General features: G+C 39.2%; 44 protein-coding genes (1 of these 44 running past the window's edge). 20 read left to right on the top strand and 24 right to left on the bottom strand.

The features are described 5' to 3' along the window. The 3 genes from HMPREF3129_RS06025 to yddG form a co-directional block, all read right to left on the bottom strand. On the bottom strand, window positions 1–108 hold the 5' end (the start) of the coding sequence (locus HMPREF3129_RS06025) for a TetR/AcrR family transcriptional regulator (RefSeq protein WP_004245875.1). The gene continues 486 nt to the left of window position 1, outside the view; only the first 108 of its 594 coding nucleotides appear in the window; the start codon lies at window positions 106–108; its stop codon lies off the left edge, out of view. A gap of 429 nt (window positions 109–537) precedes the next feature. Then, window positions 538–1,812 (bottom strand): bifunctional O-acetylhomoserine aminocarboxypropyltransferase/cysteine synthase, encoded by a 1,275-nt coding sequence (locus HMPREF3129_RS06020; protein ID WP_004250120.1) that lies wholly within the window; start codon window positions 1,810–1,812, stop codon window positions 538–540. A 188-nt stretch (window positions 1,813–2,000) separates the two neighbouring features. Continuing rightward, on the bottom strand, window positions 2,001–2,936 hold the full coding sequence (gene yddG / locus HMPREF3129_RS06015) for an aromatic amino acid DMT transporter YddG (protein WP_004245877.1): 936 nt from the start codon (window positions 2,934–2,936) through the stop codon (window positions 2,001–2,003). Window positions 2,937–3,805: 869 nt separating this feature from the next. On the opposite strand from yddG, the gene HMPREF3129_RS06010 reads away from it, so the two are divergent. From HMPREF3129_RS06010 to HMPREF3129_RS05985, 6 genes are all read left to right on the top strand, one after another. Next, entirely contained in the window at window positions 3,806–4,366 is a 561-nt protein-coding gene (locus HMPREF3129_RS06010) for a fimbrial protein (RefSeq protein ID WP_004245878.1), read from the top strand. A 98-nt stretch (window positions 4,367–4,464) separates the two neighbouring features. Continuing rightward, a complete protein-coding gene (locus HMPREF3129_RS06005) occupies window positions 4,465–5,142 on the top strand; it encodes a fimbrial biogenesis chaperone (RefSeq protein WP_004245879.1) in 678 nt (225 codons plus the stop codon). Between the two features lie 36 nt (window positions 5,143–5,178). Next, window positions 5,179–7,710 (top strand): fimbria/pilus outer membrane usher protein, encoded by a 2,532-nt coding sequence (locus HMPREF3129_RS06000; protein ID WP_052124571.1) that lies wholly within the window; start codon window positions 5,179–5,181, stop codon window positions 7,708–7,710. Then, complete coding sequence (locus HMPREF3129_RS05995) at window positions 7,710–8,228, top strand: fimbrial protein (RefSeq protein ID WP_004245882.1); 519 nt, start codon at window positions 7,710–7,712, stop codon at window positions 8,226–8,228. Before HMPREF3129_RS06000 ends, HMPREF3129_RS05995 begins: the two co-directional genes overlap by 1 nt. Further along, window positions 8,228–9,301, top strand: a complete 1,074-nt coding sequence (locus HMPREF3129_RS05990) for a fimbrial protein (RefSeq protein ID WP_004250113.1) — start codon at window positions 8,228–8,230, stop codon at window positions 9,299–9,301. The genes HMPREF3129_RS05995 and HMPREF3129_RS05990 overlap by 1 nt, the downstream gene beginning before the upstream one ends. 26 nt (window positions 9,302–9,327) lie before the next feature. Then, a complete protein-coding gene (locus HMPREF3129_RS05985; protein WP_004245886.1) occupies window positions 9,328–9,645 on the top strand; it encodes a helix-turn-helix domain-containing protein in 318 nt (105 codons plus the stop codon). A 132-nt stretch (window positions 9,646–9,777) separates the two neighbouring features. On the opposite strand, the gene potD is transcribed toward HMPREF3129_RS05985, so the two are convergent. The 6 genes from potD to HMPREF3129_RS05955 form a co-directional block, all read right to left on the bottom strand. Further along, the gene (gene potD, locus HMPREF3129_RS05980) at window positions 9,778–10,821 is read right to left on the bottom strand and encodes a spermidine/putrescine ABC transporter substrate-binding protein PotD (RefSeq protein ID WP_004245887.1); all 1,044 of its coding nucleotides are present in this window, start codon (window positions 10,819–10,821) and stop codon (window positions 9,778–9,780) included. A 116-nt stretch (window positions 10,822–10,937) separates the two neighbouring features. After that, window positions 10,938–11,717 (bottom strand): spermidine/putrescine ABC transporter permease PotC, encoded by a 780-nt coding sequence (gene potC, locus HMPREF3129_RS05975; protein ID WP_004245888.1) that lies wholly within the window; start codon window positions 11,715–11,717, stop codon window positions 10,938–10,940. Further along, window positions 11,714–12,574, bottom strand: coding sequence for a spermidine/putrescine ABC transporter permease PotB (gene potB, locus HMPREF3129_RS05970; RefSeq protein WP_004250112.1), 861 nt, complete (start codon window positions 12,572–12,574; stop codon window positions 11,714–11,716). Before potB ends, potC begins: the two co-directional genes overlap by 4 nt. Then, the gene (gene potA, locus HMPREF3129_RS05965; protein WP_004245891.1) at window positions 12,558–13,673 is read right to left on the bottom strand and encodes a spermidine/putrescine ABC transporter ATP-binding protein PotA; all 1,116 of its coding nucleotides are present in this window, start codon (window positions 13,671–13,673) and stop codon (window positions 12,558–12,560) included. The genes potB and potA overlap by 17 nt, the downstream gene beginning before the upstream one ends. A 443-nt stretch (window positions 13,674–14,116) precedes the next feature. Further along, window positions 14,117–15,391, bottom strand: coding sequence for a S8 family peptidase (locus tag HMPREF3129_RS05960; protein ID WP_230506950.1), 1,275 nt, complete (start codon window positions 15,389–15,391; stop codon window positions 14,117–14,119). Between the two features lie 225 nt (window positions 15,392–15,616). Continuing rightward, window positions 15,617–16,681, bottom strand: coding sequence for an Abi family protein (locus HMPREF3129_RS05955; RefSeq protein WP_036919175.1), 1,065 nt, complete (start codon window positions 16,679–16,681; stop codon window positions 15,617–15,619). A 500-nt stretch (window positions 16,682–17,181) separates the two neighbouring features. Between HMPREF3129_RS05955 and dusA the strand changes: the two genes are divergently transcribed. Further along, complete coding sequence (gene dusA, locus HMPREF3129_RS05950; RefSeq protein WP_012368489.1) at window positions 17,182–18,216, top strand: tRNA dihydrouridine(20/20a) synthase DusA; 1,035 nt, start codon at window positions 17,182–17,184, stop codon at window positions 18,214–18,216. 106 nt (window positions 18,217–18,322) lie between these two features. On the opposite strand, the gene HMPREF3129_RS05945 is transcribed toward dusA, so the two are convergent. Continuing rightward, complete coding sequence (locus HMPREF3129_RS05945; protein WP_004245895.1) at window positions 18,323–19,306, bottom strand: NADPH:quinone reductase; 984 nt, start codon at window positions 19,304–19,306, stop codon at window positions 18,323–18,325. Window positions 19,307–19,473: 167 nt separating this feature from the next. On the opposite strand from HMPREF3129_RS05945, the gene dnaB reads away from it, so the two are divergent. From dnaB to HMPREF3129_RS05930, 3 genes are read left to right on the top strand one after another with little or no spacing between them, the layout of a single operon-like run. Beyond that, window positions 19,474–20,883 carry a replicative DNA helicase gene (gene dnaB / locus HMPREF3129_RS05940; protein WP_004245896.1) on the top strand — a complete coding sequence of 470 codons (1,410 nt, stop codon included), beginning with the start codon at window positions 19,474–19,476 and terminating at the stop codon, window positions 20,881–20,883. A gap of 40 nt (window positions 20,884–20,923) precedes the next feature. Continuing rightward, window positions 20,924–22,015, top strand: a complete 1,092-nt coding sequence (gene alr, locus HMPREF3129_RS05935) for an alanine racemase (protein ID WP_004245898.1) — start codon at window positions 20,924–20,926, stop codon at window positions 22,013–22,015. Window positions 22,016–22,070: 55 nt separating this feature from the next. Beyond that, on the top strand, window positions 22,071–23,264 hold the full coding sequence (locus HMPREF3129_RS05930; protein WP_012368490.1) for an amino acid aminotransferase: 1,194 nt from the start codon (window positions 22,071–22,073) through the stop codon (window positions 23,262–23,264). Between the two features lie 121 nt (window positions 23,265–23,385). Here HMPREF3129_RS05930 and HMPREF3129_RS05925 read toward each other — a convergent pair whose 3' ends face one another. From HMPREF3129_RS05925 to uvrA, 3 genes are all read right to left on the bottom strand, one after another. After that, complete coding sequence (locus HMPREF3129_RS05925; protein WP_036919179.1) at window positions 23,386–24,735, bottom strand: L-cysteine desulfidase family protein; 1,350 nt, start codon at window positions 24,733–24,735, stop codon at window positions 23,386–23,388. A 61-nt stretch (window positions 24,736–24,796) separates the two neighbouring features. Further along, the gene (locus HMPREF3129_RS05920; RefSeq protein WP_004249166.1) at window positions 24,797–26,128 is read right to left on the bottom strand and encodes an SLC5/6 family protein; all 1,332 of its coding nucleotides are present in this window, start codon (window positions 26,126–26,128) and stop codon (window positions 24,797–24,799) included. A gap of 652 nt (window positions 26,129–26,780) precedes the next feature. Next, the gene (gene uvrA, locus HMPREF3129_RS05915; protein WP_036919181.1) at window positions 26,781–29,615 is read right to left on the bottom strand and encodes an excinuclease ABC subunit UvrA; all 2,835 of its coding nucleotides are present in this window, start codon (window positions 29,613–29,615) and stop codon (window positions 26,781–26,783) included. Between the two features lie 252 nt (window positions 29,616–29,867). Here uvrA and ssb1 point away from each other — a divergent pair, with 252 nt between their 5' ends. After that, entirely contained in the window at window positions 29,868–30,392 is a 525-nt protein-coding gene (gene ssb1 / locus HMPREF3129_RS05910) for a single-stranded DNA-binding protein SSB1 (protein WP_004249162.1), read from the top strand. 341 nt (window positions 30,393–30,733) lie between these two features. Further along, window positions 30,734–31,264, top strand: a complete 531-nt coding sequence (gene zur, locus HMPREF3129_RS05905) for a zinc uptake transcriptional repressor Zur (protein WP_004249161.1) — start codon at window positions 30,734–30,736, stop codon at window positions 31,262–31,264. 188 nt (window positions 31,265–31,452) lie between these two features. On the opposite strand, the gene lexA is transcribed toward zur, so the two are convergent. Further along, the gene (gene lexA / locus HMPREF3129_RS05900; RefSeq protein ID WP_004245906.1) at window positions 31,453–32,064 is read right to left on the bottom strand and encodes a transcriptional repressor LexA; all 612 of its coding nucleotides are present in this window, start codon (window positions 32,062–32,064) and stop codon (window positions 31,453–31,455) included. Window positions 32,065–32,191: 127 nt separating this feature from the next. After that, the gene (locus tag HMPREF3129_RS05895) at window positions 32,192–32,563 is read right to left on the bottom strand and encodes a diacylglycerol kinase (protein WP_004245908.1); all 372 of its coding nucleotides are present in this window, start codon (window positions 32,561–32,563) and stop codon (window positions 32,192–32,194) included. Window positions 32,564–32,693: 130 nt separating this feature from the next. Between HMPREF3129_RS05895 and plsB the strand changes: the two genes are divergently transcribed. Next, window positions 32,694–35,177, top strand: coding sequence for a glycerol-3-phosphate 1-O-acyltransferase PlsB (gene plsB, locus HMPREF3129_RS05890; protein ID WP_012368492.1), 2,484 nt, complete (start codon window positions 32,694–32,696; stop codon window positions 35,175–35,177). 113 nt (window positions 35,178–35,290) lie between these two features. Here the strand turns inward: plsB and ubiA are convergent, their stop codons facing one another. From ubiA to pgi, 3 genes are all read right to left on the bottom strand, one after another. Then, window positions 35,291–36,145 carry a 4-hydroxybenzoate octaprenyltransferase gene (gene ubiA, locus HMPREF3129_RS05885; protein WP_004250107.1) on the bottom strand — a complete coding sequence of 285 codons (855 nt, stop codon included), beginning with the start codon at window positions 36,143–36,145 and terminating at the stop codon, window positions 35,291–35,293. A 28-nt stretch (window positions 36,146–36,173) separates the two neighbouring features. Next, the gene (gene ubiC, locus HMPREF3129_RS05880) at window positions 36,174–36,683 is read right to left on the bottom strand and encodes a chorismate lyase (RefSeq protein ID WP_004245914.1); all 510 of its coding nucleotides are present in this window, start codon (window positions 36,681–36,683) and stop codon (window positions 36,174–36,176) included. Window positions 36,684–36,904: 221 nt separating this feature from the next. After that, entirely contained in the window at window positions 36,905–38,551 is a 1,647-nt protein-coding gene (gene pgi, locus HMPREF3129_RS05875; RefSeq protein ID WP_036919184.1) for a glucose-6-phosphate isomerase, read from the bottom strand. Between the two features lie 264 nt (window positions 38,552–38,815). Between pgi and lysC the strand changes: the two genes are divergently transcribed. Together lysC and HMPREF3129_RS05865 are read left to right on the top strand one after the other, a co-directional pair. After that, window positions 38,816–40,186, top strand: coding sequence for a lysine-sensitive aspartokinase 3 (gene lysC, locus HMPREF3129_RS05870; RefSeq protein WP_036919187.1), 1,371 nt, complete (start codon window positions 38,816–38,818; stop codon window positions 40,184–40,186). Window positions 40,187–40,413: 227 nt separating this feature from the next. Next, entirely contained in the window at window positions 40,414–40,917 is a 504-nt protein-coding gene (locus HMPREF3129_RS05865; RefSeq protein WP_004249154.1) for a hypothetical protein, read from the top strand. 84 nt (window positions 40,918–41,001) lie between these two features. On the opposite strand, the gene HMPREF3129_RS05860 is transcribed toward HMPREF3129_RS05865, so the two are convergent. Together HMPREF3129_RS05860 and metH are read right to left on the bottom strand one after the other, a co-directional pair. Continuing rightward, complete coding sequence (locus tag HMPREF3129_RS05860; protein ID WP_004249153.1) at window positions 41,002–41,580, bottom strand: hypothetical protein; 579 nt, start codon at window positions 41,578–41,580, stop codon at window positions 41,002–41,004. Window positions 41,581–41,713: 133 nt separating this feature from the next. After that, complete coding sequence (gene metH / locus HMPREF3129_RS05855; RefSeq protein ID WP_036919191.1) at window positions 41,714–45,385, bottom strand: methionine synthase; 3,672 nt, start codon at window positions 45,383–45,385, stop codon at window positions 41,714–41,716. Window positions 45,386–45,648: 263 nt separating this feature from the next. Between metH and iclR the strand changes: the two genes are divergently transcribed. The 3 genes from iclR to HMPREF3129_RS05840 all read left to right on the top strand — a co-directional run bounded on the left by iclR (window position 45,649) and on the right by HMPREF3129_RS05840 (window position 49,367). Next, entirely contained in the window at window positions 45,649–46,485 is an 837-nt protein-coding gene (gene iclR, locus HMPREF3129_RS05850; protein WP_004245921.1) for a glyoxylate bypass operon transcriptional repressor IclR, read from the top strand. A 305-nt stretch (window positions 46,486–46,790) separates the two neighbouring features. Beyond that, window positions 46,791–48,647: a phosphogluconate dehydratase gene (gene edd, locus HMPREF3129_RS05845; protein WP_052124572.1), complete on the top strand. Its 1,857-nt coding sequence runs from the start codon at window positions 46,791–46,793 to the stop codon at window positions 48,645–48,647. A 78-nt stretch (window positions 48,648–48,725) separates the two neighbouring features. After that, a complete protein-coding gene (locus HMPREF3129_RS05840) occupies window positions 48,726–49,367 on the top strand; it encodes a bifunctional 4-hydroxy-2-oxoglutarate aldolase/2-dehydro-3-deoxy-phosphogluconate aldolase (RefSeq protein WP_004245923.1) in 642 nt (213 codons plus the stop codon). A 72-nt stretch (window positions 49,368–49,439) separates the two neighbouring features. Here the strand turns inward: HMPREF3129_RS05840 and aceK are convergent, their stop codons facing one another. The 3 genes from aceK to aceB all read right to left on the bottom strand — a co-directional run bounded on the left by aceK (window position 49,440) and on the right by aceB (window position 54,205). Further along, window positions 49,440–51,158, bottom strand: a complete 1,719-nt coding sequence (gene aceK / locus HMPREF3129_RS05835) for a bifunctional isocitrate dehydrogenase kinase/phosphatase (protein ID WP_036919194.1) — start codon at window positions 51,156–51,158, stop codon at window positions 49,440–49,442. Window positions 51,159–51,229: 71 nt separating this feature from the next. After that, on the bottom strand, window positions 51,230–52,537 hold the full coding sequence (gene aceA, locus HMPREF3129_RS05830) for an isocitrate lyase (protein ID WP_004245925.1): 1,308 nt from the start codon (window positions 52,535–52,537) through the stop codon (window positions 51,230–51,232). A gap of 75 nt (window positions 52,538–52,612) precedes the next feature. Then, entirely contained in the window at window positions 52,613–54,205 is a 1,593-nt protein-coding gene (gene aceB / locus HMPREF3129_RS05825) for a malate synthase A (RefSeq protein WP_036919197.1), read from the bottom strand. A gap of 342 nt (window positions 54,206–54,547) precedes the next feature. On the opposite strand from aceB, the gene metA reads away from it, so the two are divergent. Further along, window positions 54,548–55,477: a homoserine O-acetyltransferase MetA gene (gene metA / locus HMPREF3129_RS05820; protein ID WP_004245927.1), complete on the top strand. Its 930-nt coding sequence runs from the start codon at window positions 54,548–54,550 to the stop codon at window positions 55,475–55,477. Between the two features lie 56 nt (window positions 55,478–55,533). Here metA and HMPREF3129_RS05815 read toward each other — a convergent pair whose 3' ends face one another. Next, entirely contained in the window at window positions 55,534–56,637 is a 1,104-nt protein-coding gene (locus tag HMPREF3129_RS05815) for a glycerol dehydrogenase (protein ID WP_004245929.1), read from the bottom strand. Between the two features lie 359 nt (window positions 56,638–56,996). Here HMPREF3129_RS05815 and idi point away from each other — a divergent pair, with 359 nt between their 5' ends. Next, window positions 56,997–57,542 carry an isopentenyl-diphosphate Delta-isomerase gene (idi, locus tag HMPREF3129_RS05810; RefSeq protein ID WP_036919200.1) on the top strand — a complete coding sequence of 182 codons (546 nt, stop codon included), beginning with the start codon at window positions 56,997–56,999 and terminating at the stop codon, window positions 57,540–57,542. Window positions 57,543–57,671: the final 129 nt, after the last annotated feature.

The raw sequence follows: 57,671 nt of genomic DNA, 5'->3' as shown, positions 1-57,671 counted from the left end.
AGATAAAGAAGCAATTCCTTCATTCGCCACAATAATACTTGCCGCTTCTAATAACTGCTCTTGGACGCGGATAGGATCTTTTTTTCGGTGATGTGCGGTTGTATTCATGCGTAGGATAATACCGACCAGTCGGTATGTTCCTTATTGATCAAAATCAAGCACTATTAGAGTGAGCCTTATTATATGCCAATAATGTTGTCAACTTCACATTACTTTATTTAAAACCAAATTTAATTTTAAATAATAAAATTATTTTATAGTTTTGATCTCAATAAAATATTTAATTAACAACAAAAAAGAGAACTTGATAATTATCAATTAAAAATAAGGATAAATAGTCATTAAGATATTTAAATAATGTGGTAACACAATAAAACACTCTTTCTCTCATAGAGAATAAATTAAAGGTGCCTTTAAAAGGGCGATTATTTGTTTGTTTTAAAATAAAAAGCCCTCTTTAAATCTAAAGAAGGCCTTTCTATTATTAATTAAATTACTATTACTTAATCGTTATTAATTAACTATTATTAATAACGGTTAAAAACTGGCGTTTAATGCTTGTTCTAGATCAGCGATAATATCGTCTATATGTTCAATACCAATTGAAAGTCGAATTAAATCACGCGAAACTCCCGCGCGTTCTAGCTCTTCATCATTGAGTTGGCGATGAGTGGTTGATGCAGGATGACAAGCCAAGGATTTAGCATCACCAATATTGACAAGACGCACAATCAATTTCAATGCATCGATAAATTTCGCACCCGCTTCAGCACCACCTTTGATACCAAAAGAGAGAATACCAGCAGGTTTACCTGACATATAACGTACCGCTAAATCATGCTCTGGGTGGCTGGTTAAACCTGCATATTTAACCCAGACAACTTGAGGATGATTTTGCAAATATTCAGCAACTTTTTGCGCATTTTCAGTATGACGCTCCATACGTAACGCTAATGTTTCTAGACCTTGAAGAATTAAGAAGGCGTTAAATGGCGAAAGGGCGGCTCCTGTTCCACGCAATGGAGCAACACGGCATCGCGCAATATAAGCAGCCGCACCAAAGTGCTCAACATAATTAACCCCATGATAAGAGACATCCGGTGTATTGAGGATTTCAAAACGATCTTTATGTTCAGCCCAAGGAAATTTACCTGAATCAACGACGATCCCACCAATAGAGTTACCATGACCACCAATATATTTAGTGAGTGAGTGAATAATAATATCAGCACCATGCTCAAAAGGGCGACATAGGTAAGGCGTTGCTACCGTATTATCAACAATTAAAGGGACACCATGACGATGAGCCACAGTGGCGAGAGCTTGAATATCAACAATATTACCACTTGGATTAGTGATAGATTCACAAAATACCGCTTTGGTTTTCTCATCAATTAACGCTTCAAGTGCCAGCAGATCATCATGGGGGGCAAAACGCGCTTCGATACCGATACGGGGAAAAGTATGTGCCATTAAGTTATATGTACCACCATAGAGTTTCGCAACCGACACAATGTTATCGCCCACTTGTGCAATGGTCTGGATAGCATAAGTAATCGCAGCCATACCCGATGCCACAGCAACTGCCGCAATCCCTCCTTCTAAGGCGGCAACGCGTTGTTCCAATACATCATTGGTTGGGTTCATGATACGCGTGTAGATATTGCCAGGTACTTTTAAGTCAAATAGATCAGCACCATGTTGCGTATCATCAAATGCATAAGAGGTGGTTTGGTAAATAGGCACCGCAACAGCTTTGGTGGTTGGATCAGGTGAATAACCAGCGTGAACAGAAAGTGTCTCAAGTTTCATAGCAATCCCTTTGTTCTTATCATATAGGTAGCATCTAAATAAAAGTTAGATCTTTTAACTTATAAGTAATATAGATAAGCGGATATTAGCCTTGTCGCATAGTGAAAAAATTTCAACTTATACCAATGAGACTTTTTTAAAATCGAGAGTATTTATTCAAATACCCCCAATTGGCACGAAAATTTGACTTAAGAACCCTGTTTTACATTCGATTTGCTCGTTTTTGGCATTTTTGTCATTTTTTGACGAGTCGCTAACCAACAAATTAAAGAGCCGCCTGTCACCATCATAACGCCTTGCCAAAATGAAAAAGAGAGTGCTGTAGAGAGTAGTAGGGATGAAAAAGCCGTAGAAATTACCGGAGTAAAATAAGAAAGCGTCGCTAATAATGTCACATTACCGCTGATCATTCCTGCCGTCCACGCCGCATTAGCTAACCCTATCGCAGCCCCAGTAATAAGTAACAGTGAGATACTTTTTACATTAACCACCCACTCGATTGGAGCAGAAAAAATATATTGCCCCCAAAGTGCCAATGCCGTTAAGAAAAAGAAAGGCACAATACCATTATGTCCCCCCGAAATAAGACGAGTCACATTACTGTAAAATGCCCATAACACGGCGCCGATAAACGCCAAAATATAACTGAGAGGGTTACGACAAATATTATTCCATAAGCTTTCTATTGTCAGTGGATTATCACCACTAACAACCCAAACAAGCCCACTGAATGAGCATAATAAACCCACAATCAATAGGATAGAGAATCGCTGTTTATTTAAGAACACCGCTAATGCCAGTGTAAAGCTGGGCCATAAATAGTTAACCATGCCAAGCTCTATAGCTTGTGCTCTATCACTAGCAAATCCTAGCGCCAACGATAAACAGATTTCATAGCTAACAAATAAAAGTGCCCCCCAAGCAAGGTAACGCTTAGGAAAAAGAGATAACTTAGGTACCCCTAAGATCAAAATCAAAAATAGCGTTCCCGTTGTGTAAATCAGCGCAGCACCCCCTACCGCACCAAAATACTCACTGATATTGCGAATTAACCCAACAATGGTACTCCAAAGGAATATCGCCACAATGCCATAGAGTGTTCCTTTTGATGTACTGGAAATCATGTTTATACCTTCAGATTTAAGTTTTTCTCTATATAGCCGATAGTAAAACAGAATCGGGATAATTGCTTGAATTACTCACTCCCTATAGAAGAAGCGCACTCGAAAATGAAACATTTTGTTACAATTAATATAGCAAATTAAATATATTGATTTACTCCCAATACGAGTAATAAAAGTATCTTTTATTTTTATACGATAAAAATACGCTTTGTAATTTCCAATAAAAATGAATAAACAATATTTCTATTTTATTTACAAATAATAAATTTTAATTTTAAAATTTACTTAAATGCCCCCTTTCAGCGTGCTTTTTTGCTTAACAAAAAGCCATTTTTCGTTTCATTTTATAAAAAAACTATCCATAAAATACATTTTATGAAACATCATCTTATAAGTATAAGTACGCTATCTTTTTACGATGCATCAGATAAATGATGAGATAGATGTAATAAAATAAAATAAAAAACCAAGCAATATCAATCAGATAAGAAATCACTCACAAAACATTAGACAAAATAATATATTTTTCTATTTTTTAACAATTAAATATTACCGATAGTTGAGCAGATATTAATAGAATTTATCTATAAAACCAGCAAAAAACGATCGTTTAAAACGATTTCTCTATTTTTTTTACCACATTTATAATTTTTGTAAATTTGACTTAAGTGAATATATGGCAATTTATTCGTTTTCACGAAGATTGCTATCGCTCGCTTTTGTTTTAATAAATAAAATAGTCTTATTTGGCATTTTCCAAAAATAATTTAATCCTTGTTTTTTATTATTAATAATAAAAACAGAATTAAATATTAGCTTATTTTATTAAGCTAAGTATTAAATATATATTGAAAATATAGGAACATTTAATGAAAAAGTTATTATTATCTGCAATTATTACTTCAGCAATGGCCATAATTGCTACACCTGCCCTAGCAGAAGATACTGGTACACCAGCACCAACAGAAGTTACAGTTAATGGTGGTACTATTAACTTTGAAGGTTCTGTCGTTAATGCTGCTTGTGGTGTTGATAGTAGTTCAAGTAACCAAACTGTTCGTTTGGGTCAATTCCGTGTCGCTGAATTCACTAAAAAAGGTGATGAAACAGGACGTATTCCTTTTAGCATTAAATTAAATAACTGCGATATTACTGTTTCATCATTAGCAGCAATTACCTTTAACGGTACAGCTTCTGATGGTGATGCAACTGCATTCGCATTACAAGGCAGTGGCGCAGCAACCAATGTAGCGTTAAAAATTACCGATTCAAGCAGCAAAAATGTTGTTCCAGGACAACCTTCTTCAACTCAAAAATTAATCGAAGGTGAAAACCAATTAAATTATAACGCTTCTCTTATTTCCACTGATGATACAGTGAAGGCAGGTAGCGCAAACGTTACAACTAACTTTATGGTGACTTACTCTTAATCACTTCATCACTTTTGATTGATGTCTTATCGCCAAGGACGGCCTATTTTTATCAAAAGTATTATTACTCCATATTCATTAGCTAATAAATATTTATTATGAAAAAGATATTTGCTTTTATTATTTTTTTATTCCCACTTATTGCTTATTCTAATGGTGTTTCATTAGGTGCTACGCGTATTATTTATAATTCTAATATTAAACAAACTAATCTTGTTGTGACTAATTCAGATAAAGAGAATAGTTTTCTAATTCAATCATGGGTATCTGATAATCAAGGTAATAAAAATAATGATTTTATTGTTACCCCTCCTTTATATATTCTTGACGCTAATAAAGAGAATGCTTTAAGAATTATGTATACAGGTGAACCTTTACCTGCAGATCGCGAAAGTTTATTTTGGATGAATGTCAAAGCTATTCCTTCTTTAGATGAAAAGCTTGCTAATGAAAATACACTACAAATTGCCATCCAGAGTCGGATAAAGCTTTTCTACCGTCCTAGTGGATTGTCCGCTTATACTGAAAAATATGCCAATGAAGTGACTTTTTCCTATAAAAATGGGGAGTTAATTGCCCATAATCCAACACCTTATCATATTACTATGGTCAATTTAGCCGCAGCCGACAGTCAACTTCCTTCAAGTATTATGATTAACCCATTTTCACAATTAACATTAGGAAAAGTTAATCAGAATGCTAATACCATTTCATTCCAAACCATTAATGATTATGGCGCACAGACTCCTGTTTTAAAAAAAGAAATCGTTCATTAATCACAGCATCTTTTTCAACCCTGTTGGTCAAAAACCATGGTTAATAAGAATACTAATAAAGATATCGTTTATTTTCTCTTTCCAAGTGTCATTGCATTGTCATTGACGCTGTCCTTTTCATCATATAGCGCAAACCGATTTAATCCTGCATTTTTGGCTGACTCTCCTGATGCCGTCACCGATTTAAGTTATTTTGAAGCAGGCAACCGCATTAAACCCGGTGATTATCTTCTTGATATTGTTTTTAATCATGAGTATCTGCGTAGTGAAAATATTCATTTTATTAGTCAAGATAACCATGTTATTCCTTGTTTAAATCGAGATGATTATCAATCACTCGGGATCAATATTAAACTATTTGCTGATTTTGAGAAATTCTCGGCAAATGAATGTATTGATATTGAAAAAATCATTCCAGATTCTGTTGTTAATTATGATATTGAGAAACAAGCTTTAAATATTCAAGTCCCTCAAGCCGCGTTAGATCTGAAAGCGCGCGGTTATATTCCACCAGAAAAATGGGATAACGGTATAACAGCAGGTATTTTAAATTACACCTTTAGTGGCGCTAATAGCTGGGGAAATTCTCATAATAATAGCTACTATTTAAATCTACGTAGTGGGATCAATATTGGTGCTTGGCGATTACGCGATTATTCCACTTGGAATTCGTCAAACGGGAAAAACCAATGGAACCATATCAATACCTATCTGCAACGCAATATTGTGTCATTAAGAAGCCAATTACAAATTGGTGATAGTTATACCTCATCAACACTTTTTGACAGTGTTAATTTCCGAGGTATTTCATTAGAAAGTGACGACACTATGCTACCTGATAGCCAAAGAGGATTTGCACCTGCAGTCAGAGGTATTGCTAAAGGCAATGCTAAAGTGGTGATCCGCCAAAACGGTTATGTGATTTATCAAACCTTTGTTTCTCCGGGTGCTTTTGAAATCCGTGATCTCTATCCAACGTCAAATAGTGGCGACCTCTATGTCACCATTGAAGAAAATGATGGTAGCAAACACAGCTATGTTGTGCCTTATTCTGCTGTACCTATTTTACAGCGAGAAGGCCAAAAACAGTTTGTCATCCAAGCCGGTGAAATACGCCAAAATAACCAACATAAAAAACCTCGCTTTATACAAGGTCATCTTATTTATGGCTTACCCTATGACACCACTGTCTATGGCGGTGCATTAGCAACAAAAGATTACCAATCTTATGCCCTAGGAGCAGGTAAAAATATGGGTACCCTAGGTGCCTTCTCTACCGATATCACCTTTGCTCATAGCCAATTGCCAAATAACTCAACATCAGATGGTTATTCTTTACGTTTTCTTTATGCCAAGTCGTTAAACCAATTTGGCACAAACTTTCAATTGCTCGGTTATCGTTACTCTACTTCGGGTTTTTACACATTAGATGAGACATTAAATACACGTATGTCCGGTTATCTGTATGAAGATAATCAAAAAAAACCGTTGAGTTATTTTAATTTGCATAATCGCAAGAAAGGGAGCCTACAAATTAATTTATCACAACAACTGGGGGATTATGGCTCTATTTTTATGATGACCAACTGGCAAAATTATTGGGGAACTAATGAGAAAAATGTCCTAGTACAAACCGGCTACAATGGCAATATTAAAGGGCTCTCTTATAACGTCATTTATAGTTATAACAGAATGATGAATAGTGGTCAGCGTGACCAAACATTGTCTGTGGGTCTTTCTATCCCATTACAATTGCTAATGCCGACAAGTTATCAATCCATCAATAGCACTTATCTCACATATAATTACAGCCACAATAATAACGGTTACTCGACACATAATGCGGGGATTGCTGGTACATTATTGGAAGACAATACCCTTAATTACAGTGTTCAACAAGGTTATAGCAATCAAGGCGGAAACTATACCGGTAGTGCGGCGTTGGGTTATCAAAGTCGCTATGGCAATTTAAATGCTAGCTATAACTATCATCAAGATGCTCAACAAATTAACTATAGCCTCGCTGGAGGTATGCTACTCCATAGTGGCGGATTAACCTTAAGCCAACCCTTAAGCGCTAATGCCATTTTAGTAGATGCTCGTAATACTGCGGATGTACCGATTGATAATGCGACAGGGGTTTATACTGACTGGCGAGGGTTTGCCGTTATTCCCTATGCTACCGCTTATCGACAAAATCGAGTGGCATTAGACACCACCGCATTACCCGATAATGTTGAAATTGAGCAAAACATTAAGCAAGTGATCCCAACACAAGGCGCCGTCATTAAAGTTCAGTTTGATGCTAAAAAAGGGTATCGCTTATTACTGACGCTACAACACCAAGGTCGCCCACTCCCTTTTGGGGCAATAGCAACTGATAAACAAAATCATCTGTCCGGTATTGTTGGCGATGATGGCTTACTCTACTTATCGGGTGTCCCTGATTCAGGAAAATTAGAGATCCGCTGGGGGCATAATGCCTCTCAATACTGTCAAGTGAACTATCAATTACCCGCCTCTCAACTTGATGAACCTTTTGTGAAAATGACACAGGAGTGCCAATAATGCACAAATTAATGCTTATTGTAGCGTTGTCATTACTGTTTACCACTAAGGGATCTGCTTACGATACATTGGTACACATTAATGCCAGAGTAACAGGAAACACATGTACGGTAGAGACAAACTCAAAACGTATTACCGTAAAATTAGGCCAAATCGCCACAAAAGATTTTATTTCTACGACGATAACGCAACAACGTACGCCTGTTATCCCTTTTAGTATTAAATTAGTCGATTGCCAACCTGAAGCCAGTGCTGTGAAGGTTAGTTTTAATGGTCGTGCCGATCCTATTGATAACGCCTTACTCGCCATTGATGCAACGGGTGCCAAGGGAGTTGCCATTTCCATTATGGATAACTCAGGAGCTTCCATCGATATTAACGATAAAAGCCAGTCTTATACCTTATTGCCTAACCAAGATAATACCCTGCAATTTTATGCTCGCTATGTAGCGACTCAACTTCCTGTTCAAGCCGGATCGGCGAATGCAACAGCAACCTTTTTACTGGAGTACCAATAATGACACGCTCTTTTTCTTTCTTCACATTGCTGGTTTCTCTTCTTTGTATCCCGAGCCAAATGGCATGGGCTATTGCAGATCCATTAGTGGTAACCCCTCCACCTATGAATTTTGATGGTGCCGCCGATGGTACTCCCGCAGGAACGCCCATCACGTCAACTTGGATAGGTGAAACCTCTGTCCATAATGGTTTCAAATGTGAGAAGAAATTTTTGCAAAAATGTTGGGTTGAAACCCTCTATGCTAATGCTACTGGTTCAAAAATTAGCGGGATCTACTATTACGAAGGTAGTAATCGTTATCCTGTTTATTCACTCCCCGGAGTTAAAGGTATCGGCTATGCTTTTGGTTTAAAAGATAACAATGATAGTGTTGCTTACGTACCTATTGATGTTGATAACGGTTCGGGTGCAACGGTGATTTATCCTGCAGTAGGCTCTACCGTTAACCATAATGTGGATCGCGTTTCACTGAAAGGCAAAGTCGTCTTTGTGGTGACAGATAAACATCTTGAGACTGGCGTTTATAACATTCCATATACAGTTATCGCCAATACATGGTCTGAATATGGTGGAGGCCATAAAGGCAATAATACCTCTATCGTAGCAATTAACCCCGTCACTATTACTATTAAAGCTCGAGGCTGTACCGTAAATACCAAAAATCTCACCTATGAATTAGGTGATATCTCAATGCGAGATATGGCAGCCATTGGTTCAACATCAAAAAGTCAGGCTAAACCCATCTCTGTTACATGCGATAGTAATGTGCATTTATATGCCAGCATGACCGATCAGTCTACCTATTCTAATAATACAGATATCCTCACACTGACATCAGACTCTGATGCTTCTGGTATTGGTATTCAATTTTTCTTTAATGATAATCCAACTCCCGTGGTGTATGGCCCTGATATCAGTGCGATAGGACAACCTAACCAACGTTTACTCCATATAACAACTTCTAACAACGAAAACTACATATTAAACCTGTCAACTCGCTATATCACGACTGGGACACTAAAACCGGGTAAAGCAAACGGATTAGCCAGTCTCACTTTTTCTTATCAATAATGATTTGAATTTTTAAGGCTGATGAAATGATTGATAGCAGCAAAACGATTAATTTTCGTATAGGACAACGAATACGTCACTTGCGAAAAAATTTAAAATATTCGGGGAAACTATTTGCCAAAGAGTTAGGCATAAGTCAGCAACAACTTTCACGGTATGAACGAGGAACAAATAGGATCAGTATTGAGTTTGTTTATTTAATTACTGAAAAGTTTGATGTTCATATCAGCTATTTCTTACAAAGTAACTATATGATTAATATTGAGCAACAACGAAATATACAAGAAAAAAACAGCCTGCTGATTGCCGAGGCTTGTATAAAAAATGGCACTAATCGCCCTTAACTTAATTATCCTTTCGGTTCAAATACACACTGTCATCTATTTTATCGTTGATTTAATGATAATGTTCTCTTTTTTCTATACAAAATAAGAAGCCACCGTTTAACGGTGGCTTTTTGGTACTGATAAACTTAATTAACGACCCGCTTTCAGTTTTTGGTAATAGCTTTCGTATAAAACCGTCGCTTCACCCACATCATTTTGCCATTCGCCTTTACTGATAATCTCTTCACTAGGGTAAAGTGAGCTATCTTTTGTGATAGCTTTTGGCAATAATTTTTGTGCCGCTAAATTAGGTGTTGGATAGCCGATATTTTCAGCCACTTTTGCAGCAACTTCAGGGCGTAATAAGAAGTCGATAAGCTTATGCGCACCTTCAACATTTTTTGCATTTGCAGGAATAGCTAAGCTGTCCATCCAGAAGATACCGCCCTCTTTTGGCCATACCAACTCAATAGGAGCACCGGCTTCTCGCGCAATAAATGCAGAGCCATTCCAGATCATCCCTAGATTCACTTCTCCTTGCATATAAGGATTGGCAGGATTATCCGAATTAAAAGCCAGTACATTAGGCATCAGCTTTTGTAACTCTTTATAGGCTTCTTCAATCTGTTTTGGATCTGTGGTATTACCTGAATAGCCTAATTTTAATAAAGCCATTTGGAATACTTCACGTGCATCATCCGTTAACAGTAAGCTATCTTTATATTCCGGTTTCCATAAATCAGCCCATGAAGTAATGCTACTTACATCAACTTCATCACTATTAATCCCTATCGCAGTCGCTCCCCAAATATAAGGGATTGAGTAGTCATTTTGAGGATCGAATGATTTATGTAATAAACTTGGGTCAAGATTATCAAAATTACTGAGCTTCGATTTATCAATCTTCTGTAGCATCCCCTCATGGCTCATTTTAGAAATAAAATAAGTTGAAGGAACCACCAAATCATAAGCACCATCTTTATAGGTTTTTAATTTGGTATACATGCTTTCGTTAGATTCGTAGGTGGAGTAAATCACCTTAATCCCAGTTTCTTTTGTAAACTGTTCCAGCAATCCTGGCGGTACATATTCCGTCCAGTTATAGAAATAGATTGTCTTACCATCATCAGCCGATGCTGTACCAATACTTAATGCCATTACACTGGCAGCAAGTACAGAGGACCACTTTTTCATTTAGGCTTCCTTCAGTGGTTGATGCGTTAATATCAAATAGGCGTAACGCCTACCTCCAACAGATTTGGTCATCAAGACCGTAAAAAGTGCGAGAAACTCGCACTAATACTTTTAAATTACGCTTTGCCAGTTCTATCTCGTAAGATCAACTGACTAATTAATACTAATACTAATGATAGCCCTAAAAGGATGGTTGCCAGTGCATTCACTTCCGGTGAAACACCCACTTTTACCATTGAGTAAATTTTTAATGGTAAAATTTCATAGCTTGGTCCAGTCACAAAAGAAGAGACAACCACGTCATCCATCGATAACGTAAAGCTTAATAACCAACCCGAGGCTACTGCTGGCATCGCTAATGGCATAATGATTTTACGTAAAATAGTAAATTCACCCGCCCCTAGATCCTTAGCGGCTTCAAGCATTTTGACATCAAAACCACTGAGTCGCGAATAGACCGTGACCACCACAAAAGGCAGACAAAAGGTAATATGCGACACCAGTAATGACCAAAACCCTAAGGAAATGCCTAATAGCATAAATAAAACCAATAATGAAATCGCCATCACAATATCTGGCGACATCATCACCACAAACAGCATACCACCAACAAACTTTTTACCACGAAAACGATAACGATAAAGCGCCACCGCAGCCAATGAACCAATTAACGTCGCAAAGGTTGCTGAGGTGACTGCCATCGTTAATGAATGCCCTGCAGCTTGTAGCAGGCTGTCATTATTTAATAAAATGGTATACCAGTCAGTGGTAAAGCCTTTCCAGTTGATCCCGAAACGTGATGAGTTAAAAGAGTTAACTATCAGAATGATAATCGGGATATAAAGATACGCGTAAATGATGGACATAAATCCACCCCGCAATAACCGTCCTATCATTCTATTTCTACCTTCTTATGCAGTAGTTTTACGGCTCGGTAATACACAAATAGCATTAACCCCATCACCAGTGTTAAACAGATACTGGTAGCTGCCCCAAATGGCCAGTCGCGAATATTTAAGAATTGGCTCTTTATTACGTTACCAATAAGTAGGTTTTTCGCGCCCCCCATTAAGTCCGCCACAAAGAATAAGCCCATGGCAGGTAACATTACCAATAAACAACCTGCGATGATCCCCGGCATAGTTAATGGGATAATAATACGAATAAAGGTCTGTAATTTATTCGCACCGAGATCTCGAGCCGCTTCCAAACAGGGTTTATCCAGTTTTTCAATGCTGGAATAGAGTGGCAGAACCATAAAAGGTAATAAAATATAAACCAACCCTAATACTACCGCCTCTGGGGTATAGATAATCCTTAGCGGTTTATCGATAAGCCCTATCCACAATAGAAACTCATTAAAATAGCCTTTCGTACTAAGAAAAATCTTTAACCCATAAATACGAATAAGTGAGTTAGTCCAAAAGGGAACTATTAATAAAAACAGCAGTAATGGTTGTATTTTCTTAGGCATTTTTGCCAGAAAAAAAGCAAAAGGATAACCTAATATTAAACAAGCTAAGGTCGCTACCAATGCCATATTAATAGAGTGCAGTAATACTTCTGCATACATTGGATCAAATAAGCGATAATAGTTATCGAGTGTAAAAACCATCTCGACTAAATTCGCATCATCACGGGTTAAAAAACTGGTGGCGATGATCATGATATTCGGTAAGAAGACGAACACCATTAACCAACCCACAACACCAGTAATAACGATGTTTTGAAATAGTTTACGTGTTTTCTTCATCAGCCAGCACGACCTCCCAGCTCTCAACCCAAGTTACCGCTATCTTTTGGTCTAACGAGTGATCAACATCCGGATCATCTTCATTAAAGAATTCACTCACCATCACCATCTTGCCATTTTCCATTTCAACAACAGAATCTAGCGTCATGCCTTTATAGTTACGTTCACGAACATAACCGATAAGTCCCGGAAGGTTTTCAAGATCGTGTATCTCTTCAACGCGCAGATCTTCTGGTCTGAGTAACACTTTCAGTTGCTGATTTTGAGTAACAGGTAATTGCGTATAAATATCGCATTCGTGCCCTTCAACATCCGCTCTAATACGTGTCTCATCAATACGATGTAGGACACGTGCATCAAAGATATTGATTTCACCTATAAATTGAGCAACGAATAAGTTAGTTGGCTCTTCATAGATTTCTCGAGGCGTGCCGTCTTGCTCAATACGCCCTTCTTTCATTACCACGATCCTATCTGACATAGTCAGTGCTTCTTCCTGATCGTGGGTGACGAAAATAAAGGTGATCCCCAGTTTTCGTTGTAAGGCTTTTAGCTCATTTTGCATCTGCTTACGTAATTTGTAATCCAGAGCAGACAATGATTCGTCTAACAACAATACCTTCGGCTTATTGACCACCGCCCGTGCAATCGCGACGCGTTGCTGTTGACCACCAGAAAGGTGAGCAGGACGGCGTTGGGCAAAGTCCTCCAGTTGCACCATACGTAACGCTTCCATAACGCGACTATTGATCTCTGCAGCAGGTGTTTTCTGCATACGTAGACCAAAAGCCACATTTTCAAATACGGTCATATGGGGAAACAGGGCATAACTTTGGAAAACGGTATTTACAAAACGCTGTTCTGCTGGAATATGGGTAATATCCTGTCCATCTAGGATAATTTGTCCATCATCCGCGTCTTCTAAGCCCGCAATTAAACGTAATACCGTCGTCTTACCACAGCCTGAAGGGCCGAGTATGGTTAAAAACTCGCCATGGTTGATAGTCAGATCGAGGCGGGAAATGATTTGTTTTCCGTCGAAACCTTTACTTAAGGATTTTAATTCGACTAGTGGTGTCAGAGATGTTTTCTCAGTCATTTAAGGTAATACTCTATCCCGAAGAATAATGCAGATAGAACCGCCGCCGGAAAAGACTGTGTGAGCTGCCGGAGCAGTATGCTCCACAGAAGCCCAAAACCAGCAACGCCGTATGTATAGTACAAGGGGCAAATGATAAACGTAGTGAGGTAAAATTGAAAGCAAAAAGGTACATTTCTTATGAAAAACTATTCATTTTTAAGCTTTTCATCATAACTCTCGACTTTGTTATAAAAAACAAAAAATAGAATATAATCAAATAATTAATAATAAGCATAAATACTAATAAATTATTTTAATTTATGATTAAATAAATTTTTTATCACAAATCATTCTATCGCGGTATTTTCAAGTCTAAAACAGACTTAAAAAAGATTATTTTCAGCAAGATAAATACTAAAAATACCTTCCATAGTCTTAAGCCATAGAAGGTATCCTTTCTATTAATTATATTGGATTAAATTTTTTAAATGTAAGATGGCATTATTTACATTAGGCAAAGGGCCTATCTTTTCATTTAATGATGGATAGGTTCCTGTTTTAATCAGTAGCTCTCGCATCTCTATTGGCGTTAACACCGTGTTGGTTTTATCTTTATACCAAGATTGAATAACCGCAGCCGCCCCCGCGACTAATGCACAGGCTGATGATGTTCCACTAAAATTAGCCATATATTTGTTATTCCCGTCACCATGAAAAAGATCACCATATCCGGCAGTGGTCACATCTTCTCCCCATGCTTGCACATGAATGGGGGAGCCATGCGTTGAGAAAGGTAAACGATTTAGCGTATAAGGCGAGCCCGCACCGACACGTATAGAGTGGTTATCGCTACGTTGACGATAGCTATCATAAAAAGGTAAATCGAGATCAACCCCCCCATTGCCGGCAGCCATGATCACAATAATCCCCGCTTCTGTTAATGTACGAGTTGCCTCCCAGATATGCATTTCATAATCAGCAGGAACATAAGCATGATGTTCACAAACTGTCTGCATCTCATATAAAACAATATCACCCGCGTGTAATTTCTGTTTACTGGCAATAATTGCTTCAATACGACCACTGCTTAATTCTGATATGGCATAAAACATATCTAATTTATAAGCAAGCCCAGTAATACCTTTACCGTCTTTTTTCCCCATAATTAACCCCGCCACTGCCGTACCATGGTCGGCTTGATCGGTTTTTTCAGTTAAAGGAAAAAGTGGCGTGATATTATTAGCTAACAAATCGGGATGTGATAAATCAAAATCCCACTCAATATCGGCCACCTGTATACCTTGTCCATAAGCATTTTTATTCCAAGCGTCTATAATACCTAACCCAGTTATTTCATTTGATTTTATTTTGGGGGTTTTTAAATAATGCTGATGGCGAGTTAAATCCGGCGTAATATTAGGTGGCTGTACAGGTAATTTTGGAATTTTTTGCACATATTCTATATCAGGATGTTGTTTTAATATTTTAATAATTTCATCTAATGTATATGTGTTATCATTGGGTAAATTTAAATAATAGTAATCATTTAAATGATTTGATGTAAGAGAAAGATGATTTTTAGGTGGTAATTGTGATGACGATAATACTGGAACAAAAGAAATATTAGATAAAAATGTATTATATTGATTATGGTAACCAGAGCGTAATAGTTTTTTATTTTGATCAAGTGAATGTATATTTTTTAGTTTGACTAGTATTTTCCTTTCAATATTCATAACCAATGCTCCTTTTCTATTTTTTATTTTTACTTTTGTTTTATAACGTAGATTTTTGAGCATTGGCTATTTTCATTTTTAATAGCATTGAGATAAATTTAATTATTAAGATAATATACTGTGTATTTATACTCATTAAATAATTTAGTTTTTCTTAGACAGGATGCACTTCCATTTGAATGGGATCAAAGATCCAGACCAGTGAGTGCACAATATAAATCTTTTTCATTGTTTTACTTGAGTCGCATTGGGATGGTTGCCTTGAGCTGAGGCTGGTTTTGGAATGAAAGTAACATCAATACCAACCGTTAAAGGCCAAGCTTTTCGTCTCTTTTGCATTGATTGGTTGGTGTAAAATATCTGATGTGACTTTTTACAGCGTATAATCGCATAATTTGCTGTCACACTAACGACTTCACCTTTGCGTCTGGTGTTGATTTCATGTCTTTCTTTCCATTTAATGATATCTGGAACAGAATAAAGTCCCGATGCTAACATTTTACTTCGCCATAGCGTATGTTGAGTGCAAGCTATTCCCATCAATTTGTCGTTGTCTATGACAGATAATAACTTTAAATTGTTAGGGTTAATCCAATGAATGACTTTTAAGCATCGTTCGTAATGTGAAATAACCATATTTATGCTGTCATCAGAATCAAACAAATCTATTGCTTTCCAGATAGGTTCATGGTGCGCAATACGATTTCTAAGCCTATTTATTTCAAATAAATTTGAGCTAATATGGTTAATACTCAAAGAGGTACCATTTAAGTCCTTAGCATATGGAAAAACAAAATTATTAAGCTTTGGCCAAAGCTCGATAATAGGAGGATTAGCAAGGGATTGGCTTGAACGATGATTCTTGTCTGTTAAGTGAACCCAAAAACCAAATGTTAGTTTCGCAATTAGATTATCAGGAGTAATAGCTTTACCCTCTCTAACTAAATCCTTCTTAGCTTTAACTATCTGTTGAAACCCCTTACTATTATTTTGATTTGTATAAGAATTACTAAACCAAAACTGGTCTATTTTGGCTTTCTCTTTAGCCCAATCTTGTGGTTGATAATTTGCTTCGACTAACTGCTCATGGTATTCGATGTAAGCATTATTGATAGCATTACGCAAAGAGACTTCTAATACTTGAAGTACTGGATAAAAGAGACCTGATAACTGTTTATTCCACACATATAACCCTAAGCTTTGTTCATCGCTTACATCGCATAAGTGTGGTTGTTTGTAAGTAGAGAGTCGAGAGTTAGATAGCATCTTAATTATTGATTTTACAGGCATATTGATATTCCACTCTGATGATAAAAAAGTATATCTATACATCCGATGAAGAACAAGCTACTTGACATCAATCGGGAATTGACTAGAATCTAATCATCGACGGAAACGTCACTAGATTGAAAGCGCGGTACAGTGTGAAGCTGGTTGGTCTTAGACCCCGTTAGCGAGATATTTTCGAAGGGCTCCTTATAGGTAGGAGCCCTTTTCGATCTAATAACTTATCCATTGATATCTTAAGCACAGTACTCTGTTTCTGTTTATTAAGTTCAACCCTCTAATAATTAAACCTAGATTAGTTCATCAATAATTAAGCTTCGTACATAAAATCTAATTATATCGGTCTCGTTTTAGGGAAAGATCACACCACCTGCTCTATCACATTTTGTTATGCTATAGTAAGCCATCTCGATATAAATCCTCTCTTACTCTCAGTAAAACACCAAAATCTGGTGTCCTCATTGGTGTCCTGATAAAGAGAAAACACACTAAAATGGGTTATAATGCACGAAAATACACCAACCGATAAAACACTAGAAAACAAGCAAACACAGGGCACTCAAGGGAATTACCCACTTAATCGCTTCTCTGTTGCACCTATGCTCGATTGGACTGATCGCCATTGCCGTTATTTCTTTCGCCAGCTTACCAAAAATACTTTGCTGTATACTGAAATGGTCACAACAGGTGCCATTATTCATGGCAAAGGTGATTATTTAAAATATAGCAACGAAGAGCACCCGATCTCATTACAGCTTGGCGGCAGTGATCCACAAGCGTTAGCGCAATGTGCAAAATTGGCACAAGAGCGTGGCTATGATGAAATTAATTTAAATGTAGGTTGCCCTTCTGATCGGGTACAAAATGGACGTTTTGGTGCTTGTTTAATGGGTGAAGCACAACTCGTTGCAGATTGCGTGAAAGCCATGCGTGATGTGGTCGATATTCCTGTGACGGTAAAAACACGTATTGGCATCGACAACCAAGATAGCTATCAATTTCTATGTGATTTTATTGATACCGTCAGCCGTGATAATAACTGCGATACCTTTATTATTCATGCTCGCAAGGCTTGGTTATCGGGATTAAGCCCCAAAGAAAACCGCGAAGTACCTCCTTTAGATTATCCTCGTGTTTATCAATTAAAACGTGATTTCTCGCATCTCACTATGGCAATTAATGGGGGAATTAAGTCACTAGAAGAGGCGCAGGAGCACTTAAAATATATGGATGGTGTTATGGTAGGTCGCGAAGCTTATCAAAATCCCTCAATATTGGCTCATGTGGATCACGTGCTTTTTGATAATCAGTTACCTGTTGCTAATGCCGTCGCTGCCGTAAAAGCCATGTATCCTTATATTGAAAAAGAGCTCTCACAAGGCACTTATTTAGGTCATATCACCCGCCATATGTTGGGAATTTTCCAAGGTATTCCTGGGGCGAGACAATGGCGTCGTCATTTAAGTGAAAATGCCCACAAACAAGGTGCTGATTTAACCGTGCTAGAGAATGCGCTTAAGTTTGTGACCGAAAAATAGTCCTTTTTAACCCGTGATAAAAATCCATCTTACTCAAATTGCTTAATCAACTATTTAGTTAATCAGTTAATAAAGATGGATTTTTTATACTTGTAACCTTTAAAAACTATGGGATCAATAGACTTGAACCTTGAGATTGACGACTTTCAAGATAACGGTGTGCGGCTTTAGCATCAGCTAATGCAAATTTCTGATTATCTGGCACACTGACATCAATTTTACCACGACCAATTAACGTAAATAGTGCTTCACTTGCTGCATCTAACTCTTCGCGCGTCGTAATGTAGCCGGAAATAGAAGGACGAGTAACATAAAGTGAACCCAATTTATTAAGAATACCTAAATCAACCCCTGTTACCGCACCAGAAGCGTTACCAAAACTGACCATTAAGCCTCGGCGTTGCAAACAGTGCAACGAATCCAACCAAGTTGCTTTGCCAACAGAATCATACACAACGGGTACTTTTTGGTTATTGGTGAGCGCAAGGACACGTTCAACAATAGATTCAGTTTGATAGTTAATCACTTTCCATGCACCTGCGGCCTTAGCTTTAGCCACTTTCTCATCACTGCCTGCAGTACCAATCATTTTAGCGCCAATCGCTTTCGCCCATTGGCTGGCAATTAGCCCGACGCCACCAGCCGCTGCATGGAATAAAAAGGTTTCCCCTGCACGTAATTTGTATGTTTCATTGAATAGATAATAAACCGTTAATCCTTTCAAAAAAGAGGCGGCGGCTTGTTCAAAAGAGATATTATCAGGCAGGCGAGCTACTTTATTTTCTGGTACATTATGCGTATCGCTGTAGGCGCCTAATGGAGATTGTGCATATACAACTCTATCCCCTTCTTTAAGTGAAGTAACATGAGCGCCTGTTTTAATCACAACACCGGCAGCTTCAGTTCCTAAGCCACTTGGGAAATGCTCTACTGGATATAATCCGCTACGCACATAAGTATCAATATAATTAATGCCAATGGCTTTATTGGCAACCTGTACTTCGTTATCGCCTAGAGGGGCGGGGGTAAATGAAGTTAGCTCGAGTACATCGGCATTACCATGAGCTGCAAACTGAATGCGTTTAGCCATCGTAATCTCCTTTATAAGATTGATGATTGACCTAGGATTATATAAACCAGCGTTGTAACGACCTGTAGAGATAATGACAAATGATCGTTATTTCTACAAGGCACAGATTATTGGGTTAGCGTATACTAATGCGCTGATTGATATTTTTTCGACTTTGTGCAGGATTTATGGCCAGAAACAAGACCACTGACAAGCTAATGTCTGAGATAAAAGATCGCCAAATGGAAGGGTTGAAGCTTCCCCCCCATTCGCTAGAAGCCGAACAATCGGTGTTAGGCGGTCTAATGATAGATAACGAGCGTTGGGATAATGTCTCCGAGCGTGTCACTGCCGATGATTTTTATAGCCGACCTCATCGCACTATTTTTGCGCAAATGCAGCGTTTACTTGAGCTGGGTAAACCTATTGATCTGATAACCTTATCAGAAGCACTAGAACAAAACGCAGAATTAGAAAGCGTTGGAGGCTTTGCTTATTTAGCAGAACTATCCAAAAATACGCCAAGTGCAGCCAATATTAACGCTTATGCCGACATTGTACGTGAGCGTGCTGTCGTTCGCGATATGATCAAAGTCGCCAATGAAATTGCTGATGCTGGATTTGATCCCCAAGGACGCACCAGCGAAGATCTGCTCGATTTTGCTGAATCTCGCGTCTTTCAAATTGCCGAAACCCGCGCCAATAAAGATGAAGGGCCAAAAGCAATTGATGCCATTTTAGAAGAAACCGTTGAAAAAATAGAGCAACTCTACCAAAAACCTCATGATGGTGTGACGGGGGTATCCAGTGGCTATCAAGATCTGGATAAAAAAACCGCCGGACTGCAAAAATCAGATTTAATTATTGTCGCAGCACGTCCTTCTATGGGTAAAACCACCTTCGCGATGAACTTATGCGAAAATGCGGCAATGACGGAAGAAAAACCTGTACTTATCTTTAGCTTAGAGATGCCAGGTAACCAAATCATGATGCGTATGCTCGCTTCATTGTCTCGCGTGGATCAAACCCGTATTCGTACTGGGCAACTTGACGATGAAGATTGGGCGCGTATTTCAAGTACCATGGGTATTTTGCTTGAAAAACGTAATATGTATATTGATGATTCCTCTGGTTTAACCCCCACCGAGGTGCGCTCTCGTGCCCGAAGAATTTATCGTGAACATGGCGGTTTAAGCCTAATCATGATTGACTACTTGCAGTTAATGAGAGTACCTTCATTATCTGAGAACCGAACTTTAGAAATTGCTGAAATTTCACGCTCTTTGAAAGCATTAGCTAAAGAATTACAGGTTCCTGTTGTCGCTCTGTCACAGTTAAACCGTAGTTTGGAACAACGTGCTGATAAGCGCCCAGTTAACTCTGACTTACGTGAATCCGGCTCTATTGAGCAAGATGCCGACTTGATTATGTTTATCTATCGTGACGAAGTTTATCACGAAAATAGCGACCTAAAAGGGGTGGCAGAAATTATCATTGGTAAACAGCGTAATGGCCCTATCGGTACGGTAAGACTAACCTTTAATGGTCAATGGTCTCGCTTTGATAACTACGCAGGCCCTGCTTACGACGACGAATAACCATCCACCTTGACGGAATAAAAGGAAATAGAGAAATAACATGAAAGCGGCAACCGCAGTAATAGATCGCCGCGCTCTGCGTCACAATTTTCAGCATGTGAGAGACTATGCACCACATAGCCACCTGATAGCTGTCGTGAAAGCAAACGCTTATGGTCATGGGTTATTAGAAACAGCATATACTTTAATGGATGATGCTGATTGTTTTGGCGTAGCACGTATCGGTGAAGCTTTAACATTACGTAGTGGGGGGATTGTGAAACCCATCCTACTACTTGAAGGCTTCTTTGATGCTGTTGATTTACCCATTTTGGTGGTTAACCATATTGAGACTGTTGTTCATAGTGAAGAGCAACTCGAAGCGTTAGAAAATGCTGATTTAGAAGAACCCGTAAAAGTCTGGATGAAGCTCGATACTGGAATGCATCGTTTAGGCGTCCGTCCTGAAGAAGCTGAGGCTTTTTATCAACGACTTTGTGCTTGTAAAAATGTCCAACAACCCGTCAATTTGGTCAGTCATTTTAGTCGCGCGGATGAGCCTGATATTCCTGAAGTCACACAAAATCAAATTCAGCTATTTCAAGCCTTTATCCAAGATAAAGCGGGTGATAAATCTATCGCAGCTTCTGCGGGAATTTTATTTTGGCCACAAGTCCATTATCAATGGGTTCGCCCTGGGATCATCACATACGGTATCTCACCAACGGGTGATAACAGAACAGGTAAAGACTTTGGTTTAACCCCGGCAATGACACTAAAAACGAGCCTTATTGCGGTTCGTAAACATAAAGCAGGTGAACCCGTTGGTTATGGTGGTACATGGGTAAGTGAAAAAGATACTTATCTGGGTGTTATTGCTATCGGTTATGGTGATGGTTACCCACGTAGTGCACCTTCTGGTACTCCTGTTTGGATCAACGGTCGAAAAGTGCCGATTGTTGGACGCGTTTCTATGGATATGATCAGCGTCGATTTGGGATCTGAGCTAATTGATCGTGTCGGTGATGAAGCTATTTTATGGGGAGATGTGCTACCCGTAGAAGAAATTGCCAAATATAGTGGTATTAGCGCGTACGAATTAATTACCAAATTAACTTCGCGCGTCATTATGGAATACCTAGACGAACAATAGCACACAAGATATTGTATCTATCTGGCACACAAAAAGTGATTGGAGAATAAAAGCCGTGTTTCAACAGGTTGAAGCGTTTGCGGGAGATCCGATTCTCTCATTAATGGATGTCTATAATAAAGATCCACGTCAAGATAAAATTAACCTAAGTATTGGTCTTTATTATGATGAAGAAGGCAAAACCCCCATTCTAGGCACTGTGTCTGTGGCGCGTCAGCAGCTTAATGCGATGACACCTACCGCAACACTGTATTTGCCAATGGAAGGACTCGCCCCTTATCGCCACGAAGTACAGACTCTCCTTTTTGGTGCTGATAACCCGCTTATTGCAGACAAAAAGATTGCTACCATACAAACATTAGGTGGCTCCGGAGCGCTAAAAGTCGGCGCAGATTTTCTACATCGCTATTTTCCAAGCTCTGAAGTTTGGATCAGTGATCCCACTTGGGACAATCATGCGTCTATTTTTGCGGGCTCCGGTTTTAAAGTAAATTATTATCCTTATTTTGATCCCGAAACCAAAGGGGTCAAATTCGATGCATTAATAGATTGCTTTAAAAAACTTCCTGAAAAAAGCATCGTACTGATGCACCCATGTTGCCATAATCCAACAGGATCCGATCTCACCAAAGCACAATGGGATCAGGTCATTGAGATCCTCAAAGCGCGTCAAGCAATCCCTTTCCTTGATATTGCTTATCAGGGATTTGCTGAAAGTTTAGATGATGATGCTTATGCGGTTCGCGCTATGGCAAAAGCAGGGTTACCTGTATTAGTCAGTAACTCATTCTCTAAAATCTTCGGGATTTATGGGGAACGGGCGGGTGGCTTATCGATTGTATGTGATAACGCGAAAGAGTGTGAGCATGTATTAGGGCAATTAAAAGCGGGCGCACGTCGTATCTATTCAAGTCCTGCTAACTATGGCGCACAACTGGTTAATCAAGTTTTATCAGATCATGTATTAACCGCACAATGGCAAAAAGAAGTGGCTCATATGCGTGACCGCATCAAAGAGATGCGTGTAACTTTAGTTAATGCCTTAAAAGAAGCATTACCTGAGAAAAACTTTGATCATTTATTAACACAACGCGGTATGTTCAGTTATACCGGCTTTTCACCAGAGCAAGTAGATAGATTACGTGAAGAGTTTGGTATTTACCTGATTGGTACAGGTCGTGTTTGTATGGCGGGTGTCAATAACAATAATGTGCAGCGCATTGCACAAGCCTTTGCAGCCGTCAGTTAATTAATATAACCAACCATTCGTTGCTGATATTAGCTTAAAAAAATACCTGCCTATTTTCATAAGCAGGTATTTTCTTTACTGCATTACAACATTTTTCACTGTCTTTTTAGGTCTTTGCCTTTTATGCATTGACAGCTTGCTGCTTTTCCCCGGCATTACGGCGTGCTTTTTCTTCCATGATCTCAATAATTTGAATATCTGTATATTGCATTGCACGACTGGCTAATGCGCAGAGATTCGCAATTGAACTATCAACATCATCACTGACAATCCCGTCAGTGCCCGCTACACTTTGATTTTGCATCGCCATTAAAACGGCTTTATACGCACTCGCCGCACTACTTGATACTTTCATTGCACAGCTATTCGAGGCGCCATCACAGATAATGCCACTAATATCACCAATCATACTGTTGATTGACATACTTACAGTGGTGAAGTCTTTAGTCAGTAGCCATGCCATACCCGCAGCCGCCCCCATTGATGCAGTGGTTGCCGCACACAATGCAGACAGAGGTGGGAAATGGCTATGAACATAAATCGCCATTAAGTGCGATAAAACTAATGCCCGTAATAAAGTTTCGTCATCTGCTTGAATAAATTCAGCAACTACCATTACCGGCAATGTTGCAGCAATGCCTTGATTACCGGAGCCTGAGTTACTCATAGCAGGTAATACAGCGCCCCCCATACGTGCATCTGAAGCGGCAGACGTTCTTATCATGATTTCACTCAGTAAATCCTTACCTAATAAGCCATTCTCTTGCTGTGAAACCAGCGTCCGCCCTATCGCCAATCCATAACTATTTTTTAGCCCTTCTTCTGATAAAGCACCATTTAGATAAGCCGCATCAAGCATAAAGGCGACTTGATCTATAGGTACATTGAGTGCAAAGCGATAAATATCTTCAGCACAAACCGTCGCAAAAGGCTTTTCTTCTACGCTATCCCCGGCATGAGTCAAACTCGTTTTATTATCCTCAAAAACAACTTTGCCATTACACTCACAGCGCACAACATGGGTATGCTCTTTAGCAATACTGACAATGGCATAACCTGACTGACCATATACTTTTGCTTCAGAGTAGAGTACATCACTACATGGCGTTTTCACGCCAACCGTCACTTTTCCTTCTGCAACCAATGTCTTAGCCTGAGCGATAGCTTGTGGTGATGCTGTAAGTAATACTTCAAGGCCAGCATCCGGATTGCCCCCTGTCGCCCCTAATGCAGCCGCGATGGGTAATCCCGCCATTCCCGTTCCTGGTACTGTTACGCCCATTCCGTTTTTCATTAAATTAGGCGAAACCCACGCTTCAATACCAACAACAGGCTCAGCTAATAATGCGGTTGCTTTTGCCGCAGCTAATGCCAATGAAATCGGCTCAGTGCAACCTACTGCTGGCTTAACACCTTCACGTAATTGACGAATAAACTGCGACCATAAATGAGAATTATTGTTCTGGCTCATAATCTAACACCTTGGATTAATATCGTTTTTAATAACAGCTAACTCGAACCGCAGTTGACGACTATGAGAATGCCAAGAACGGAGAAACACAAAGTAGCAGACCCGTAAAGATAATCAGATAAAGTGATGCGCCTTTGTATTTATGTAACATCGGTACTTTGTACACTAGGTATGCAGGGATAAGACAACCGACCATACCAAAGATAGGACTACAAATTGAGGTAAAGCTCAGTACTGGTGCATTGAGAATAATGGCGCCCCAAGCTAACAGCACAGCAAAGATCATAATGCCGTTTTGTACCCATTTTTCATTGATTTTTTCAACGGGCATCATGCGTTGCAGAATATTCATCACAATCCCTTGTGTGGCTTCACGGAAACCGAGATAGACACCAAAGAATGCGGTCATTACTGCGAAAATATTCAACATTACACTCACTACGGTTACCCAACCGCCAGGGAAGAATTTTGCCGCAATCGCTAATGCAGAGATATTTTGCTCATAAGCTTTTACTGCTTCATCATGTCCCATTGCTAATGTGAAGGAGATTGCATAGAAAAACACCGTACAGAACAACACACCGAAAGCGATATTCATTGCACGTAATGCTTTATGACGCGCTACTTCACGATTTTGGTTACGACTACGATAAGAGATAACCATTGGGCTTAATGTTTGGATAAACAAAATAGAAGTTAATGTAAAAGGTAGTGTGATAATGGCTTCTTTAATTAAACGTCCGGCAGGGGGTAATGCGCCAACATTATACAGATGCCACATACCAATCATTGAAAGACCTAATGCCGCAACAACTAGTAGTTTTGTCATTACCATAAAGCTTGATAGCTTAAACAGTAATTGTTCACCACGAGAAGAAATAGCCACTAACGCACAGATTAAAATCAGACCATAGAATGGATTTTCTGATAATAAACTGTCAGTCACACCAAAAGTTTGTAGATAAGAAGCACTGTCATTCGTGATAGCTGTGGAATAGACAAACATCCAAATCACTAACATCACAAAATAGAGTGCACCTAATAAAATACCCCAGTTTTTACCGAGATAACCGGTGATAACGCTTGGGTAGTCTTTACACTCAGGAGATTCAGCCAACGTATTAATAAATAGGCGTTGGAAAAGGTACATTGCGGGGTAACCAATCACGGAGGAAAGTAAGAAAACCCACAATCCCATTAAGCCAACCTGTACAGGTAAAAAAACAATCCCTGCACCGATAGCCATACCGATACTCATGATAACCCAGCCCACATCATTGCCGTCAAATTTAATTGCTGCACGCCATTGTTCTTCTGTCATACCTGCTCGGCGAGCGCCAGCACTAGTTGCGGGATAGCTTGTTGTCTCTGTTTTTGAGGAAGCCGTTTCCATATTAGTACTCACTTTTTATATTGTAATTGTTAATAGCAAAACGAATTTTGGGGGTAAAAAGAACTATCTAACTTTGCGATGACCTAATAGCCTTACTTTTTGCAGGTATTTTTATTATGGGTAAATGATAGGAAATATTGCGGAGAAAAAAGTTGTTATAAATCGTGATAGCTGAAAACGTTTTGGGAAATAATTCTCTCACAAGGAGAAAAGTAGGATTATCTGTTCAAAGGGAACAGTAAATAATAACCTTCCCCCTACGGCAACCTTTTGATTTACATAACACTTTGAAATATAACAAAATATCACTATTGTTATACAATAATAGTCAAGTATAACAAATGAAACAAATCCATGAATAAACTGTGCTATGCATCACGATATACTATGATAATCCTTTCTATTTAGCTTTGTTATCTCGTATTTGGTTAAAATAATGTAATAAAACAGCAGAATTAACTATTTATTCTTTTTTTTATAAAAAGAGTGTTAATTATATAAAAAGCGGCTATCAGCGTGACTGACGAAAAAAGAATAGTTTTATCTAATAGAATTAATTTCTCTAATAAAATATCAAATTCCTTTTTATAAAGAAAAACGCTACAAACAAAATTTGTAGCGTTTAGACAAAAAGTGCGTAAACCGAGTGCTATTAATAACCGCGCTCTAAAATTGGTTTCAAAAACCTTGCCGTGTGGGAGCCTTCAAAGTCAGCAACTTGCTCTGGCGTACCGGATATCAAGATCTGACCACCACCACTGCCCCCTTCAGGCCCTAAATCAACGATCCAGTCAGCGGTTTTGATCACATCGAGGTTATGCTCAATCACCACAATCGTATTACCCTGATCACGCAACTGATGGAGCACATCAAGAAGTAACTCAATATCGGCAAAGTGTAAACCCGTGGTCGGTTCATCCAAAATATAGAGGGTTTGGCCTGTACCCCGTTTTGACAACTCTTTGGCTAATTTAACCCGTTGTGCTTCACCACCCGATAACGTAGTGGCAGATTGTCCTAAACGAATATAAGAGAGTCCTACATCAATCAATGTTTGTAGCTTACGCGCTAATGCAGGCACCGCATCAAAAAACTCTCTTGCTTCTTCGATTGTCATATCTAGTGCTTCGTGAATATTTTTCCCTTTATATTTAATCTCAAGGGTTTCACGATTATAACGTTGCCCTTTACACTGATCACAAGGCACATACACATCAGGTAAAAAGTGCATTTCAACTTTTAATACACCATCGCCTTGGCAAGCTTCGCAACGCCCCCCCTTCACGTTAAAACTAAAGCGACCTGGCGTATAACCGCGAGTTCGTGATTCTGGTACACCAGCAAAAAGTTCACGGATCGGGGTAAATACTCCGGTATAAGTCGCAGGGTTGGAACGTGGAGTACGACCGATAGGACTTTGGTTAATATCAATCACTTTATCAAAGTGCTCTAATCCCTCAACGTCTAAATAAGGTGCTGGCACGCTATTAGTGGCGCCATTTAATTGACGTTGAGCAATGGGGAATAACGTATCATTAATTAAGGTTGATTTACCCGAGCCAGATACACCGGTAATACAAGTAAATAAACCAACAGGTATTTTTAAATTAACGTTTTTTAGGTTATTACCTTTCGCCCCTAAAATAGTGAGCATTTTTTCGCGATCAACAGGAACACGCTTTTCAGGGATAGCAATACGGCGTTCGCCACTTAAGAATTTACCGGTTAATGAGTTGGAGTTATTAACAATATCTTCCAGTGTACCCTGAGCGACTATCTCACCACCATGAACGCCAGCACCCGGCCCAATATCAATGATATGATCAGCGGCACGGATAGCGTCTTCATCATGCTCAACGACGATCACCGTGTTACCTAAATCACGCAAGTGGATCAACGTTTCCAGTAGGCGATCGTTATCGCGTTGATGCAAACCAATTGAAGGCTCATCAAGTACATACATTACCCCAACTAATCCAGCACCAATTTGGCTTGCTAGGCGAATACGCTGCGCTTCGCCGCCTGATAATGTCTCCGCTGAACGAGAAAGAGTGAGGTAATTTAATCCCACATTGACCAAGAATTTTAATCTGTCACCAATCTCTTTTAATACTTTTTCGGCAATCTTCGCTCTCTGACCACTGAGTTTTAGATTTTGGAAAAAGCTCATCGCATGACCAATACTGTAATCCGCAATTTCAGGTAACGTGGTATTTTCAACATACACATGGCGAGCTTCGCGACGTAAGCGAGTACCACCACAAGAGGCACAAGGACGATTGCTAATATATTTAGCTAACTCTTCACGCACCGCACTCGATTCTGTTTCACGATAACGGCGCTCCATATTATTTAATACCCCTTCAAAAGGATGATGGCGAACCACAACATCCCCTCGATCATTGGTGTATTTAAATTCAATATTTTCTTTACCTGAACCGGATAAAATCACTTTTTGGATCTTGTCGGGTAATGAGTCAAAGGGAGCTTCAACATCAAAATGATAGTGCTCGCCTAATGAGCGCAACATTTGGAAATAGTAAAAATTGCGCCGATCCCATCCTTTAATCGCACCACCGGCCAGAGAAATTTCTCGATTTTGGATCACCAAATCAGGATCGAAAAATTGTTGAACCCCTAAACCATCACAAGTAGGACACGCACCTGCGGGGTTATTAAAAGAGAATAACCGTGGCTCTAGTTCACTCATGCTATAACCACAAATAGGACAGGCAAAGTTTGCAGAAAAAACAATATCTTCAGCACTGCTATCGTCCATATCAGAGATAACTGCCGTGCCTCCTGATAATTCAAGCGCCGTTTCAAAAGATTCTGCTAAACGTTGAGCCAGATCGTCACGAACTTTAAAGCGATCAATGACCACTTCAATGGTGTGCTTTTTCTGTAACTCCAAGGTAGGGGGATCTGATAAATCACACACTTCACCATCGATACGAGCACGAATATAACCTTGTGCAGCAAGATTATTGAGTAATTTTACATGCTCACCTTTGCGCTCTTTTACGATTGGCGCCAATAACATTAAGCGTTTACCTTCTGGTTGCGCTAAAACATTATCCACCATTTGGCTTACCGTTTGAGCCGCTAAAGGGATATCGTGATCAGGACAGCGCGGTTCACCTACACGTGCAAATAATAGACGTAGGTAATCGTGGATCTCGGTAATGGTGCCGACCGTTGAGCGCGGGTTATGTGATGTCGATTTCTGCTCAATCGAAATAGCGGGCGATAACCCTTCAATATGATCAACATCAGGCTTTTCCATTAAGGAAAGAAACTGACGAGCATAAGCTGAAAGCGATTCAACGTAACGCCGTTGGCCTTCCGCATAAAGCGTATCAAAGGCTAAAGAGGATTTACCTGAGCCAGAAAGTCCCGTAATAACAATAAGTTTATCGCGGGGAATGACCAAATTGATATTTTTTAGGTTATGGGTGCGAGCGCCCCGTACTTCGATTTTATCCATGAATATATCCCGGATTAAGTGAGTCGCCGAAAAAGAAAGAATCGGATAATTATGACACAAAACTAGCTGAATGGATATACAGTATATATATTGAAACTGAATGATAATGAAAATTTGCCATATTAAGACAACAAAATGTCGATCCTGTTCTCAATGGAGAAATTCATTACTCATCATATTCAAATTTTAGCTTACGTGATAAACTTCATCGCTTATGATTTCAAAAAATTTACTTTCGCAGGAGTACCTCACATGGCGAGCAGAGGCGTTAACAAAGTTATTCTTATCGGTAATTTAGGGCAGGATCCAGAAATCCGTTATATGCCAAGTGGTGGTGCAGTGGCAAATCTGACACTAGCAACTTCAGAAAGCTGGCGCGACAAACAAACCGGTGAAATGAAAGAGAAAACCGAATGGCACCGTGTGGTCATTTTCGGCAAACTAGCAGAAATTGCTGGCGAGTATCTGCGTAAAGGTTCACAAGTTTATATTGAAGGTCAATTACAAACACGTAAATGGCAAGATCAAAGTGGTCAAGATCGCTACAGCACTGAAGTTGTGGTGAATATCGGTGGCACAATGCAGATGTTAGGTGGCCGTGGTGGTCAAGATAATGCACCTTCACAAGGCCAAGGCGGTTGGGGTCAACCTCAGCAACCACAAGCATCACAACAGTTTAGTGGTGGCGCACCATCTCGCCCAGCACAACAACCAGCGGCGGCACCAGCGCCAAGTAATGAACCACCAATGGACTTTGATGACGATATTCCGTTCTGACGGTTACTTAAGAACTTACCTTATCTTCTAAGTCATATAACATCAAACGCTAAAGCCTGTTATACCATTAACGGGCTTTTCTTTGTTTCATGCTTATCCCGCATTTGCCAATCATATTGTCATACCTTGTCTATTTCCCATTGACTATTACTCGTTCATCATTGGCGTTAAGGTAAGTCTTGTGAATGAGTATTAGCCCCTTTCACCATGGTTAGATTTGATTTACTGATAATGACAATTTATAGCGTTATTTTCTCAAAATCCCACTTTCCACAAAGGTTTGCTCAAAAAAAATATGGTAAGATCATCGCAATTAATCACGTCTGAGAGCATCCTATCCTATGAATGAAGAGAAATTGCTCGCTCAGGCAGAAAAGATCTGCCAGAAACGAGGTGTTCGCCTGACTTCACAACGTCTGGCAGTATTGCGTCTGATCATGCAACAACCTACCGCAATCAGCGCTTATGATTTATTAGATTTATTACGCCAAGTAGAGCCTCAAGCTAAACCACCTACCGTATATCGTGGATTGGAATTTCTACTTGAACAAGGTTTTATTCACAAAATAGAATCCACCAATAGCTATGTGCTTTGTCATCATTTTGATGATGCTGAGCATACATCGGTGATGTTAATTTGTGATCGTTGCTTATCAGTCACAGAAAAAAGTAGTCATAAAATTGAAGGGGCGATCAGTACGCTCGCTAAAGATAATGGCTTTCATTTACGCCATAGTGTGATTGAAATTCATGGGCTGTGCGCTCAGTGCCATGAAGCCCAAGCCTGTACACATCCGGAAGGTTGTCACCATGATCATAGTATGGATGATAATCTTAAGCAGAAAAAAACCGGTGACTATAAGCCTCGTTAAGCAGATAAAAGATAAAAGTCAGCGGAACATATGTTTTTTTGTATAAATTAAAAAGAGAAAATGCAGATGATTTTATGTTTTTACACATCATCTGCATCTTTTTGACGTTCTCCCCGCCCTGATAAACTGGAGGACGAGGTTTCGGCGCATCTGGTACAATAATTTGTATTGAATGAATTAGATACAAATTACAGCCATTCGCCGTTACGGATAACCCCTACTGCTAATCCTTCCACAGTAAAGCTCTGCTCACGTAAATCAACGATAATAGGTGAAAACTCTGGATTTTCTGCGTGCAGTTCTATCTTACTACCGACTTTCTTAAATCGTTTTACAGTTACTTCATCTTCAATACGTGCGACAATCACTTGGCCATTATGGACATCTTGTGTTTTATGCACAGCAAGTAGATCGCCATCCATAATACCGATATCTTTCATCGACATACCATTAACACGCAGTAAAAAATCTGCGCTCGGTTTAAAAAGCATAGGATCAACTTGATAATGGCTTTCGATATGCTCTTGCGCTAAAAGTGGTTCACCGGCTGCAACTCGTCCAATTAATGGTAAGCCTTCAGGCTCTTCTTCAAGTAGCAAACGGATACCTCTAGACGCACCAGAGACAATTTCTATCACGCCTTTGCGAGCAAGTGCTTTTAAATGCTCTTCTGCCGCATTAGGTGAGCGAAAACCAAGTTGGGAAGCGATTTCCGCCCGTGTTGGTGGCATACCCGTTTGCGAAATGTGATCACGAACCAAATCGTAAACCTGCTGCTGCCTTGCAGTTAATGCTTTCATTCCGCCCCCTGTTTGTTTATACAGTCAGACTGTGAGTATATACAGGTATATGCCGATTGGGAACTACAAATGCATATAAAACACGCATCTTTGCATTATTTTTCGACAATTGTCGATTTTTTTTACTTTATGCAAAAAAATGATGCCAAAGAATGGTTCCCCAAGTAAATAATCCCAATATAATAGCGACGAGAACGGCAGCTGATCCCATATCCTTTGCTCGTCCTGATAATTCATGACGTTCTGTACCAATGCGATCGACGACAGCTTCTATAGCACTATTGACCAGTTCTAAAATAACGACAAGGACGACTGAACCAATCAATAAAATGCGCTCTAGAACACTGACATCGATAAAAAATGCAAGGATAATTGCTATTAAGGTCACAATAGCTTCTTGTCTAAAAGCGGCTTCATTGATCCAAGCGGCGCGTAAGCCCTGATATGAATAGCCACCAGCTTTAATGATTCGGGTAAGACCTTTATTTTGATTAGCCATAATAAACTCTATCGAAAACAAACGATTATTTTGCCACTTTTCTCTATTAATATTGTCACAGCACCACAGATCTACGAAAGACTTTCTGTTATGCTTTCGAAGTATTGCTAATAAGAGGCTACAACTATTTATGTCAGCTTGGCGTAAACTATATTATAACACATTGAATTTACCACTGAAATTGTTGGTAAAAAGTAAACGAGTTCCGACTGATCCTATCACTGAGTTAGGCTTAGATACGTCGCGATCTTTCCTTTATGTTCTGCCTTATCACTCTAAAGCAGACTTACTGACATTACGTCAGCAATGTTTATCTCTTGGCTTGCCAGATCCTCTGCAACCCATAGAAATTAACGGAACCAAACTGCCAGCCTACGTCTTTATTGACGATGGTCCTAGAGTATTCCGTTACTACTCTCCCGATCCGCGTAAAGATTCAGTGAAAACATTCCATGCTTATCTTGATGCTCATCGTAACAATCCGCATCTTGATATTGAAATGTTACCTGCTTCAGTGATGTTCGGTCGCTCACCGGGTCGAGAAGGTCATAATGGCGTCCCCCATTTGCGCTTATTAAATGGGATCCAAAAATTTATTGCCATCCTCTGGCTAGGTCGAGATAGTTTTGTCCGTTTCTCGCCGACCGTATCCATGCGCCAAATGGCGAATGAACATGGAACCGATACCAGCATTGCTCGAAAACTTGCGCGTGTGGCACGTATTCACTTTTCACGTCAGCGTTTAGCAGCAGTTGGCCCAAAACTACCTGCACGCCAAGATCTCTTCAATAAACTATTGGCATCCAAAGCCATTGAAAAAGCCATTGAAGATGAAGCAAAAGCGAAAAAAATTACGCTTGATAAAGCACGTAAAAATGCCACTGATATCATGGAAGAGATCGCCGCTAATTTCTCTTATGAAGCGGTACGAATGACTGATCGTGTATTAAGCTGGACATGGAATAAGCTCTATCAAGGTATCAACGTTTTTAATGCAGAACGTGTGCGCCAACTTGCGCAAGATGGACATGAAATTGTCTACGTACCTTGTCACCGTAGTCATATGGACTACTTATTGCTTTCCTATGTACTTTATCATCAAGGATTGGTTCCCCCACATATTGCTGCGGGTATTAACCTTAATTTCTGGCCAGCAGGACCGATTTTCCGCCATTTAGGGGCTTTCTTTATTCGTCGAACCTTTAAAGGAAATAAACTTTATTCAACCATCTTCCGGGAATATTTAGGTGAATTATTCTCTCGAGGCTACTCTATTGAATATTTTGTTGAAGGTGGACGCTCCCGTACAGGTCGACTGTTAGATCCTAAAACAGGGACGCTGTCAATGACCGTGCAAGCCATGTTACGTGGTGAGACACGCCCTATTTCCATCGTTCCCATTTATATTGGCTATGAGCATGTCATGGAAGTTGCCACTTATGCCAAAGAGTTGCGTGGTGCGACAAAAGAGAAAGAAGGTTTTATGCAGATGATCAGAGGATTGCGTAAACTACGTAACCTTGGTCAAGGCTATGTCAATTTTGGTGAACCTATTTCGCTATCACAATACCTTAATCAGGCAGTGCCTGACTGGCGCGATGATATTGATCCCATTGAGCCACAACGTCCAAGCTGGTTAAATCCTGCAGTTAGTGCGTTAGCGGATAATATTATGGTTAATATTAATAATGCCGCTTCGATTAATGCGATTAACCTTGTCTCTACGGCGTTGCTAGCGTCCCGTCAGCGAGCACTAACTAAAGAACAATTATTAGAGCAAATAGATTGTTATCTACAGTTACTGCGTAATGTGCCTTACTCATCAGATATGGTTGTCCCCGATAAAAGCTCAGAGACATTATTAGCACACGCCTTGCAAACAGATAAATTCCAAGTTGAGCAGGATAGTCTTGGTGATATTATCATATTGCCTCGTGAAAGTGCCGTATTGATGACTTATTATCGCAATAACACCATTCACTTAATGGTTACACCATCATTAATTGCGAGCATTGTCTTGCATCACGAGCGTATACACCGTGATGACTTAATGAAACAGGTAGAATTAATTTTCCCTCTTATCAAAGCTGAGTTGTTTATTCGCTATGAAAAAGAGGAGTTACCTGATGTGGTTAATACACTGATTAGTGAGCTTTGTCGCCAGCGTCTAATTTGCTGTGCTGATGATGGCATATTACGGATCAATCCAGCACGTATTCGCCCATTACAGCTTTTAGCAGCAAGTGTTAGAGAAACGCTACAGCGTTATGGTATTACGCTCTCTCTACTCAATTTTGCTCCTGAAATTAGCCGTGCACTATTAGAAAGAGAAAGCCGCATTTTGGCGCAACGACTTTCTGTATTGCATGGTATTAACGCACCTGAGTTCTTTGATAAAGCGGTTTTCTCCACTTTAGTTTCTACACTGCGTGAAGAAGGTTATCTCAAAGATAATGAAGATATCCTCAAAGCAGATGCCTCTGCACTTTACCAAGTTATTGCGAAATTAATGTCACCAGAAATTCGTTTAACCATTGAGAGTGTAGGCGTTACTGAAGATAACAATTCAGCACAAGCGATTGAGGAAAACCCTGAATCCAACATGGATAAGTAGTTGCTTAATAGCAAATCGCGCTATAATCAGTAATAGAAAAGGGATAAGCAATTGGCTTATCCCTTTTATTTTTATGCAACTTCAGTGCTCAGCTAGTGCTGGTAATATATTTATTAGAAATAATTAAATAAAATACCTGCGAATAAAACAAAACCAACATAATTATTATTCATAAACGCTTGAAAACAAGGGGCTCTTTCCCGTTCAGCAATTAATTTCTGTTGATAAATAAACAGTGCTGTCACGAGTAACAATGACCAATAATAGATCCCTTTCATATTCAGCAAAACGCCAATCGCCACTAATAATGCCAACATCACTAACTGTAAAATACCAATAATGATTTTATCGTAACGACCAAACAGAATGGCTGTCGATTTCACCCCTATTTTTAAATCATCATTGCGATCGACCATGGCATATTGAGTGTCATACACAACAGACCAGATAATATTGACCAAAAAGAGTAACCAACATACTAAAGGTAGTGTTTCAGAAACTGCAGCAAATCCCATAGGGATAGACCAACCAAAGGCCATACCTAAAATTAATTGAGGCAAATTACTAAAACGTTTTACAAAAGGATAAAACCATGCAAGTGCAAGTGCGGCAATAGATAACCAAATGGTCATGGTATTTAACGTAAGCACTAATCCAAACGAAAACAGCACCAAGACAATAAAGATAATCTTGCTCTCTTTCTCCGTTACAGCACCACTAGGTAATGGTCTATTTTTAGTTCGTTCAACGTTGCCATCAATTTTTCTGTCAGCAAAGTCATTTATTACACACCCAGCGGCACGCATGGAAAACACACCTAGAGTAAATACAATTAGGATATGCCAGTCAGGAAAGCCTTTAGCGGCGATCCATAATGCCCAATACGTTGGCCAAAGTAATAATAGCGCTCCAATAGGCTTATCTATACGCATTAAACGGCTATACGCCTGCCATTTATTGTGCGTCATACTTCCCTCCAATTTTAGCTCCCCCTAACTACTGCTTATATACAGGTGATGCAGGCAAAAACACCTCAGTTAATAATAAAGGTTTATCTGAAAGCTGGAAACGGGAACGACGTAACCAATGTCCATTTTGTTGCCCAATATGAATAAAATCACGACTTAAGGTTGTTTCCTGGAACAGATAACGTCCTAATGGCACCGTACGCAAATTCACTAATTGGCGATCTTCACCCGTTAATGTCTCTTCCGGCACTAATGTTCGCCCTAATAACCAAGGTACATTATCCCCACAAAGGACGATTTCTCTTAGCCAATAGCGTCGGCTATAAGGTAAACACTTTTGTTCATCAGCAGGCTCGATATATTCAATAAAACCTTCTTGATATGGCATTACCGTCACTTGATGGCAATGTTGCTCAAAACGTCGTGTCATTGAACCTAATTCCAGCAGCCAACTTAAGGTATTTTCTGCGACTTCTTCACGCTCTTCATCTGATAACCAGTGAATAGGTGCGTGAGTAATTATGGATTTTTTAAACATTCTTTCATCATCACAACTATGATGATCCTAACTTTATAAATCATTATGCACTAAGGATATCATGATGTAGCGATAGGAAGTTAAAAGCTGATAACATTTCGTATAAATAATCTAAAAAAACGTTAAAAGATAATCAGAATTCACTCAAATTGAGAAAAAACAAAGGAGGTCACCATCAACCTCCTTGGTTATAAGCGCTTAATCACACTTAATTTATTCTCTTAACGCCATGCTTTGTAACGATTAATTAAATTATTTGTTGAACTATCATGACTGTTAACACTTTCCTTACCTTTTAACTCTGGCAATATGCGACTAGCTAATTGTTTGCCCAACTCAACGCCCCATTGGTCAAAGGTGAAGATATTGAAAATTACACCTTGTACAAAGATTTTATGTTCATACATCGCAATTAACGCGCCTAATGAATAGGGAGTGATCTCTTTTAAAAGAATGGAGTTGGTGGGACGATTCCCTTCAAACACTTTAAATGGTGCCACATACCCCATGGTTGCGGGATCTTTTCCTGCTGAGGCAAACTCTGCATCGACTTGCTCACGAGTTTTACCAAATGCCAATGCTTCGGTTTGTGCAAAGAAGTTCGACATTAGTTTTGCATGATGATCAGATAATGGATTATGGCTGATCGCTGGTGCAATAAAATCACAAGGGATCAGTTTGGTTCCTTGATGAATTAATTGATAAAACGCATGCTGACCATTAGTCCCCGGCTCTCCCCAAATAATAGGTCCGGTTTGGTAACTGACTTTGTTTCCATCACGGTCGATATATTTACCATTGGATTCCATATTGCCTTGTTGGAAGTAAGCAGCAAAACGGTGCATATATTGATCGTATGGCAGAATCGCTTCAGTTTCGGTACCAAAAAAATTGTTATACCAAATGCCAATAAGCGCCAATATCATCGGAATATTATTTTCAGCTTCAGTGGTTCTAAAGTGATTATCCATAGCATGAGCACCAGACAGTAACTGCTCAAAGTTGTCATAACCAATAGATAATACAATGGATAAACCAATTGCTGACCATAATGAGTAGCGGCCACCAACCCAATCCCAAAACTCAAACATATTTGCGGTATCAATACCAAATTTTTCTACTTCAGCACTATTAGTTGATAACGCAACAAAGTGTTTCGCGACAAAAGCACTCTCTTTAGCCGCAGATAAGAACCAATCTCTTGCAGAGTGTGCATTAGTCATGGTTTCTTGTGTGGTAAAGGTTTTTGAAGCAATCAAGAATAGCGTTGTTTCTGGATCGCATTTTTTCAAGGTTTCAGCAATATGTGTACCATCAACATTAGAAACAAAATGCATGGTCAAGTGGTTTTTATAAGGGCGCAGTGCTTCTGTCACCATATACGGGCCTAAATCAGAGCCACCAATACCGATATTGACCACATCAGTAATCGCTTTACCTGTGTAACCTTTCCATTCACCACTAATCACACGCTCACTAAATACTTTCATTTTATGCAATACAGCATTGACTTCTGGCATCACATCTTTGCCATCGACCATAACCGGTGTATTGCTACGGTTGCGTAATGCGGTGTGGAGTACCGCACGATCTTCCGTACAGTTGATTTTTTCACCGCTAAACATGCTGTTTATCGCACCAGCAACATCACACTCTTTAGCCAGAGCCTGTAATTTATCTAATGTTTCTTGGGTGATACGGTTTTTTGAAAAATCGACTAGAATTTGGTCTGAAAACGTTCTTGAAAAGGTGTTAAAGCGTGATGGATCTTGAGAGAACAGTGTTTTCATTTCTGTATCTTTCATCACGGCAAAATGGTCTTCTAATGCCTTCCAAGCTAAGGTATGAGTTGGGTTTACATTTTTCATTCACAATACTCTCTTAAGATTACAATCCGATATTCTCAGATTGTAGCCTGTCATTTAATAGTTACGGTCAATTCTTTCTTATTTGATGATATTCGTCAAAACCATTCAACAAATCTAGTATTAATTACTTACATAGGCAAAACCGATAATCTTTGAGTAATTATTAATTAAATTGATTATCCTTCACTCTTGATTGACTCTTTTGGCAATAACCGATATTCCTAACTGTGTTTAACATCTCACTGGGACTAAAGGAATACAACAATGAAAGATAATACTGCAACACCTTCATCACCTTTTACTATCGCCAAATTTGGTGGCACTAGCGTGGCAAATTTTGCGGCGATGGAAAAGTGTGCAGATATTATCTTAAAACAGAAATCAGTCCGTGTGGTGGTTCTTTCTGCTTCAGCGGGGATCACCAATTTGCTTATCGAACTTGCGACAGGTGTTGAAGCAACACAAAGAGCCGCTTTATTGGCTCAAGTTCGTGATATTGAATACGCCATCATCAATCAACTATCACAAGCAGAAATTATTTCTCAAGAAATAAACCGCTTATTGGACAATATTGAAATGCTGTCAGAAGCGGCAGCCTTGGCAACTTCTGATGCGTTAACCGATGAGTTAGTCAGCCACGGTGAATTGATGTCAACGTTATTGTTTGTTGAACTGTTACGTGAAAAAGGAATAAGTGCAGATTGGTTTGATGTCAGAAAAGTAATGAAAACCAACGATCTGTTTTGTCATGCTGAGCCAGATATGGCGCAATTAACTGAGTTAACACAAAGTTTAATTCAGCCCCGCTTAACAGAAACCGTGATTGTTACCCAAGGTTTTATCGGACAAGAGCCTAAAGGAAAAACCACCACCTTAGGGCGTGGCGGAAGTGATTATACTGCGGCACTGATTGGTGAAGCATTAGGGATGTCACGTGTCGATATTTGGACTGATGTGCCTGGTATTTATAGCACTGATCCAAGAATAGTCCCGCAAGCACATCGTATTGATCATATTGCCTTTGATGAAGCGGCTGAAATGGCAACCTTTGGTGCTAAAATTCTCCATCCCGCAACGTTATTACCTGCAGTGCGTAGTGGTATTCCTGTGTTTGTCGGCTCAAGCAAAGCACCAGAAGAAGGTGGCACATTGGTTTGTGCACAAACTGATAATCCTCCTGTGTTTCGTGCCATTGCACTACGTAGAAACCAGACACTACTTACCCTGCATAGTTTGAAAATGCTTCATGCCCGTGGCTTTTTGGCAGAAATATTTACCATTTTATCACGCCACCATATTTCGGTTGATGTGATAACCACATCAGAAGTCAGTATTGCTTTAACATTGGATACCACAGGTACCACTAGCTCATCAGGCAGTCTGTTAACTAATGCTTTATTAACCGAATTATCCGCATTATGTCGCGTTGAAGTAGAAGAAGATCTGGCATTGGTCGCTATCATTGGTAATTCACTATCGCAAGTCAATGGCTTAGGAAGCCAAATTTTTGGCACTTTAGAGGATTATAATATTAGAATGATAAGTCATGGTGCGAGTACCCATAACTTATGCTTATTAGTGGATGGCAAAGATGCAGATAATATTGTCAGAAAACTACACGACACCTTATTTTAACTTATTACTTAGTAAATATTTATAGAATAAATATAAACAACATAAGATTAAGATATGGAAATAGAATAACAACATTTCAATAACTTTAGAATTTAACATCGGCTTCTTGCAATAAGGAGCCTATTTTCATTTATTTTTACAGCTAAAATGATTTATATTTAAAATTATTATATTTAAAAATGATATAGAGTATTTTTAATTTATTTTCTCATCTTTAAGAGGGAGTTATGTCTATAAAATTAAGCTATGATATTTGTAAAACTGTCCAAAATATGCATGTGAACTTTATAAATAAGAGTGAAAAATTAAAAGAACTACGAAATGAAATAAAATCACTATATAATTTATCACAACCTTTCCACAATTCACGTGTTGATACTCATACTCTTTATCAACCACAAAATAGCATCACAGCCCCAATAGTAAAAATCAATAATAGAATTAATATCAATCACAAAATAATTATAGGAATAGACTCAAAATTAAAACATGAATATAATAATAAATTAGATTTTCTTTCATATCCTAATCAAGAAACTCTCAATTTTTTGTTCTATACTGAAGTTTTCCCCAACAGAATCGAAAGAGAATCAATACCAAAAGAAAAAATCAATATTGATTGTATCAACAATATGATAAACATCCATAAAAAGAGTTTGTTTAAGAGTTTGTTTATCAGTTCAGAGAACAAAGGAAAAATAAGCACATATAAAGAATTTTTAAAAAAATAAATATACTTTTCTAACAATATCCAACCCTATTACAATGTTAACGTAAGCGGACGCCTTTCGATAGAAAGATCCGCTTTTTATTTTTTAATAAACTCGATAACCACCATATTTTTTAGCAAATTGATTAAATTTACCAAAATCAATCAACGCGATTTCTAACGAGCGATATGCAATATGAGACATCTTAGCCACTTGTTCCACAAATACATGGTTATCTTCAAGAAGCTTAGCTGTAAGTGCTGAGGCAATAATCTCACACTCTTTCGGTGTCACAATCCAACCATCATTTGTAGCAAACTTATAAATTGGAATACACCCTTCTTTTTCACTCTCTTTAGCTAACAATGCCTCTTCTTCTTGCATAGCTTGCTTAAATAGTGTGATCTCTTCTTCTAGAGGGGCTGGATGTGTAGGAATATGATGATAAATATAGTCACCAATTTCTTCCATGCGCGCCGGTGTCATTTCAGCCTTAAGCCAAATCTTATCAAACATTTTTTCATCTAATAATGCATCTGTATCCAAATTCCCTGTTAATTGCATCAGATTTAAAAACGCATTAATGATAACTTCATTTAATGGGTAATTTCCTTTGGCTAAAGAAGGAAAAGGAACTTTAGTGCCAACTGTTGGGGTTTGCTGAAGATACAAAGTATAACTCATCATCATGTCCTTTTTTCTGATACAGGCTTACAGCTTATACATCTTTAATGGGAACTGCGAGAGAAAATAACAAGGGGATATGATTATCACCTTGTTATTTATTACATTATTATAATCTTCAGATACCGTTTAATTAAGGCTCATAGCCTAAATTAGGGGCTAACCAACGCTCAACTTCACTCATACTCATACCACGACGTTTGGCGTAATCTTCCACCTGATCTTTTTGAATTTGAGCGACGGCAAAATATTTACTTTCAGGATGACTAAAATACCAACCCGATACCGAAGCCCCCGGCCACATCGCGTAAGCATCAGTAAGCTTCATACCAATGCGATTTTCTACATTTAACAGTTGCCAAATTTTTGCTTTTTCTGTGTGCTCTGGGCAAGCTGGATATCCCGGTGCAGGTCGTGTTCCTTGATATTTTTCTCTAATCAACTCGTCATTAGAGAGCGCTTCGTCAGGACTGTAACCCCAAATTTTGGTTCTCACTTGTTGATGCAAATATTCGGCAAAAGCTTCTGCAAGACGATCGGATAGCGCTTTTACCATAATTTTATTGTAATCATCATGAGCATTATCATACCCATTAGCGAGTGCATCTTCTTCTAGACCGCCGGTAACTGCAAAAGCACCAAAATAGTCAGCAAGACCACTATCCACAGGGGCAATAAAGTCTGCTAAGCAATAGTTAGGGTACTCTTTTTTTTCTGTTTGTTGGCGTAAATGGCAACAACGTAATAACTCATGCTGTCGCGTTTCATCTTGGTAAATAATAATGTCATCACCAAGGCGATTAGCAGGGAATAAACCAACGATACCTTTCGGTGTCAGTAATTTTTCACGGCTGAGTTTATCCAACATGGCATTCGCATCTGCAAAAACGCGTCTCGCCTCTTCTCCGACAACCTCATCTTCTAATATACGTGGATATTTCCCCGCCAATGACCAAGTCATAAAGAAAGGCGTCCAGTCGATATACTCACGTAAAGTTTCAATATTGGCTGTAACTTGTTGTACCCCTAATTGGTTCGGCTTAGGTGGCGTATAGTGTTGCCAGTCAAGCTGCAATGCATTGGCACGAGCTGTCGCTAAGGAAACGGGAGGCGTACGCGGTTTTTTTCTCGCATACTGCTGACGTACCACTTCATATTCACGGCGTGTTTTAGCGACAAAATCAGCCTTTTGTGTGGCCGATAATAATGCAGCGACCACCCCGACCGTTCTTGACGCATTCTGCACATAAACGGTTGGGTGGCTGTAATTAGGTTCAATTTTTACTGCCGTGTGCGCTTTCGATGTTGTCGCACCACCAATCATTAAAGGAAGAGAAAAACCGCGTCTTTCCATCTCCTTAGCAACATTCACCATCTCATCCAGTGATGGAGTGATCAATCCAGACAATCCAATAATATCAACATTTTCGTCAATGGCTGTTTGCAAGATTTTATCGCAAGGTACCATGACCCCCAGATCGATAATTTCATAGTTATTACATTGCAACACCACTCCGACAATATTTTTGCCAATGTCGTGGACATCTCCCTTTACTGTCGCCAGTAACACTTTTCCTGCCGAGCTGCCTGCTTTTTTTGTCGCTTGAATATAAGGTTCAAGGTAAGCTACGGCCTGTTTCATCACCCGTGCCGATTTTACTACTTGGGGTAAAAACATTTTACCTTCACCAAACAGATCGCCCACTGTGTTCATGCCATTCATTAATGGCCCTTCTATCACTTCGATAGGACTCGAAGCTTGTTGGCGGCACGCTTCTGTATCTTCAATGATAAATTCGGTGATCCCTTTCACTAACGCGTACTCTAGGCGCTTTTCGACCTCCCATTGTCGCCATTGCGCAAGCGTAGAGTGCTGTTCCTCACTTTTAGTACCACGATAACGCTCTGCGAGTGCCAGTAAATTATCAGTACTCTCTGCATGGCGATTTAAAATAACATCCTCTACCGCATTACGTAGTTCATCCGCTAATGAGTCATAAATAGCGAGTTGCCCAGCATTGACAATCCCCATATCCATACCATTTTTTACAGCGTAATAGAGAAAAACGGAGTGGATCGCTTCCCGAACGGGATCATTGCCCCGAAAAGAGAATGACACATTAGAAACACCGCCAGAAATTAAAGCATAAGGCAGTTGAGATTTAATATCCGCACAAACTTCTATAAAATCAACCGCATAATTATTATGTTCAGCAATACCCGTTGCTACAGCAAAAATATTGGGATCAAAAATAATATCTTCTGGTGGAAATCCAGCTTTTTCAGTTAATAGATGATACGCACGCCGACAAATTTCTATTTTTCGCTCTCGAGTATCTGCTTGCCCTATTTCATCAAATGCCATCACAACAACTGCAGCACCATACTTACGAACTAATTTTGCATGCTCAATAAAAAGGGCTTCCCCCTCTTTCATCGAAATCGAATTGACTATTCCCTTACCCTGAATACATTTCAATCCTTCCTCAATGACTTGCCATTTTGACGAGTCAATCATAATCGGGACTTTGGCAATATCGGGTTCACCCGCAATAAGATTAAGAAAACGTGTCATTGCTTCTATCGCATCTAACATGCCTTCATCCATATTGATATCGATGATTTGAGCACCGTTTTCAACTTGCTGACGAGCAACATCAAGGGCTTCTTGGTAATTACCTTCTTTTATTAAACGTTTAAATTTAGCCGAACCTGTCACATTCGTTCGTTCCCCCACATTGACGAACAGCGAATTATCATCAATGACCAAAGGCTCAAGACCTGAGAGTCGACAGGCTTTTTTAATGACAGGTAATGTTCTAGGTGCTATGCCATCAACCGCTTGAGCAATAGCCTGAATATGGGCAGGGGTTGTGCCACAACAACCACCGACAATATTAAGAAACCCAGCTTGCGCCCACTCCTTGATTTGTTCCGCCATCTCATTGGCATCTAAATCATATCCGCCAAAGGCATTAGGTAAGCCAGCATTAGGGTGAGCACTGACATAAGTTTCTGATATTTGGGAGAGAGTTTGAATATATTGGCGTAATTCTTTTGGCCCTAGCGCACAATTTAAACCAAATGATAACGCGTCGGCATGACGTAGTGAGTGATAAAAGGCTTCTGTGGTTTGCCCTGTTAATGTTCTACCTGACGCATCAGTGATAGTCCCTGAGATCATCACCGGTAATTCAATATTAAGATTATCAAACTCACATTTAATCGCAAAAATAGCCGCTTTAGCATTTAGGGTGTCAAAAATGGTTTCCACCATAATTAAATCCACCCCTCCTTTAATGAGTCCGCAGATCGCCTCTCGATAAGCCATCACCAATGCATCAAATGAGATATTACGAAACGCGGGATCGTTAACATCAGGAGAAATGGATGCTGTTCTATTGGTCGGCCCTAATACCCCTGCAACATAACGTGGTTTATCTGGCGTTAATGCACTCCATTTATCAGCACAGGCTCTGGCAAGTTTAGCAGCCTCTTCATTCAATTCTGCACATAACCCTTCCATCTGATAATCAGCCATGGCAATAGAGGTTGCATTAAAGGTGTTTGTTTCTACGATATCTGCACCGGCTTCAAAATAAGCATTATGAATTTCAGTAATGATCTGCGGCTGCGTCAAGACTAAAAGGTCATTATTCCCTTTAACATCACATTGCCAATGGGCAAAACGTTCACCTCGGTAATCTTCTTCTGCCAGCTGATATTGCTGGATCATGGTTCCCATTGCGCCATCAAGGACTAAGATCCGTTTGGCTAATGCTTGCGTAAGCTGCTGAGTTATCATGGTCACATTGCTTCCTCTACCAAAGAATATTGTGTTGTTGTTATTTTCGTTATATAGCAAGTTCGTTGTTTTTTTATCCTATCATATCTCTTTGCAAAGATTCCTAAGAGGAATATGAGAGATTTTCACCTAACCATAACCCGATAACATCAATATTTGTTTTCATATGCTTTGTTTTGAAAAATATACAGATCAGAGGAGTTTTATTACGTTATATAGGTCATAATAGAGGATAATATGGACAGTATTTCTGGAGTGTAAGTATGACCGTCTCCCCTACCAATAAAAAAGCTCGTAAGCCAAAAACACCCGCAACTCAAAGTACTGCACAAGGTGGCCCCGTTCAGTCATTAAGCCGTGGCTTAACATTATTGGAATATATTTCCGAATCTCCAGGCGGTATTGCTTTAACTGATTTAGCTTTTCAAGCAGGACTACCCAATTCCACTACTCACCGCTTACTTACTACTTTGCAACAACATGGTTTTGTACGCCAAGTGGGTGATTTAGGTTTATGGGTAGTGGGCACCCATGCCTTTATTGTCGGTAGTAGCTTTCTGCAAACCCGTAACCTACTGGTTATGGTGCACCCTATATTGCGTCAATTAATGGAAGATTCAGGTGAAACCGTTAATTTGGCTATTCTTGATCAAGTTGAATTTGATGCGGTGATTGTCGACCAAGTACAATGTAATGCATTAATGAGAATGTCTGCCCCAATTGGCGGCAAGTTGCCAATGCATGCATCTGGTGCAGGTAAAGCATTTCTATCCACTTTACCGGAAAATAAGTTACTCCCCCTTTTACAGAAAAAAGGTCTGATGGCCTATACCCCTTATACCAAAACCTTACCTTCCGCATTAAAAGAGAATTTAGAACAAGCTCGTAAACAAGGCTTCTCTTTTGATGATGAAGAGCATGCATTAGGTTTGCGTTGTATTGGCGCTTGTATCTATGATGAACACCACCAGCCTTTTGCCGCTATTTCACTCTCTGGCCCCGTATCTAGAATGACAGATTCACGCATTACGGAATTAGGTGCACTGGTGATAAAAGCGGCTAAGCAGATCAGCCGTGAATATGGTGGTGTAAAAAGTTAACCCAGCTAGGCCTTTCTATTTATTTATGTACAAATTAGGAAGGCTTCTCCTTAAATAAAACGATTCAGCTTATGCAAAAATCGTTTTTTTTCATTTTTAGCCGTTAAATATTAAAAAACTGTTACTTATCATCTTAAAAAATTGATATCGATCACAGATGTTGTTTAAGCTTGGTTTAAGAGTATTGCAACTGAGCTTGTTACCCGTAACAATGTTACCGGTAACAAGCTATTGCTAAGCGCTTATATTTTTTCTTATAGCAATAAGTAATGCCGTCACCCTGTGTGAATAAAGGAAGCACTATTATGAACCCGAAAAATCATGACCAGTTTCAGAACAACTTCGCCGCATTAAACGAAACCGTACAACAAGTGACTGAACGTATTGTTGCTCGCTCACAAATAACTCGTCGCGCTTATCTGAAAAAAATTGAAGCTGCTAAAAGCCAAACCGTACACCGTGCCCAGTTAGCTTGCGGTAATTTGGCTCATGGTTTTGCCGCCTGTCAAAGTGAAGATAAAAATTTACTTAAGAATATGGTTCATAATGATATCGCCATCATTACTGCGTATAACGATATGTTATCCGCTCATAAACCTTATGAAGATTATCCACAAAAAATTAAAGCGGCATTGCATACTGTTGGCGCTGTAGGTCAAGTCGCTGGTGGTGTGCCTGCGATGTGTGATGGTGTGACACAAGGGCAAGATGGAATGGAGCTATCACTGCTAAGTCGCGATGTTATTGCCATGTCTGCAGCTGTAGGGTTATCTCATAATATGTTTGATGGCGCCCTTTATTTAGGGATCTGCGATAAAATCGTTCCAGGGCTTACTATGGCAGCACTGTCATTCGGTCATCTGCCTGCAATTTTTGTCCCTGCAGGTCCAATGACCAGTGGTTTGCCCAATAAAGAAAAGGTGCGTATTCGACAACTGTATGCAGAAGGCAAGGTCGATCGTAATGCTTTATTAGAAGCTGAAGCAGCCTCTTACCATAGTATGGGAACTTGTACGTTTTATGGTACAGCAAACTCAAATCAAATGGTGATGGAAGCAATGGGCTTACATTTACCTGGCTCCTCTTTTGTTCATCCAGATACTCCATTACGTGAAGCATTAACAGAAGCGGCAGCAAAACAAATTGTACGCTTAACAGAAAACTCGGGGAATTATTTACCTATTGGTCAATTAGTTGACGAAAAGGTGATTGTTAACGGTATTATTGTGCTGTTAGCCACAGGTGGCTCAACAAATCTCACCATGCATTTAGTGGCAATGGCACGGGCGGCGGGCATTATGATTAATTGGGATGATTTTTCTCAATTATCACAAGTTGTGCCATTAATTGCTCGTATTTATCCTAATGGTCCGGCAGATATTAATCAATTCCAAGCGGCAGGTGGTCTTGCTCTTATTATTCGTGAATTACTGAAAAAAGGCTTAATTCATCGCGATGTCAATACGGTGGCAGGATTTGGTATTGAACGCTATACCTTAGAGCCGTGGCTAAATGAAGGTAAACTTGATTGGCGTGAAGGTGCAATACAATCTTTAGATAAAGATGTAATTGCCGATATCAATACGCCATTCTCTTCACACGGCGGAACACAGGTGATGGAAGGTAATTTAGGTCGAGCAGTGATGAAAACGTCGGCGGTGCCTGATGAGAATAAAATTATTGAAGCACCAGCTGTTGTGTTTAATAGCCAACATGATATTGCCGCTAAATTTAGCGCCGGTGAATTGAATAAAGATTGTGTAGTCGTTGTGCGTTATCAAGGTCCCCAAGCCAATGGGATGCCAGAATTACATAAACTCATGCCTCCTTTAGGGGTATTGATGGATAAAGGCTATAAAGTGGCATTAGTCACAGATGGTCGTCTTTCTGGTGCATCAGGTAAAGTTCCTGCCGCTATTCATGTAACACCAGAGGCGGTAAACGATGGACTATTAGCAAAAGTACAAGATGGTGACATTATTCGTGTTAATGGCAAAACAGGTGAATTAACACTCTTAGTTGATGAACAAACCTTAGAAGCTCGCCAAACCGAAATACCTGATCTCAGCGCAAACAATAGCGGTTGCGGTCGTGAGTTGTTCGTTAATTTACGTCGCCATTTATCAGGTGCTGAACAAGGTGCTTGCTGTATTGATTTTTAATACATAAAGTTTTCATTGCCTAATGAGGAGCAAGCCTATTTATTTGCTCTTCATTATTTCTGATTAGGAAAGATAAAGATGAATCATTGGAATACAAGTGCAGAGTCTGTACTAAAATCAGGGCCCGTTGTTCCTGTTATTGTTATTAATCATATTGAAGAAGCTGTACCTGTCGCAAAAGCGTTAGTCGCCGGTGGCGTAAAAGTTTTAGAAGTGACACTACGTACAGACTGCGCTATTGAAGCTATTCGTCGCATTGCTAAAGAAGTACCAGAAGCCATTGTTGGTGCAGGGACAGTGATCAACCCTCAACAATTAGCCCAAGTCACAGAAGCGGGTGCACAATTTGCCATTAGCCCAGGCTTAACCGATGCGCTATTAAAAGCTGCGGTAGCAGGCTCTATTCCTCTTATCCCTGGTATCTCGACTGTTTCTGAATTAATGCTCGGTATGAGTTACGGTTTAAATGAATTTAAGTTTTTCCCAGCAGAAGCTAATGGTGGCGTTAAAGCATTAAAAGCAATTGCAGGACCATTCTCACAAGTACGTTTCTGCCCAACCGGCGGTATTTCGCCTGAAAACTACCGTAACTACCTTGCACTGGAAAGTGTACTTTGTATCGGTGGCTCTTGGTTAGTTCCAAGTGATGCCGTGAAAGCAGGGGATTATCAACGTATTACTGAGCTAGCAAAAGAAGCTGTTGCTGGCGCTCAACATTAATTTAATGCTTTAATTATTACCCAATAAAGATAGATATATCATTCGATTATCTATCTTTATTACTCTGTTTTATTAACCGATATCGTTATCAATAAAACGTTTACTTTGTGGATAGGCGTAAACATCTTCAATATACCCTTGTTTAATTCTTTGCTGCTGTTGTTGCCAGTATTCAGGTGAAAGAAGATCACGATGTTGAGCTTCAAAATAATGACATACTTGCTTATCACAACATAAAAAGTAACGAAACTCTTCAGGAAAAACATCATTTTCAGCAACGCTATACCAAGGCTCACTGGCCAGTTCATCTTCAAGATAGCGAGCGGGAGGAATGGCACGGAAATTCATATCTGTCATATAACTTATTTCATCATAATCATAAAAAATAACGCGATGATGACGTGTCACGCCAAAATTCTTAAATAACATATCACCAGGAAAAATATTTGCGGCAATCAACTCTTTAAGTGCTTGGCCATAATCTTCAACCACGGCTTTTAACTGTTTATCGTCACACTGTTCCATATAGATATTAAGTGGCGTCATACGGCGTTCCATATACAGATGGCTGATCAGTAACTTATCACCTAGATCTTCTAATTTATTGGGGATCTCCTGTTCTAAGATCGCCATTAAGTCGTTACTGATCCGCTTTTTATCAATAACAAAGTTCTCAAACTCTTGCGTATCCGCCATTCGCCCAACACGATCATGTTCTTTCACCAAGCGATAGCACTCTTTGACACGCTCTGCGGTCATTGTTTTTTGTGGCGCAAACCTATCTTTGATCACTTTAAACACTCTATCGTAAGTAGGCAGTGTGAAAACGAGCATCACCATTCCTTTTACCCCCGGAGCTTCAATAAACTGTTCCGATGAAAAATTCATAAAAGCAAGGTATTCACGGTAATATTCAGTTTTGCCATGTTTCTGACAACCAATCGACATATAGAGCTCAGCAATAGACTTTTCAGGGAGAATATCCCGTAACCATGTTACTAATGCCGCGGGAAATGGCGCATAAACCATAAAATAAGAACGAGCAAAGCCAAATACAATACTGGCTTCATCTGTTGTCGTTAAACAGGTATCAATAACTAAGTGCTGTTCAATATTATGAATAGGTAATAACAGGGGAATGAATTGATTATTTATCGCTATCTTACCAATCATCCATGCCGCTTTATTACGGTAAAATAGCTCATTAGCAATGTGAAATACCGCATTTTGTAATTCCTCATGGCTAAATTGCGCATAGAGCGTTTGGCAAATAAATTGAATATCTCGCGATTTATTTTGCCACGGTAAACGCAAAGGTAGGCGCGATAAAATATCTTGCAATAATGCGGGTAAATCACTTTGTATAACAAACGTTCTTGATAAAGGGCGAGGGGCTTGCGCAAAACGATACGCAGGTTGTGATGAAAAAACGAATAAGTTTTTTTTATTAAGCTCTCGATGATGAAATAGACGACAATAGACTGAATTAAAAAAACTTTCAGCAATTTCAAAACGGGGATAGTTAGGTAATAATTGTGTGTATCGCTCTTTGACTTTTTGTAAGAAAACACTTTCTTTATCAATATCATGTCGGATACATCTAAGTTGTTCCACAACTAATCCAACATGATTATCGTATAAGCGGATGCGCTCTTTCATCGCCAATTGAATACCATGCCAATCTGCTTGCTCAAAACGATATTGAGCACCTGACGTTATCTCAAGAAAACGCCCATATTGTGCATCAAAGCCTTGTAAGATCGTTTGAGCGACTAAGTCTTCAGCTGTCATCAACTGACCTCATGAAAAAGAGGAGCATCCTGCTCCTGAATTATCACCACAAAAGTGCATCACAGTAAGGACTAGAATTGTTGCTCTTCAGTAGAGCCAGTTAATGCCGTAACAGATGACATACCACCTTGAATAATCGTCGTCACTTTATCAAAATAGCCGGTGCCCACTTCTTGTTGATGAGATGAGAAGGTGTAGCCTTTCGATAGTGCAGCAAATTCTTTTTCTTGTACCTTTTCAACATAGTGTTTCATACCTTCACCTTTAGCGTAATCATGCGCTAAATCGAACATATTGAACCACATACTATGAATACCCGCTAAAGTGATAAACTGGAATTTATACCCCATCGCAGAAAGCTCATCTTGGAAATGGGCGATCGTGCTATCGTCAAGATTCTTTTTCCAGTTAAAAGATGGAGAGCAGTTATACGCTAACATTTTACCGGGATATTTATCATGGATCGCTTCGGCAAATTTAGCCGCCATTTTCAGATCTGGCGTGGAAGTCTCACACCAAACCAAATCGGCATAAGGGGCATAAGCAAGCCCTCGACTAATGGCCTGATCAATTCCTGCATGAGTACAGAAAAAACCTTCAGCGGTACGCTCACCAGTTAAAAATGAACTATCGTAAGGATCGCAATCTGAAGTTAAGAGATCGGCCGCATCCGCATCAGTTCTAGCAACTAATAAGGTAGGAACATCCGAAACATCTGCCGCTAAACGTGCTGCCACCAGCTTTTGCACAGCCTCTTGCGTAGGTACTAAGACTTTTCCGCCCATATGACCGCATTTTTTCACTGCGGCTAACTGATCTTCAAAGTGAACGCCTGCTGCACCCGCCTCAATCATTGCTTTCATTAATTCAAATGCGTTAAGTACACCACCAAAACCCGCTTCTGCATCAGCAACAATAGGAAGGAAAAAATCAATATAATCTTTATGCTGAGGGCCGATACCATTTGACCACTGAATTTGATCAGCTCGTCTAAACGTATTATTAATACGCTGAACAACATTGGGTACAGAGTCCACCGGGTATAAAGATTGATCAGGGTACATACTGGCAGCAGTATTCGCATCAGCCGCCACTTGCCAACCAGATAGATAAATGGCTTCTAATCCCGCTTTAGCTTGCTGTAATGCTTGCCCTCCTGTTAAAGCACCTAATGCATTGACATATCCCTTCTTCGACTTACCATTTAATGATGACCAAAGCCGTTGCGCACCACGTCTTGCTAAGGTATGTTCAGGGTTAACGGAACCTCGTAATTTAATGACATCTTCTGCGCTATAAGGACGTTTGATCCCTTTCCAGCGAGGTTGTTCCCACTCTTTTTCTAATTGGGCAATCTGCTCTGATCTACTCATAGACATAAAATAACTCCTATAAATCTGGTAGTGATGATGTTTTATATTTGCAGTTTATAAATACGTTATGACGTATCTTTTTTAATTTAAAAGTTGATAACCCGGTAAAGTCAGAAAATCGACTAATTCATCTTGGGTAGTAATGTCATCCATTAAGGTCGCTGCTTCTTTAAAACGACCTTGCTCAAAGCGGGTATCACCCACTTCTTGGCGAATTACCTCCAGCTCTTCTTTCAACATGTTGCGAAAAAGCGCTTTTGTTACAATCTGTCCATCCGATAATGGTTTTTGATGACGGATCCATTGCCAAATAGAGGTTCGAGATATCTCTGCCGTGGCGGCATCTTCCATTAGCCCATAAATAGGCACACAACCATTACCTGAGATCCACGCTTCAATATATTGCACAGCAACACGGATATTCGCTCTCATTCCTGTTGCTGTTCTTTCACCTTCACAAGGGGCCAATAACATTTCTGCGGTGATCTTTTCATGACGTTGTACATCAAGTTGGTTTGCTCGCTCTCCTAATACCGCATCAAACGCAGATAACACCGTTTCGGCTAATCCAGGGTGAGCTATCCAAGTACCATCATGGCCATTAGTTGCTTCAAGCTCTTTATCCTCAAATACCTTTTGTAAAATGACACCATTTTGCTCCGCAGAGCGACTGGGGATAAAAGCGGACATTCCTCCCATCGCAAATGCACCACGTTTATGACAAGTTTGAATAAGTAGTCGGGAATAAGCACTTAAGAAAGGTTGAGTCATAGTAATACCCTGTCTATCCGGTAACACACGATCAGGGTAATTCTTCAACGTTTTGATATAGCTAAAGATATAATCCCAACGTCCACAATTAAGGCCCACAATATGCTCTTTCATATGGAATAAGATCTCTTCCATTTGAAATACCGCCGGTAAAGTTTCAATTAATACTGTGGCTTTAATAGTTCCGCTGGCTAAACCGAAGCGTTTTTCAGTGAAATGAAAAACATCACTCCACCATTTTGCCTCTTGCCAAGTTTGTAATTTAGGAATGTAAAAATAAGGCCCACTGCCCTTTGCCTGTAATGTTTTATAGTTATGGTAAAAATATAAGGCAAAATCAAACAAGCACCCAGGAATAGGTTTTCCCTGCCATAGCACATGCTTCTCTGGCAAATGTAATCCCCTGACTCGAGCAATTAACGCCGCAGGCGATGCTTTTAGTTGATAGCACTTGCCTTGCTCATTGGTATAGGAAATTGTTCCTTTGACAGCATCACGTAAATTAATTTGGCCATCAATAACCTTATCCCATGTCGGGGCAAGTGAATCCTCAAAATCTGCCATAAATACTTTTACATTAGCATTTAATGCATTGATCACCATTTTACGATCTACGGGGCCTGTAATTTCGACCCGACGATCTTGCAAGTCTTTAGGAATTGGATTCACTTTCCATTCTGAGTTTATAATGGAATCTGATTCTGAAATAAAATCAGGAAGCATTCCATTATCCACTTTTTGTTTCCAAATTTCTCTTTCTGCTAATAAGGCGTCACGGCGTTCTGAAAACTGACTGACCAAATCAGTCAAAAATGACTCAACATCATGATTTAATATCTCTTTTTCAGCTATTCCAAAAGGTTTTGTGAAGCTTAATGCTTCTGTAGTTAATGATTGTGACATTCTGCATTCCCCTAAAATCTTTTACACACCTGATTAAGATTAATGCAGTTTTTACAAAAATCAAAAATGAATTCCATTTTTATTTAAACATTTTTTAACAATGTGATTACACCAATGTTTTTTGGCTGAATAAAAATGGCTATTTCAAAAATAACTCGAGTGATCTTGGTTTGTTGAATGATTAAACAAACTAAGATCATGCGAAGATCACATAAAGCTCGGCTTATAACATTTACTTATATGAATATTCTTCATATACAGCATCTACACCTCGACTTTTAGATCTGAATTGGCTAAATTCAGGCTTCTAGATGTCTAGATGTTTTTTTAGAGGTTATTGAGATGCCAATCAGAGTACCAGACGAACTACCCGCAGTGAGTTGTTTACGCAATGAGAATGTCTTTGTCATGACATCAAGTAGAGCGAGTATTCAAGATATTCGTCCTTTAAAAGTACTGTTACTCAATCTGATGCCCAAAAAAATAGAAACAGAAAATCAATTTCTACGGTTGCTCTCTAATAGTCCATTACAAATTGATATCCAATTATTGCGTATTGATTCTCGTGTTCCCAAAAATACACCTGTTGAGCATCTTGATACTTTTTATTGTGATTTTGCCCAAATTAAAGAACAGAATTTTGATGGCTTGATTGTAACGGGAGCACCATTAGGTTTAGTTGAATTTGAAGATGTGGCTTATTGGGAGGAAATAAAAGAAATCATTACATGGGCAAAAGAGCATGTTACTTCAACACTTTTTATTTGTTGGGCCGCTCAAGCGGGCCTAAATATTTTATATGACTTACCTAAATATACCTTAAAACAAAAAATTTCTGGGGTATATCGTCATACAACATGTGATCCTTTCGCGTTACTGACTCGTGGGTTTGATGAAACATTCTTTGCCCCTCATTCACGTTATGCTGGTTTTCCTGTTGAGTTTATTCAACAAAATACAGATTTAGAAATATTAGCAACATCAGAGCAAGCTGGGGCTTACCTATTCGCATCTAAAGATAAACGAGTTGTCTTTGCCACAGGTCACCCAGAATACGATCCCAATACATTAGCTGACGAATATCATCGTGATGTTAAAGCTGGATTAGCACCACAACTACCTGAAAATTATTTTCCCGATAATAATCCTAATAAAAAACCTCTTGTATCTTGGCGTAGTCATGGCCATTTACTCTTTGCAAATTGGCTAAATTATTATGTTTATCAAATTACACCATTTGATCTGGCACAGATGAACCCAACTTTAGATTAAAATAAAACCCCAAATTCAATTTATTTGGGGTTTGATATTTAAAAAAATACTTGAGATTATTTATAGCGATGCGCTAATGCATTCGCTGCAATCATTGCGTTGTAGACATCTTCTTCAGTCACTTTCATCGGCATATTGCCCATGGTATCACCTTCTGCACAAGCAATTTTCGCTACATTACGCCATTCACTTTCAATAAACTCTTTCATTCCCATATCTTCAAGCGTTAATGGCAATTCAGCCGCTTTGATAATACGAATAACTTCATCAATTTCTTCTTGTGGCGCATTTTCTAACACTAATTGTGTTAATAATCCAAATACCACTTTTTCACCATGTTGCACATGATGTAAGGAAGCAACTGCAGACATACCATTATTGACCGCATGAGCGGCTGCTAAACCACCTGCTTCAGCCCCCACACCACTTAAATAAATAGTCGCTTCAATAGTTTGCTCTAAAGCTTGTGTGGTAATTTTATGGCGCACAGCATCCATTGCTTTATCAATATTTTCACTCAATATTTCAAAACACAATTGTGCTAAACCTAAACCTGTACGTGATGGACGTTGATTAACTAAATTAAGTCCATCAGCTTGATAGCAAGCACGTGCTTCAAAATAAGTGGCTAAAGCATCACCGACACCTGCAGAGAAGAAGCGTTGTGGTGCAGAAGCAATAATCGCGGTATCCGCAATCACCATATCAGGGTTTTGAGGTAAGAATAAGTATTTATCAAATTCACCATTTTCTTTATAAAGAACAGAAAGGGCCGTACAAGGCGCATCTGTAGAAGCAATCGTTGGGAATAAAATAACAGGGAGGTGATGATAATAAGCAACCGCTTTAGATACGTCTAATGTTTTACCACCACCGATACCGATAATAACATTCGCTTTATTTTCAACAACAATCTTACCCAAGCGATCCACTTCAGCTTCTGTACATTCGTAATTAAATTTTTCAACGAAACCAGATAGCCCATTTTCTTTAATTGACGACAAAGCTTCTTTATTTACTTTTTCTAGGAAAAATTCATCGCTGATAATAAAAGCATTATCTCCGAAATCTTTCATATAATTACCAACAGAAGCAAGTAATTGACTACCAATAAAGAATTTTTTAGGGGATGTTACAGAGCGAGGTAATATAGAAGACATAACTAAATTCCTTTATTTAGATTTTGCTACAGTAAGTAGCAGAATTAACATTTATCTTACCCCTCATCAGAATTCGAATCTAGTAAACTCTGTAATAGATATTATCAATATATTCTATTTAGTTTAAAGAAAACAACATGTTAATAAAATAATAAATTTTATAGAATGGCAAGATAGCTTATCGTAAAGAAGATAATTTCCCTTAAAACTTCAATTAAACCTAGAAAACTAAACAACTATATTATGATGTTATCAGTAGCGTTACCCACTAATACCATTAAAGGAACAACACAATTAACCATTATTTGATATACATGCATGGTATATTCGCGTTATAACTCTCTTTTATTTTTACCAAGGTGATTTTTGTGAAAGACGCCGTGATCCTCGTTGATAAAAATGACAATGAGCTAGGAACCATGCCCAAGCTGGAGGCACATATTACTGGTGCCTTACATAGAGCCTTTTCATTATTTATTTTCAATTCTAAGCAACAAATGTTGATCCAGCAACGAGCACTGACTAAATATCACTCTGGTGGCCTATGGGCGAATACTTGTTGTAGCCATCCTTTACCCAATGAACCTCTATCACAAGCAATACATCGGCGTTTAAATGAAGAATTAGGTATGCAGTGTGATATGCAACCTATTGGTACGATTTTATATAATGAGAAAGTCACGGATGATCTTATTGAGCATGAGTTTGATCATCTTTTTTTAGGCTTTAGTGATAAAATACCGCAGTGTCATCCCGATGAAGTTATGGATCATCGTTGGATTTCATTAAACGAGCTTTATCATGATGTAGAAAAACATCCTGAAAACTATAGTGCATGGTTCTGCCATATATTAATGGCTCTTGGTATAGAGCAGTTTACTAGATGGAGTAAAAATATTACTTAGTTGCTCTCTTATTGAAATTGATACTTAACTATAAAAAAGTGTTAGCATCACTCAAGGTAAAATACGATCTTCTAAACGCAAAAAAGCCAACCCAATGGGTTGGCTTTCTCGTCTTATTTAATGCTTGGC

The sequence above is a fragment of the Proteus sp. HMSC14B05 genome, from assembly GCF_001808035.1.
Lineage (GTDB): Bacteria > Pseudomonadota > Gammaproteobacteria > Enterobacterales > Enterobacteriaceae > Proteus > Proteus mirabilis.
This window is presented reverse-complemented; position numbering and strand designations above follow the sequence as displayed.

Excerpts from the sequence above, each read along its gene's own strand:
- aceB (WP_036919197.1), bottom strand. The coding sequence starts at position 54,205 with ATGTCACAATCATTAACTACAGAAGCATTAAGCTTCACAAAACCTTTT.
- HMPREF3129_RS05945 (WP_004245895.1), bottom strand. The coding sequence starts at position 19,306 with ATGGCTAAACGCATTCAGTTTGCAGCTCATGGTAATGCCGATGTACTC.
- zur (WP_004249161.1), top strand. The coding sequence starts at position 30,734 with ATGAATGAAGAGAAATTGCTCGCTCAGGCAGAAAAGATCTGCCAGAAA.
- iclR (WP_004245921.1), top strand. The coding sequence starts at position 45,649 with ATGACCGTCTCCCCTACCAATAAAAAAGCTCGTAAGCCAAAAACACCC.
- alr (WP_004245898.1), top strand. The coding sequence starts at position 20,924 with ATGAAAGCGGCAACCGCAGTAATAGATCGCCGCGCTCTGCGTCACAAT.
- potB (WP_004250112.1), bottom strand. The coding sequence starts at position 12,574 with ATGAAGAAAACACGTAAACTATTTCAAAACATCGTTATTACTGGTGTT.
- metA (WP_004245927.1), top strand. The coding sequence starts at position 54,548 with ATGCCAATCAGAGTACCAGACGAACTACCCGCAGTGAGTTGTTTACGC.
- HMPREF3129_RS05895 (WP_004245908.1), bottom strand. The coding sequence starts at position 32,563 with ATGGCTAATCAAAATAAAGGTCTTACCCGAATCATTAAAGCTGGTGGC.
- HMPREF3129_RS05960 (WP_230506950.1), bottom strand. The coding sequence starts at position 15,391 with ATGAATATTGAAAGGAAAATACTAGTCAAACTAAAAAATATACATTCA.
- HMPREF3129_RS05985 (WP_004245886.1), top strand. The coding sequence starts at position 9,328 with ATGATTGATAGCAGCAAAACGATTAATTTTCGTATAGGACAACGAATA.
- HMPREF3129_RS05860 (WP_004249153.1), bottom strand. The coding sequence starts at position 41,580 with ATGAGTTATACTTTGTATCTTCAGCAAACCCCAACAGTTGGCACTAAA.
- HMPREF3129_RS05815 (WP_004245929.1), bottom strand. The coding sequence starts at position 56,637 with ATGTCTTCTATATTACCTCGCTCTGTAACATCCCCTAAAAAATTCTTT.
- potA (WP_004245891.1), bottom strand. The coding sequence starts at position 13,673 with ATGACTGAGAAAACATCTCTGACACCACTAGTCGAATTAAAATCCTTA.
- HMPREF3129_RS05955 (WP_036919175.1), bottom strand. The coding sequence starts at position 16,681 with ATGCCTGTAAAATCAATAATTAAGATGCTATCTAACTCTCGACTCTCT.
- lexA (WP_004245906.1), bottom strand. The coding sequence starts at position 32,064 with ATGAAAGCATTAACTGCAAGGCAGCAGCAGGTTTACGATTTGGTTCGT.
- HMPREF3129_RS05920 (WP_004249166.1), bottom strand. The coding sequence starts at position 26,128 with ATGGAAACGGCTTCCTCAAAAACAGAGACAACAAGCTATCCCGCAACT.
- potD (WP_004245887.1), bottom strand. The coding sequence starts at position 10,821 with ATGAAAAAGTGGTCCTCTGTACTTGCTGCCAGTGTAATGGCATTAAGT.
- ubiA (WP_004250107.1), bottom strand. The coding sequence starts at position 36,145 with ATGACGCACAATAAATGGCAGGCGTATAGCCGTTTAATGCGTATAGAT.
- ssb1 (WP_004249162.1), top strand. The coding sequence starts at position 29,868 with ATGGCGAGCAGAGGCGTTAACAAAGTTATTCTTATCGGTAATTTAGGG.
- lysC (WP_036919187.1), top strand. The coding sequence starts at position 38,816 with ATGAAAGATAATACTGCAACACCTTCATCACCTTTTACTATCGCCAAA.
- HMPREF3129_RS05865 (WP_004249154.1), top strand. The coding sequence starts at position 40,414 with ATGTCTATAAAATTAAGCTATGATATTTGTAAAACTGTCCAAAATATG.
- yddG (WP_004245877.1), bottom strand. The coding sequence starts at position 2,936 with ATGATTTCCAGTACATCAAAAGGAACACTCTATGGCATTGTGGCGATA.
- HMPREF3129_RS05990 (WP_004250113.1), top strand. The coding sequence starts at position 8,228 with ATGACACGCTCTTTTTCTTTCTTCACATTGCTGGTTTCTCTTCTTTGT.
- edd (WP_052124572.1), top strand. The coding sequence starts at position 46,791 with ATGAACCCGAAAAATCATGACCAGTTTCAGAACAACTTCGCCGCATTA.
- ubiC (WP_004245914.1), bottom strand. The coding sequence starts at position 36,683 with ATGTTTAAAAAATCCATAATTACTCACGCACCTATTCACTGGTTATCA.
- pgi (WP_036919184.1), bottom strand. The coding sequence starts at position 38,551 with ATGAAAAATGTAAACCCAACTCATACCTTAGCTTGGAAGGCATTAGAA.
- HMPREF3129_RS06000 (WP_052124571.1), top strand. The coding sequence starts at position 5,179 with ATGGTTAATAAGAATACTAATAAAGATATCGTTTATTTTCTCTTTCCA.
- HMPREF3129_RS06005 (WP_004245879.1), top strand. The coding sequence starts at position 4,465 with ATGAAAAAGATATTTGCTTTTATTATTTTTTTATTCCCACTTATTGCT.
- uvrA (WP_036919181.1), bottom strand. The coding sequence starts at position 29,615 with ATGGATAAAATCGAAGTACGGGGCGCTCGCACCCATAACCTAAAAAAT.
- potC (WP_004245888.1), bottom strand. The coding sequence starts at position 11,717 with ATGATAGGACGGTTATTGCGGGGTGGATTTATGTCCATCATTTACGCG.
- HMPREF3129_RS06020 (WP_004250120.1), bottom strand. The coding sequence starts at position 1,812 with ATGAAACTTGAGACACTTTCTGTTCACGCTGGTTATTCACCTGATCCA.
- aceA (WP_004245925.1), bottom strand. The coding sequence starts at position 52,537 with ATGTCTATGAGTAGATCAGAGCAGATTGCCCAATTAGAAAAAGAGTGG.
- aceK (WP_036919194.1), bottom strand. The coding sequence starts at position 51,158 with ATGACAGCTGAAGACTTAGTCGCTCAAACGATCTTACAAGGCTTTGAT.
- dnaB (WP_004245896.1), top strand. The coding sequence starts at position 19,474 with ATGGCCAGAAACAAGACCACTGACAAGCTAATGTCTGAGATAAAAGAT.
- plsB (WP_012368492.1), top strand. The coding sequence starts at position 32,694 with ATGTCAGCTTGGCGTAAACTATATTATAACACATTGAATTTACCACTG.
- HMPREF3129_RS05995 (WP_004245882.1), top strand. The coding sequence starts at position 7,710 with ATGCACAAATTAATGCTTATTGTAGCGTTGTCATTACTGTTTACCACT.
- HMPREF3129_RS05840 (WP_004245923.1), top strand. The coding sequence starts at position 48,726 with ATGAATCATTGGAATACAAGTGCAGAGTCTGTACTAAAATCAGGGCCC.
- HMPREF3129_RS06010 (WP_004245878.1), top strand. The coding sequence starts at position 3,806 with ATGAAAAAGTTATTATTATCTGCAATTATTACTTCAGCAATGGCCATA.
- HMPREF3129_RS05925 (WP_036919179.1), bottom strand. The coding sequence starts at position 24,735 with ATGAGCCAGAACAATAATTCTCATTTATGGTCGCAGTTTATTCGTCAA.
- dusA (WP_012368489.1), top strand. The coding sequence starts at position 17,182 with ATGCACGAAAATACACCAACCGATAAAACACTAGAAAACAAGCAAACA.
- metH (WP_036919191.1), bottom strand. The coding sequence starts at position 45,385 with ATGATAACTCAGCAGCTTACGCAAGCATTAGCCAAACGGATCTTAGTC.